Raw genomic sequence first — 57,671 nt, 5'->3', positions numbered from 1 at the left:
GAAGGCGAGCCGAATATTGAAGCAATTGCCGAACTGAAGCCCGATCTGATCATCGGGAACAAAATGAGGCATGAAAAAATTTATGACAAGCTTGAACAAATCGCTCCAACGGTCTTCTCCGAAACGCTCCGCGGCGAATGGAAAGACAACTTCTCGCTTTATGCAAAAGCGGTCAACAAAGAGGCTAAAGGAAAAGAAGTGTTAAAGAATTTTGATAACCGGGTCAGCGAATTAAGCAAAAAGCTTGGCGATCAGAAAAAGAAACGGGTTTCAGTCATCCGATTCATGGCCGGCCAGTCAAGGATCTATTATGAAGATTCATTCCCGGGTATTATTTTGAAACAGCTCGGATTCGATTTCCCTGAAAAGCAGAAAAAGCTGTTTGAAAAACAAAAAGACAAATTTGTATTTATGACGGAAAGCAAAGAATCGATTCCGGAAATGGACGGGGATGTTCTGTTTTATTTCACATATCAACCTGCCGAAAGCAAAAAGGATGCGTTGACATGGAAAAATGACTGGACAAGCGATCCGCTTTGGAAAAAGCTGAATGCCGTAAAATCCGGAAATGCGCATGAAGTCGATGATGCCATCTGGACAACGGCCGGCGGTGTTAAAGCGGCATACCTGTTCCTTGATGACATTGAAAAATATTTTCTGAAATCGTAGTAATTCATCAGGCAAACCCGATGTGTTTTAAATGCGTGAGTATATACACCAAGCTTTGTAAAGTGAAAGGAGCATTTCCGAAACGGAAATGCTCCTTTATGATGTTCCGGTATATATTTTTGATGTTCCATCAGCCCATTTGACCTTCAGCTGAAACCGGTCATATCCGTCATCAAGGTTAAAAGCCTCCAGCACGTTGCGAATGACCGCCGATTCTTTGTCAGATTTGGTGACGGAGAGTTCGCTCAGCACCATTTTCATTTCATTTAAAGCTTCCTCCCCTTCACGATCCGCATCATTTAATTTGTCTTTGATTTCGGCTTCTTCGCGCTCCTGTTTATGATACTCCGCTTCAAACGTATTATGCTTTCCGTCCCCGTAATTTACTTTCAGGGCAAACAAATCATACGGGACGCTTTTTACATCTGAGACGGGCGCGTCCTCCGCAGCGGCCTTTTGGCCTTTGACATGCTCCCCAGGCGCCGCCTGACAGCCGTTCATCCATATGACGAGCACAGCAATGCAGGCCATCCGAAATAAGTTCATACAGTTTCATCTCCTATATGCACATTATTCTTAGCTATGTCCACGTTTGCTGCAGCTCATTCAAATAAAGAGAACGGCTGGGGATTCAAGTCATCTTCAAAAACGCTTCCACATCCCGGAGGGCGGGCTGTATGGCTTCCTCCCAGAAATCCCGTTTCGTCAAATCGGCGCCGAGATGCTTCATCGCCAGATCTTCAACAGACATGCAAGCCGTATCTTTTAACAGGGCGATATACTTTTCTTCAAAGTCCCGCCCCTCCTTCAGAGCTCTGGCGTAAATGCCGAGTGAAAACAGATAGCCGAACGTATACGGAAAATTATAAAACGGGATCGACGTAATATAAAAATGCAGTTTTGAAGCCCAGAAATACGGATGATACTCGCCGAGCGCCCCGCAAAACGCCTCTCTTTGAGCCTCTTCCATGAGCTCGTTCAGCCTGGTTACGGAAACAACGCCGTTTTTGCGCTCCTCATAAAAGCGGGTTTCAAATAAAAATCTTGCGTGTATATTCATGAAAAAGGCGACGCTCCGCTGAACTTTATCTTCAAGAAGAACAAGCTTTTCTTCCTCAGAACCAGCCTGTTTTAACGCGGCATCTGCAGCGATCATTTCCGCAAATGTCGAGGCGGTTTCGGCGACATTCATCGCATACCCCCTGTTCAGCGGCCTGACGCCCATGATGACGTCCTGATGAAAAGCATGGCCAAGCTCGTGAGCGAGGGTTGAAACGTTTGAGGCGCTTCCGGAATAGGTCATGAATATTCTCGACTGGCCGCTGTCCGGAAAGTTGGCGCAAAATCCGCCGGGCCTTTTGCCGCTCCTGTTCTCGGCCTCAATCCACCTGTCTTTGAACGCTTTTTCAGAAAAGGAAGAAAGCTTTTTGCCAAACGTTTCGAACTGACTGGTGATAAAAGATGCCGCCTCGTCATATGAGTATTCCTTTGCAGACGAACCGATCGGCGCATCGACATCATACCAATCCAAACGCTCCAAGCCGAGAAGGGATGCCTTTCGCGAAAGATAGTCTGCAAACGGTTTTTTATGGTCAATAATGACCTGCCACATCGCATCAAGGGTTTCCCGCTTCATCCGGTTGACGGCTAGCGGCTCTTTCAGCACATCATCCCAGCCCCTTGCTTGATACACGCTTAATCTGAAGCCCGCCAGATGATTGAGCGTGCTGCTGAACAGATCTGCATGCTGCTCCCATGCATGGTCCAGATTTTTTGAGACGGCTCGGCGGATGTTTCGATCAGGTTTGGATGTCAGATTGTTCGCCTGGCCGACCGAGAGGATTTCCGTTTTGCCGTCTTCTTCATAAGGAATTTGGATTTGGCCGATGATGCTGTCATATAAATCTCCCCATGCATGATACCCATCCACGGCAAGTTCTTCAATCAGAGTTTCCTGATTGATTCCGAGCTTTTCTTTTACCCTTGTTCTTCTCTCGTTTAAAATATAGGCAATGTCTGAACATTCCTTGAGAACCGTTTTCCAGTCGGCGTCATCCATATCAGCAAGCTTGTTGTCAAACATGACCAGCACCTTTTGAAATCCAGCCGTCAGCCGGGTCACTTCAAAATTGAGGACGTTCGCTTTTAAGTCTGCCATGTCCTGTGCTTGCAAACAGCTGACATAAGCCTGAGACTGCCTGATTTTCACATCGATTTTCTCAAAAAGCCCGATCGCGTCTTTTAATTTGCCGATGTCCGGTTTTCCTCCATCAAGGGCATCTGCCTTCTCCTGAAAAGAAGAAAGCAAGGTTTTAATTTCCTCTGCATAATCCCGAAAATCTGAGGAATCGCTTCCTCCTTTAAAAAACACGTCGAGATCCCATGTATCCTTCAGATGCTGTAAACTCATGGACAGTCCCCCTTTTTCGTCATGATTCCATTATAAGATAATTTTGCCTTTTGAGGTTAAAAAAAGACGGCTTCATGTTCAGCCGCCTTTTCTTTGGCATCATTTCTACAGCTGCCTCAGCCGTTTCACCGCATAGCTGGCCGTCAATAATCCAATCAAGCCCAGTAAAAAGAAATAAAGACCGCTTTTATGGTGCTGCTCCCCCTGTGCGGCCCCAAACCCGGCAGACTGTTCATCAGTTCCGGGCTTGTCAGCGATTTGCAGGGAACGAATCAGCCGTCCGTCCTCTCCTTCAATCGTCAACGCCCCGTCGCTTCCAAGATCCTCTGTCAGAATTTCACCTTTCTTTTTCGTGACAAATAAAGTCTCCTTCAGCTTATGCTGGACACCATCATGATCTGTAAATGGTCTGCCTTTTTCGTATGCAACCGTTTCAAAACCATTGAACCCTTCATCCAGAAGCTTTTTTGTATCCCTATACATCATGTTTTGATCATCGGCCTTCATCACCACGGCGATCAAATCAAGCTGACCGCGTGTTGCCGTTGTCACAAGCGTATGCTTCGATTCATTGACAAAGCCTGTTTTACCGCCTGTAATCCCTTTATAAGAAATCTCCCCCGTCAGCATCCGGTGATGGTTTTTCAGCGTCGTATCCCATGTCTGCCCGTGCCAGGCGGCTTTTTTTTCTGAAAAAAGCGACCGAAACGTCTTATTCTTCACGGCATATGCCGTGATTTTCGCCATGTCGGCGGCTGTCGTATAATGGTTTTTGTCAAATAACCCGTGGGGATTCGTGAAATGGGTGTCTGTCGCACCGGCCCGCTTGGCGACAAACGCATTCAAGTCGTCTGCAAATTGTTCAACGCTCCCGCTCAAATGCTCAGCGATCGCTGTTCCGGCGTCATTCCCGGAGTTCATCAGCAGCCCCTGGAGGAGCCGTTTTAGCGGAACGGTTTCGCCTTTCTCCAAATAAACGCTTGTCCCTTCCGTTTCAGCTGCTTTTTTGCTGACTTTTACATCATCTTTCAAATGTCCTTTTTCAATCGCATATATCGCCGTCGCGATTTTCGTTATGCTTGCAGGATACATTTTTTTGCGGCTGTGTTTTTCATAAATGGCCTGACCGGAATTCGCATCGATCAAAATGGCGGAAGCGCTTTTAATGTCAGGCTTGTGTTTTTCCCCGGCTTTGGCCGAACCATGAAAAAACAGCGTCATACATAGTACAATAAACATCAAGAAGGATACTTTGCTATCCATCGTCTCACCTTGCTTTCAGCGCAAATTAACGGCTTTCAACATTATGTCTTTTAGCACTTTTTAAATTTTAGCAATGATTTCTTCCCTCTGACAAGGGTTATTCGTCAATAAGCATTCGAACGGAGGAACCGCTTTGAAAAATAAAATCGCCATCGTAACAGGGGCCAGCAGCGGATTTGGTCTGCTGACCGCTTTAAAACTCGCAAACACCTATTTTGTGATTGCGGCAGTGAGACAACCGGCAAAAGCGGAAGCACTGCAAAAACAGATCGCCGAACACAATGCCGGGTCAGCAATCGAGGTGACAGAGCTGGATGTCACCAATGAGCAATCCATCAGATTATTCTCCGAAAAACTGAAGCATTACGGAACGGTCGACCTTCTCGTCAATAATGCGGGAGCTGCTTACGGAGGATTTGCAGAAGAGCTGTCATTGGACGATTACAGAAAACAATTTGAAACAAATGTGTTCGGCCTTATTGCCGTGACCAAAGCCGTCCTTCCCTATATGAAGAAAGACGGCGGCGCCAAAATCATCAATATCAGCAGCATAAGCGGACAGATCGCTTTTCCCGCTTTTTCCCCCTACGCTTCTTCCAAATATGCGGTCGAAGGCTTTTCAGAAAGCCTCCGCCTTGAACTGAGACCTTTCGGCATTGACGTTGCAGTGGTCGAACCCGGGTCATACCGGACAAAAATCTGGGACACATCTTTTGCAGAACGTGTCACATTACCAAAACCGGATTCGAAATATGCCCGATATTTTGAACGGATATCAGCCTACATCAATAACAGCCAGAGCCAATATGGAAACCCGGAAGATGTCGCCGAATTAATCGGCAGGATGGCGGCGAAAAAACGGCTCAACAAGCTCCGCTATCCGGTCGGGAAAGGAGTTCGCCTCTTGATCTTCTGCCATTCGTGGCTTCCTTGGCGATTGTGGGAGAGAGCCGTCCTCAGAAAACTTTTGAAATCACCTTATTTAAAATAATTATAATTTAGTATTGATTTTAATTTTATATTTGTTATAATATAAGTATCAAATGAAAAACACGAGGAGGAAATCTACATGATCTCTCAACAATTAAAACAGCAAAACCCTGTACTTGAAACCTCAATGAATACGAATTTGTCAAACTGGTTCATCCTCTATACGAAGCTTCATCGCTTTCACTGGTATGTCAAAGGACCTCAGTTCTTTACGCTGCATGAAAAATTTGAAGAGCTTTACAACCATGCCGCCGAAACAGCCGACGTCATCGCCGAACGTTTATTAGCCATCGGCGGACAGCCTCTCGCATCTATGAAAGACTATCTTGACCACGGCACCATCTCAGAATCCGGATCTGAAAAAACGGCGTCTGACATGGTTTCCACGCTTGTCAGCGATTACCGCCAAATCAGACAGGAGATTGAACATGCCATCGAGCTTGCCGAAGAAAAGTCAGACAATGCCACTGCTGACCTTTATATCGGCTTGACAGAGGAAATTGATAAGCAAATTTGGATGCTTTCTTCATTTTTGGACAAGTAATCAACACATAAAAAAACGCCATGGCAGGTCGCTGCCATGGCGTTTTTTTATGATTTGCTTTTCGCAAGCTTTGTTTTCAATGTTGTTGTCTTGCCTTTTCTCAGCACTTCAAACGAGACGGTATCTCCCGCTTTTGCTTCAGTGTAAAGAATCTTCCTGAGCTCAGAAGTTGTTTCAACGTTTTTGCCGTTCATTTTGACGATGACATCTCCGGCTTTCATTCCCGCGTCTTTTGCAGGTGATCCCGGTGAGACTTTATCGATATACACGCCTTTGTTCAGCTGTTCACCAAAGAGCCCCAGCGCATTTTGCTGATACTGCTCAGGAACCTGCTGCATATCGATCATTTGAACGCCCAAGAACGGCCGTTCTACTTTTCCTTTTTGCAAAAGCTCATCGACAATCGGCTGAACGTCATTGCTCGGGATGGCAAACCCAAGCGATTCAACACCGCTTTGGCTGATCTTTAAACTGTTGATCCCGATCACCTGTCCGCTGCTGTTGATCAGAGGTCCCCCGCTGTTTCCCGGATTAATCGCGGCATCTGTCTGGAGAACGTTCATATCCCATTTTCCTTCAGATGTCGATACTTCAATCGTCCGGTTGACGCCGCTGATGATTCCTTCTGTAACCGTTCTTGAAAATTGCAGGCCGAGAGGGTTTCCGATCGCGATTACTTTTTCACCGGCGCGCAGTTTTGAAGAATCTCCAAAACCCGCAACCTTTTCTACACCTTTGCTTTTGATCTGCAAAACGGCCAGGTCGGTTAAAGCGTCGCTGCCGACGATCTTAGCATCCGCCGTTTTCCCATTGTACAAGGAAATGGTCACCTTTGTAGCCCCTTCAACGACATGGTTGTTTGTAATAATATAGGCTTTGTCACCGTCTTTTTTAAAGATGACGCCCGACCCTGTTCCGCTTTCTTCGACATCATCCTCAGAGAAGCCGAAGCTGGTTTGAATATTGGAAACCCCGACAATCGTCGGCTCCAAATCTTCAACCATATCCGCGACATTATCGGCGTCTGTCACAGGTTTTGTTGTAAAATTCTGCGACTGCTTCGTTTCTGCCTGACTGCCTGTGACGGCTTCGTCATGTTTATCGACAGGCAGATACGGAGATATTCCCAGAACGAGGCCGCCTCCGATGATGCCTCCCAAAATCGGGCTCAGCCAGGAAGCCTTGCGCCGCTTTTCTTTTGCAGCTCTGGTTTCTCTTCCGTTTTCCAGTGCTGCCGCTGTTTCTTTATGAGAAAAATCTGACTGTTCTTCAGTATCTTGTTTCATAATCAGCTCGGGCTTCTTTACCTGCTGTTCCGGTTCCTCATTCTCAGAACCTGCCGTTTCCGGTAGTTTCGCCTCTTCTTGCAATGGCTGTTCATTTTCATTTTTGTGTGCGTCATCGCGTCTAAAATCCATGTGCGTACACTTCCTTTGTTTTTCTTGTCTTCAACTATCGAAAATGGCAGAAAGCTTTAACACGCGCAAAAAAGAGACACCCGGCCGTATATTTTCATAATGTTCCTTTCTTCCCTTATCCGCATCCTACGCCAACATTGTGGGATAAAAATGAAAAGATTATGTGAAATTATGAAAATTGACCAGACTTATGTTAAAACTAGTATAATGACGTAGAAAGGATGTGGCTCCCTTGTCATACACCATTTATCTAGTTGAAGATGAAGAGAATTTAAATGAACTGCTGACCAAATATTTAGAAAGTGAAGGCTGGCACGTCACTTCTTTTCTCAATGGTGAAAGCGCCAGACAGCACATCGGCCAGTCACCCCATTTATGGATTCTCGATATAATGTTACCAGATATCGACGGCTATGCGCTAATAAAAGAAATAAAAAATGAAGATCCCGATGTCCCTGTCATCTTCATTTCGGCGCGCGATGCGGATATCGACAGGGTGCTCGGACTCGAGCTCGGCAGCAGCGATTATATATCAAAGCCTTTTCTTCCGCGGGAACTGATCATCCGCGTTCAAAAGCTGCTCAAGCTGATTTATAAAGACGAACCATCAGAAAAGAATAAAGGAACGTCCGTTTCTTCATATGAAGTATTTGAAGAACTGCGGGAAGTCTATGAAAACGGCAGCAAAATTAATCTGACGTCAAAAGAATTCGACCTGCTTCTCCTGTTCATGAACAATCAGGGACGGGCGTTCTCAAGGGAAGATATTCTCAATCAAGTCTGGGGAGACGATTATTTCGGAACCGACCGCGTCGTCGACGACCTTGTCAGAAGGCTGCGCAAAAAAATGCCGGAGCTTAAAGTGGAAACCATTTACGGCTTTGGCTACAGGATGTTGAAATCATGAAAAATAAATCGCTCGCCTTTCAAATCTGGACGGTCATTTGCGGCATTTTATTAACCGTCTCTATTTTGCTGATGTTTTTATTTTCTACTACATTAAGAAACTTTTTTACGGATGAAATTTATACAAACATCGAGAATGAGCAGCATGTCCTGACAGAATACGGATTTTCCGATTCGCCAGAAAGAGGCTTTGAAGGAAACAGCTCACGGAGCCGCAACCGCTATGTACAGCATATCCTGCTCCCGGAGAAAGGAACCGTCTATCAAAGTCCGCAGATTCTGCCGGACTCCTTTATCGATAAAGTGCAAAAGCTGGCGAAAAAACAGGTGGCAACGTCAAAAAGATATTCGGAGAACCTTAACGGCGAACATATCTTTTTTGTTTTAAAGAAAATCCGCGCCCAGGATCAGACGTTTCTTTTATTGTCCTATGCGCTTGACTCTTATCGGGACGACTTGTCGCAAACGCTGTTCAAACAGCTGCTGTTCATACTGATCGTCGTGATTGTGCTCAGCTGGATTCCGTCAATATGGCTGGCAAAATATTTGTCAAGGCCGCTTGTAACGCTTGAAAAGCATGTCAAGCGAATTTCCAAGCAGGATTGGGACGACCCGGTCATCGTCGACAGGGAGGATGAAATCGGAAAGCTCGGACATACCATTGAGGATATGCGGCAGAAACTGATTCAAAAGGATGAGACAGAGCGAACGCTCCTGCAAAACATCTCGCATGACCTGAAAACGCCTGTTATGGTGATCCGCGGCTATACACAATCCATTAAAGACGGCATTTATCCTAAAGGGGACTTGGAAAACACGATTCAAGTCATTGAAGGTGAAGCTGAAAAGCTGGAAAAGAAAATTAAAGACTTGCTTTATCTTACAAAACTTGATTATTTATTAAAGCAGGAAAGACAATACGGAAGTTTTGATATTCAAGAGGTCATTCAAGAAGTGGTTGAACGGTTAAGATGGTCTAAGAAAGATCTGGACTGGAAGATTGATCTTGAAGAGGATGCCATGATGACTGGCGATCAGGAACAGTGGAGCAAGCTTTTGGAAAACGTCCTTGAAAACCAGATCCGCTATGCGGAAACATTCATCGAGATCACCATGAAATCGACGAAACATCAAATTGTCATCACCATAAGAAATGACGGGCCTCACATTGAAGAAGAGATGCTTACGAGCCTCTACGAGCCTTTTAATAAAGGGAAGAAAGGCGAATTCGGAATTGGACTCAGCATCGTGAAGCGAATTTTGACGCTCCATCAAGCAGATATGACCATTCGGAATGATCAAACAGGTGTTTGTTACTCAATAACCGTTCCAAGAAATTAGACTGTAGACGCTGCAGTCTTTTTTCATATAAACGAATAGCCGTTAAAATCGCGATAGCTCGGTTTCACTGTTTTCTTCGGCTTTTTCATCCATTTCTTTTGCGTCAGGACATGTTTTGGATATTTGACCTTGTCCACTTTAATGCCTCGGCTGCGCAGTCGGCTGATCATTTCATCGATTTCTTTCAACAAACTTCACCCTTTCTCAGCATAGTTTTGACCACTCGGTCACCTTACTTTATAATATAAATAATATCAAACAAAAAAACAAGTTACAATCTAGTTAAAATTATGACGGGCCAAAAGAAGTGACCCCCCAGTCAGCAGCTGCGCCCGGAAAACTGCGATGTCAACCTTTCAGGAAGGTGAAGGCCATGAAACAAAAAGAAAAAGTCATCATTGAAACAGCGATTAAACTTTTTGCCAAAAAAGGCTACAATTCAACTTCAGTTCAAGAAATTGCGAAAGAATGCCAAATCTCAAAAGGCGCTTTTTATATCTATTTTAAATCGAAAGAAGCGCTTCTCCTTTCAGTGCTTCACTATTACTATGACAAGGTGTTTACCCGAATCCAAAAAATCCGGACGGAAAATGACGACCCGCGGGATGCCTATCACAAACAACTGATCGTTTTTTTTGAAAATATTCTCGAACACAAAGAGTTTCTTAAAATGCAATTCATGGAGCGGCCGCTTCCCGTTAATGAAGAAATTGAAGCGTTCGCCAAAAAAATGCGGTCGACCACACTCCGGCTTCATATTGAAAATATCCAGAACATTTACGGAAAAGAGATCGAACCGTACAGCGCAGAGCTGTGCTTTATGATCAACGGAATGAGTGAAGTTTATCTTGAACTCATGATTTTGCTGCACCATTCGTTCGATCTTCATCTGCTCGCCGATCATATGCTGAACAGTCTTGATGATCTGGCCAGGGGAATGATGAAGCGAAAGGAAAAATCACTGATCTCTCTCGAAAAAGCGGACAAATGGTTTGGCCCTTTTTATACATTCGATCCTTTGAAAGAAGCGCTGATTAATGAGATGCGGATCAAAGCGGATAAACAGTTTGACGGCGCTCCCCCAACAGACCTGACCGAAAGCCTTGATATTTTGGAGGATGAGCTGAAGAAACGAAAACCAAGAAATGCGGTCATCAAAGGAATGCTGTTTAATCTAAAGGAATATGAAACGCTGCAAAAAGAAGCGGACAGACTCGCCCGACTGGTAAAAAAAGACAACCGGAATTCAGGCTGAGGGTGACCGTCCGGTCTAATGCGGATAAAGAAAAAACGGCCGTATATGCGGCCGTTTTTTTGTTTATGCTTTCGGCTTCACCATGTCTTCAGGTTTGACCACTTCGTCAAACTGTTCTTCTGTTAGAAGATTCAGGCGGAGAGCCGCTTCTTTCAGCGTCAGTCCCTCTTTATGGGCCAGCTTCGCGATTTTTGCGGCATTTTCATAGCCGATATGCGGGTTTAAAGCCGTTACAAGCATCAGTGAGTTTGTCAGGTTCTTTTCAATCGTCTCACGATGAGGCTCAATACCCACTGCGCATTTATCATGGAAAGAGTTCATGCCGTCAGCAAGCAGCTGTACCGATTGAAGGAAATTATAAATAATCACCGGTTTAAACACGTTTAATTCAAAGTTGCCCTGACTTGCGGCAAATCCGATCGTAGCGTCATTCCCCATGATCTGGGAAGCGATCATTGTCAGCGCTTCGCTCTGCGTAGGATTCACCTTGCCCGGCATGATGGAGCTGCCCGGCTCATTTTCAGGGATGGTCAGCTCGCCGATTCCGCAGCGCGGTCCGCTTGCCAGCCATCTGACGTCATTGGCGATTTTCATCAGATCTGCGGCAAGGGCTTTAAGCGCGCCATGAACATGGGTCAGTTCATCATGGCTTGTCAGCGCGTGGAATTTATTAGGCGAGCTTCTGAACGTCTGCCCGGTCAGGCTGCTGATTTCCTCGGCAACTGTGCTGCCGAATTCAGGATGGGCGTTGATCCCTGTTCCGACCGCGGTTCCTCCGATGGCGAGCTCACGGATTTTCTCAGTTGCTTCGAGAATCATTTCTTTGGAGCGGTCAAGCATATATACCCAGCCGCTGATCTCCTGTCCAAGTGTGAGCGGCGTCGCATCCTGAAGATGTGTGCGGCCGATTTTCACGACATCTTGATAGCTTTCAGCCTTTTCATTCAGCGTGTTTCTCAAGCGGTCGATCGCCGGAACGAGCTTGTCGTAAATTGCCAGAACGGCAGCAACGTGCATCGCCGTCGGGAAGGTGTCGTTTGAGCTTTGGCTGCGGTTGACATCGTCATTCGGATGAATGGTCAAGCTTGAGCCTTTTTCCTGCAAGTATGCCGTTCCCCTGTTTGCCACCACTTCATTCATGTTCATATTGCTTTGCGTTCCGCTTCCCGTCTGCCAGACAACCAGCGGAAAATGGCCGTCGTATTTTCCTTTTAAAATATCATCGCATACCGATACGATCGCTTCAGATTTTTCCGCTTCCAGATTTCCGAGCCTTTCATTTGCAATGGCAGCGCTCCTTTTCAAAATTGCAAACGCATACACAATTTCCTTCGGCATTTTTTCAGAACCGATTTTGAAGTTCTCCTTGCTTCTCTGGGTCTGGGCACCCCAAAATTTATCCGCCGGAACCTTGACTTCACCCATCGTATCTTTTTCAATTCTGTAATCCACTATGTATCCCTTCCTTCTCCAGTCTACATTACTTAATTTCGATATAAATTGAAAAAACCCTCTTATTTAAATTTTAGCTTTATTTTAATTTTAGCTCAATATAAACACGCGATTCTTTTTTGTATTTATATTTCGGATTTGTCTTTCCATATTCTTTCGATACATATGTAACCTCGTAATGTTTTGAAAAAGAATGAATGATGCTTTCAATTTCGTCAGGTTTCCCCGTAAGCCTGATTTGCGCCAACTTTCTCACTCCGTCTCTGCTGTATTGGAAATTTCGCCAAACACTACTGTAACACAGTATATTGTTTTTTTTACAGGTAAAGATAACCTATATCCAAATTCAAAAACGACAGGACAGGTGGTCAGCCGTGAATCCCTCAGAATTCAAGGATCATATCCATGAAAATCTTGCATTGCTTCTCCCCCATATCGAGCGTAACGACGACCTCGTTCAAAATAAAAAAATGCTGAAAAACGGCATCATTTTTTATTTTCTCTATTTCAGGGAACTGAATGATGATAAGAAAATACAAAAAGCCGCCAAAACGCTGTGCAGTGACGAACATCCCCTCTCATTGGAAAACGTCAGCCTTGAGCTGAATAAATTGAATGCCGAACCCGTGTATAAAGTGGAGTCCGCCATCAACGAGCTTTTCAACGGCAAATGCATTCTCCTGGTCAACGGGATGAATACGGTATTTATACTGCCGACCAATGCAAAAAAGAAAAGAAGCCTCGGAGAAGTAAATACCGAAAATGTCGTAAGAGGTCCGAAAGTCGGCTTTATTGAGGATACGGATACAAATGTGGCGCTGATCAGACAGCGTGTTCCTGATCATGATCTGATCGTTGAAAAACTCCCCATCGGAAAAAGCAAATTTAAAAACGCAACCATTTTATACATTAACGGCAAAGCGGATGAGTCGATTTTAGCGGATCTAAAAAAACGTCTGAAAAAAGTGAAGCTGGATGACATTCAAGACTCCGGAGTCCTTGAAGAATTGATCGAAGACAACCAATTTTCTCCTTTTCCTCAGATTCAAAATACCGAAAGGCCTGATAAAGTGTCATCAGCCCTGTTTAACGGCAGAATTGCCATCTTTGTCGATCATTCGCCTTTTGCCTTGATCGTTCCGGCATCCTTCGGCATGGTCATGCAGTCCCCGGATGATTTTTATGAAAGATGGATCGCCACATCCCTGATCAGGCTCCTGCGTTTCAGCTCGATTTTCATTACGCTGTTTTTGTCGGCTTTCTATATTTCCCTTGTCTCGTTTCATCAAGGCATGCTGCCGACGGCTTTGGCTGTAACCATCTCAAGCACCCGGGAAAATGTTCCGTTCCCGCCGCTTATTGAAGCTCTGATTATGGAAGTGACGATTGAACTTTTGCGGGAAGCGGGATTAAGGCTCCCCAATCCGCTCGGACAGACAATCGGCTTAGTCGGCGGAGTGGTCATCGGGCAGGCTGCGGTCGAAGCCAACATCGTCAGCTCTGTCATGGTGATTATCGTCAGCATTATCGCTCTGGCATCGTTTACAGTTCCGCAATACGGGATGGGGCTGTCATTTCGGGTTTTACGCTTTTTGTCGATGCTGATTGCCGCGGTATTGGGTCTTTACGGGATCATTTTATTCATGCTTGTGATCTTCACCCATCTGGTGAGACAGAGAAGCTTCGGCATCCCATATTTCAACCCGAATAATTTTTTCAGCTTAAAACGTTCGGATGAAGCCATCATTCGCTTACCAACAAAGAACCGTGAGGTGAAACATAAAAATGAGGCAAAAACATCAGCAAGAACAGATTAGCTCATATGCAGCCGCTTCCATTATTACAAGCACGATGCTCGGCGCCGGACTGCTGACGCTCCCGAGAGCGCTGACGAGGAAAACGCTCTCCCCCGACGGATGGATCGTTCTCGTTTTTGAAGGCCTTGTTTTTATTCTCATCATCTATATGAACGCCAAAATCGTCAAAAAACACAACGTCGATTCTTTTTTTGATTACACAAAAGAGGGGTGCGGCGTGCTGATCGGAAATATAGTAAATGTCTTGATCACTCTATATTTCATGGGGGTGGCAAGCTTTGAAGCCCGGGCGATGGCTGAGATGGTGAAATTTTTTCTTCTTCAGTTCACCCCGATGGGCGTCACGATTTTCGCGTTTATCATTTGCGCGATCTATCTGGTCATCGGAGGGATCAATGACATGTCAAGGGTTTTTCCGTTTTTTCTTTCGATCACCATCGTCATTCTTCTCACTGTCTATGGCTTGAGTCTGAAAATGTTCCAATTCAACCATTTGAGACCGGTCCTCGGACTCGGACTCGGTCCGGTCAAAAACGCTTTGACGGTTGTCTCGATATCCTTTTTAGGTGCCGAATTGATGCTGTTTCTGCCAAAATATCTGAAAAATAAAGAAAAATTGTTCAAAGCGGCGGTCATTGGATTCGGCATCCCGGCCATTTTGTATGTACTGACGTTCGTCGTCGTCGTAGGCGCGCTGACCGCATCAGAGGTGATGACGATGATCTGGCCGACGATCTCGCTGTTCCAGTCGTTTGAAATCAGAGGAATTTTCATCGAACGGTTTGAATCATTTTTGCTTGTCATCTGGACGATTCAGTTTTTTACAACATATGTCGCCTACACTTATTTCGCGGCTTCAGGCCTTGAAAAAGTGTTTGGGTGGTCCCTTAAGAAAAACGTCTTATTCATCGGTGCCATTACGTTCCTCGCAGCGCTTTGGCCGAAAGACGTCAATGAGGTTACGATGTACAGCGATTACTTGGGGTATATCTTTATCATCGTGTTTTGTGTTCTTCCCGTTCTGATCTTTTTGCTCGTTTCGGTGAAAAGGAGGTTGAAGGCATCGTGAAAAAAAAAGGGATATTGGCGGTGCTGTCCCTTCTTCTCTTGCTGACAGGCTGCTGGGACAGCAGGCAGATTGAAAAGCTGAGCATTGCCATCGGCCTCGGCATGGATAAAGGAGAAGGCGAAAAAAATGTAAAGCTGACATACCAGATCCTCGTTCCGAAAAAAATCGGCCCAAACGGCAGCAGCAGCGATCCGACCAAATTCGTGTCAACCTCCGGAAATACGGTTCATCAAACGATCCGGTCAACATCGTTAAAAGATTACCCGATTTTTTCCCAGCATCTTCAAGTCATAATTTTTTCGGAAAAAATCGCGTCAGACATTGCCCTTGATGCCTTAATCAATCAATTTATCCGGGACAACAGCATCAGGAGGAGCAGCGAAGTCTACATGACGCCCGGATCGGCCGGCAAGCTGCTGACGATCGCTGATGAAGGGGACCCCGCCTCTGACGTGATCCATAACATCGCTGAAAACAGGGCGTCGACCATCAGACTGCTGGAGCCGGTAACCTTGGGGGATATCTCAATTAAAATGCAGACGGGCTTATCTTTTGTCATGCCTCGGGTTGTAGAGGAAAAGGGGCAGCTCCAGATCGAAGGCGCCTCTGTCATAAAAAACCTCAGACAATATGCAAATCTATCGCCTCTTGATATCGAGGCGCTGAATTTGCTGTCCGGCAGAGTCATCGGCGGAGTAATCGATTCCAAGCACCAGGGACACCTGTTTTCATTTGAAGTGTTTTCGATGAATCACCAAATTGACACGATGAGAAGAAACGGAAAATATAAATTTGACATTCACTCCGAGATTAAAGGAAGGCTGTCCGAAGACTGGTATAGAGGCGAGGATTCATTTAATCAAAAATATATCGATGCTATCGAACAATCGGTTGAAAGAGACATCCGCCAGCGTGTCAGGCGCTTCATCCGCCTTTTGCAAAACGATTTAAAAACGGATGTCACAGACCTTGCGGATTATGCCCGAATCCACTATCCGAAGGAATGGCAGAAGGACAAATACAACTGGGACAAACATTTTTCGGAAGCAGATATCGACTACCATGTAAAAGCGACGATTCAGGACTTTGGCACGAAAGGGGCGACGAAAAAAAGATAGGAGGCGGTTTTTCTGATAAAATGTTTGTGAAAGGGTGATGAGCTTGAAGCGGATATTGCAGATGACAGGCATTTTCCTGATTGCAGCCGCAATCATTCTGTCCGGGTTCATAATCAATGATGTCACGTATGATCCATTTATGGAAGATTCCATGTCGATCCTGTTCTTCACGGTCAGTACGTACCTTTCCACTCCGGTTTTTTGCATGATCGGCGGATGTATTTTGCTCGGCATCAGCAAACTGATCGATTTGCAGGAAAAAAACAATGCGATACTGGCTGAAAAACTCGATTCCATTTTCAAACAAGGCGGCATTGCCGCCCAAAAAAAGGCGGGCCATCCTGCAGAAGGACGGGATCAAGACATTGACAGAGATTCATTTGCGCTTCCAGCAGCTGATGACCGGAAATATTGGAACGGGTGAAAACGGCTTTCTACAGAAAGCTGTTTTTTCATGCCCGCTACTGAACAAGCTTGTTGCGATGGGCATATACCGCGGCCTGTGTGCGGTCATCGACGTCAAGCTTTGACAGGATATTGGTTACATGTGTCTTCACCGTTTTAATGGTGATATATAATTCCTCCGCAATATCCTTATTTGTTTTCCCTTCTGCGACAAGTTTAAGGATCTCCATTTCCCTGGCCGTCAATGATTCATGAAGCGGGACCTCCCCTGACGAATGCCTTAGCTTGGATAATACTTTTCCGGCCACCTTTGCCTCTAGCTTAGGTTCTCCATTGCTGGCCGCCCTGATCGCATCGGCGATTTCACCGGCTTTCGACGTCTTCAGCAAATAGCTGAAGGCTCCCGCTTCGATGACCGGATACACTTTATCATCGTCAATAAAGCTTGTCAGCACGATGATTTTCGGGCCGTCAAGCTTGCGGCAGATTTCTTTTGTCGCCTCAATCCCGTCCATTCCCTCCATCACAAGATCCATCAAAATGACGTCCGGGTTCATTTCAACCGCAAGCTCAACGCCGCGTCTGCCGTCCGAGGCTTCTCCGATCACCTCAATATCCGGCTGGGATTCCAAAAAAGCGGCAAGCCCCATTCTTACCATCTCATGATCATCAATTAACAGTACTCGGATCACCTTGATTCTCTCCTTTTCCTTGATCAAAAATCGGAACTTTTACATCAACCTGCGTCCCTTTGCCCGCAAATGAAATGATTTCCGCCACACCGCCGACCTCGCTTGCCCTTTCCTTAATGGAGTTTAATCCGTACGATGACGTTTTGACGGAGTCCATTTTAAATCCTTCGCCATTGTCAATGACCTTCAGCTGTAGCTGCCGGTTTCTGAGCAGCAGCCTGACGGAAACTTTTGTTGCCTTTGAATGCCTGAACACATTTGACAGCGCTTCTTGTACGATTCTGAACAAATGATCTTCAACACCTTTTGGCAGCTTGCCGATATCTTCGATTTCCCAATCGATATCCATCGACTGCTTTGCTTTGAATTCGTTCAGCAGGTCTGCCAGCCCTTCTTTCAATCCTTTGCCTTCAAGCGTGACAGGACGCAGGTGCAAAAGCAGAGCCCTCATCTCATTTTGGGCATCGCCCGCCATTTTTTCGACCATCTTCAGCCTTGACACAAGCTTTTCATCAGCCGAAGCAGGAATTCCTTCCAATACGGCGGAAGTCATCATTGAAATCGCAAAAAGCTGCTGGCTTACGGCATCATGCAGCTCCCGGGCAAGCCGCTGCCGCTCTTCGGACACGACGGATTTTTTCATTTGATCCTGCCATTCGGCTCTTTCATTTGACAGCTTTTGGAGTGAAGCGACCTGCCTTTCGATTCGTTCGGCCATTTCATTCAGCTGATCAGCGGCGAGTCCGATTTCGTCATCGCCAAGCGACGGAATCCGGTATGCGAAATTGCCGTTTTCATATTTTAAAATCGATTCGATCAGCTTTTCGAGCCGCTTCTTCAGCTGGTTTCCGAACACATATCCCGAACCGAACCCGACAGCGGCGCTGATAAAGAAAAGCAGAACGACAAACGGGATGCCGAACCATCTGGAAGCAATGAGCACCCGCGGGTCGAGCTGATAATAAAACAGCATGAACCCCAGGACGGTCATGAAGATGGTAAAACTGACCCCCATAGACAAACGGACGGAGCGCCACTGAATGTTTGCTAGCCTGTTCGTTTTCATATGAACCGCACATCCACATCGCCGATAAACAGGGAAATCGAGACTTTTACCCGTCTTGAAGATTGTTCATAATTCTCTGACTCGGTATAGATTTGGTTGCCGATGCCGCTTTTTCGTTCACCGATGATATCAATGTCGCCTAAAAACGCCGAAGAGCTGATGGAGACATCGAGATCTGACGGAATATAGATGTCGACATCTCCGATCAGCCCGGTAATGACAATCGTATTGTCTCCCTCTGATATGATCGCTTTTGACAAATCGATTTTGACATCGCCGATAAATCCGGAAATGTTCAAATCATTTAAATCAAAAGGTTTTTTCATCAATTTGACATCGCCGAAGAAAAAGCTGCGCTGTCCGGTATTCTTTTTTTGCTGCAGCGGTTCGGCATCCGTTTTTTCTTTCACTTGCGCTTTGTTCTTGTCACGGTCAAAAACAGGCTGGTTTGTGACAAGCCTGTAGCCCGCATAAATTAAAAAGGCGGCAAAAAAGAAGCCGAACAGACTGAATGTAATGCTGAAAATGTCTTTCAGAAGCAGGAATGCCGCAAAAATATACATGACAGAGCCGAGCCAGCGGCGTGAACTTTTATGGAGAATGTATCCGGCAAAAAGAAAAGCGAGCGGCCAGAACAAAGCGCCACCGAGCCCGCTGTTTTGCAAAAATACGCTGAACCCGAACAGAACGATGAACAATCCGATCAGTTGTTTTTTGGTAAGACGCATGCCGACTAAAGGCCCCCCTCTCTTTTCTGCGGTTAATCAATCGATACATTTCCGCTCGTAGACGAAATATCAATTTTATTCTTTCCATCTCCGTTTTTTCCAATCAGTGTCCGTTTATCGCCTTCTGTCTGATCAAACGGATAGGAATGGCTGATGTTTCCGCTCGTCAGTGTTGCTTGAAGACTGATGTCTGCGTTATCCGGAAGTTCAAGCCTGACATTTCCGGAGGTCTGACTGATGCGCAACGGCGCATTGACCGTTGAAAAAGAAGCTTCTAAATTGCCTGACGTGTGCTTGATTGTCAGCTTGCCGGTGACATCTTCAAGCTCGGTATTCCCGGATGTGGAGCGTATATCGGCTTCTGCCGTTTCCACGTGTTCCAGCCGAATATTTCCCGAAGTCCCTCTGACTGAGAGCTCATCAGCCTGAAGATGATCGACTTTCTGGCTGCCGCTTCCCGAACTGAGGGATACCTTTTGCAATGATAAATGCTCGCCGAGTATTTTGACGTTCCCGCTCCCTGATGTGATCGACAGATTGTCTTGATATTCATACGGAATGTGAACGGTCAGTTCATTTTTTTTGAAGAAAAACAACCTAAAGCCCTGCTGCTCAACCGAAAGCCGCAGGGTGTCCCCCTGTTCGGAAGATTCCAGCCGCGCGTTTCCTCCTGACAGTTCAGCATCTATATCATCACGGTTTTCAGCTTTGATCTTCACCGTTATGCTTTTTGAATCGATGTCGATATGATTGATTTTCTTTGGCGAAGCGCTGGCTGACCGGACCGTTTCCTGATTTTTGCCGAAGAAAATATGGCGGCCGCCGTTAAACATTAGGCCTGCCAGAATCAGAATGCCGGCGATGATCAGCAGTTTTCCAACCGTTTTTTTCATTCGTCCAATCCTTTCGGCAGTAAGTGTATGTTCCTTATTATAAGGAAAGTTTTCTTTGAAAGAAATCAAAAATTGTGAAAAGGGGCCTTTAAAGCCCCAGTTTTATTCGTTTCCGGCTGATTGTTGTTTTTCCAGGCCGATTTTTTTAGCGCGCATTTTTTCAAGCTCTTCTTCAACCTCTTTTGCATATTCAACCCGGCTGTAAGGGCTGCCAGAGGATGCGGACAGCTCGGCATAGCTGTTTGCCCTTGCTTCCATTTCTTCGATGCGGCTCTCCATTCTCATAAACTCGCGGTAGGCGCTTTCGTTGTCGATCTTGTTAAAGGAAGCATTCATATGTTCTTTTGCTTTTACGGCGTTTGCACGCGCGATTAATGCATGTTTGCGGTCTTTGACATCGCGCAGCTTAACCTCCAGCTTTTCCAGCTGTTCTTTCAATTCGCCAAGCTGCTTGCTTGCGTGCTGGTAGGCTTCTTGATATTCTCCGGTTTTTTCTTCAAAATACTTCATTTCTGAAAGGGCCTTTTTGGCAAGTTCCTCTTCCCCCGCATCAAATGCCAGCTGCGCCTGATTTTTCCGTTTGACAGCCAGTTTTTCAGCTTCTTCATATTTTCCTTTAAAGCTTTGCACAATCGTTTGCTGCTTGACAATCGTATGTTTTGCTTTTGCAATATCGCTTTCCATGTCGCGTACGTATTGATTGAGCATCACCCGCGGATTTTCGATTTTATCCAGTCCTTCATTGATTGATGCGACAAACATATCTCTGAGTCTTTTTAATGCCATCATTTATTCCTCCCTGATTCGTTTATTTATTCTTTTTTAAAAAGTCTTCCCATTCTGCATCAAAGCCCGTGTCATATCTTGCAGCCGAAGGCTCGCTGCTTTCTGGGGAATAGACGTTTTCTTCTTTTTTTCCACCCTGCTTGATCATGGTCCAGCCAAAATAAATCATGACAGCGGCAAGTGCGATCCCGATCAGAAACGGAAGCGCTCCACCCAGAAACATGATGCCGATGATGACCAGCAGCACGCTGGCAATCTGGCGGCCTTCCTTCCATTTTTTGATCCCGTAGCATAAAAGAACAGCTCCGATTGCCCCGGCAATTAATCCTCCGATTTGGCCTCCCCCAAAAAACAGCGAGATGCCGAACAGGATCAGAAAAAAGCCGATGACTGATTTTCCGGTTATAGTCATGTCTGTTCCTCCTTTCTCGTTCATGTCTTTACTATAGTCAATTTCAGCATTCGACAAAACGAGTCACAGATTGATTTTGTCGTAAGACCAGAGTCGTATGGCCGGTAAGACCGCGCCGCCCGTTCACATAAAAAACCGCTCATTTGAGCGGTTTTTTTGAATAGCTTCCTCTTGCCAGATCTATGATTCTATTTTCGGATTCCAGCCATCCAATACATTCTCAATCGTCCAGCTTGCAGCCTCCTGATCCGACAGCTGCCTTCTCTCCTGATGAGAAACCGCTCCCGGTCCTGTATTCCGATATTCATAAAGCCTTGCATCAGCGGCCGAAAATCCCGACATGTCCGTCCAGCCCTCCGATTTAATATGGGCGCCCATAGAGCAGTTTTTGTATAAAACGCTTGCAATGGCGTCAGGGTCTCCCCCCGGATGCCACGGGCGGCCAAGATAAACCGTTCCGTCCGCTGCATCGCTTGTCAGCGTGCAATTGACAATGAAAAAGCCGAACCGTTTTGTGATGTGCGTGCTGGCGGCGGTGATATAGCCGTTATTTGTGGCGGAGCCGCGATCGACGCTGTGAATACGACACTGGTCAAACACCGCTCTTGCTCCTCCAAAAATAAAATCGACGTCCCCTTCAATGTAGCAGTTGTCAAAATACTGTTCTCCGTCATTTACGAATAACGTATCCTGCCTTCCTAAGAATCTCGCATGTTTAAAACTGATCCGGCTGCCCTTGCTATAAACTGCCACTGCCTGCGTACCGGCCGTATCTGTTTTCGTTCGGTCAAACGAGTTCTCAAATGTCAGGTTTTCAGCTCGAAAATGATCGGCATAGATAAACACTGTGGCGCTCCCGCTCGTTCCGTATTCCCCTCCCCCTTCCTTCTCCTTTCCAGCGTAATTGTCATATGTGATCACGGTGTCGGTGGCGCTTTCTCCAATCAGGGTGACAAACGGCTTTGTTGCCGGAATGCGGACCACTTCTTTATAGATTCCTTTTTTAATCAAGATCTCTTTTCTTTCACGGCTGTACTCCGGCAGCGCATCAACCGCCTCCTGCACGGTTTTACACGCCCCGCTGCCGTCTTTTGCAACCGTCAAGCGGACGGCGGCTGTTTCCCGATTGTTCATCTACGTACTCCCCCTCCAATGAAAACGTTTACTAACAGATACGACAAAAAGCCGCTTTCCCCTTCCGGAAAACGGCATTGCTTCGTTCGGCGCGGTACAGGTAAGGATTTCCGCCGCTGTTTTTTAGTTTCCGCCTCTCTGTTTTCCTTTGAAAACGATGGCGCTTCTTTCATATTCTACATCTTTGATGTTCATTCTGAAATTGATGACTCTTGCGGCCGCAAACAAATAATCTGACAGTCTGTTTAAATACCGGAGCGGCGTCTCGCGAAGATCCGCCGCTTTCATCAGCGCCACAGCCAGCCGCTCGGCCCGGCGCGCGACGGTTCTGGCTACATGCATGTATGCCGATGCTTTGGAGCCTCCCGGCAGAATGAACTTCTTAAGCTCGGGGGCTTCCGCACTGTACGCATCAATCCGTTCTTCCAAAAACCCGATGGCATCTTCCTTCAGCTTATTTTCCCCATTCGGCGAAAGATAAGCCAAATCGCTCCCGCAGTCAAAGAGCTCATGCTGGATCTTTAACAGCTCGCTTCCAATATCTCTGAAGCGCTCATCTTCAAGCTCGGCAAGCGCGAGTCCGATAAAGCTGTTCAATTCATCAATGGTCCCGTAGCATTGGACACGGATATCATCTTTGTCAACGCGGCCGCCGATCACATGGGTCTTCCCTTTATCGCCCGTTTTCGTGTACAGCTTCATTATTCATTCCCCTTTCTGATCGCTTCTCTGCAGCACTCGAAGACGCTCCTACTGATCAAAGCCCCGAGAGAAGACGTTTTTAAAGCATCGTCAAACTGATCACCGCTCCCGTCAGCCGCAATCAGCACCGTTTCAGCGTATGGAGCCGGAATAGGCGCTCCGCCGCCGTCTGTCCGCTCAGCGAAAGCCGCTTCAGCCTTTGCTTCTGACACCGTCATGAAAGCCTGAACGAAGGCTTTTTCTGTCAGCTTTCCATTGATCATCACCCAGACAGTGACATCCTCCGGCCGGCCTGAGGATGCCGCGGCCACGATAAAAAGTGAGGCGCCCCCTTCTGAAAACGTCCGAAACACTGCATTTTTGGGGTTGGCAGCGGTCACAGCTGCACAGCAGCCATGCGGGCTGATCCCCTTTTCGGCAAGAAAACGCTCCAGATCGGCAGACAGCTTGCCGGACTGCTCCTCTATCGGCACATAGCGGCTGACAAACGCCCGTTTCCAGCCGAGCCCCCCTCCGACAAGAGCTGTTGAGACAACGCGAAGCGGCTGATCCGTCTGCATCAAAAAACCGTCTGATCGCCATTGAAAAAGCTCGGCAAACGGAATCGCTTGCTTCATCTGTTCAGCTTGCCCAGGCTCAATAGAGATCTGCGGATTCGGACGGTGCGGATGAACCAAATGACGGACGTCCGTTTCATAAACATCATTGATCTTTCGTTCCCTCATCACCTGCTCCGGGACATCGAGCGCTTCCATTTCCCCGTTTTTCATCATCAGCAGCCGGTCGCAGTAGAGACTGGCCAAATTGAGATCATGAAATATGCCAATGACCGCAAGCCCCTTCTCGATAGCCATCGACTTCATCAGATCGAGCAGCTGCTTTTGATAACCCAAATCCAAAAAATTGGTCGGTTCATCAAGCAAAAGAACCTCAGGCTCCTGGGCTAAAGCCTGGGCCAGGTAGACGCGCTGCTGCTCTCCCCCGCTCAGTTCGTGAATCGATTGATCGGCAAACGGGAGAACGCCTGTCTCTTCCATCATCCTCGCAACGATCCGTTCATCTTCTTCGCCTGATTGTTTGAATATGCCTGTTTGATAAGGATATCGTCCGAATAAAACGGTTTCTTTGACGGTAAAGGAAAATGCCTGTTCCGTTTTTTGAGGGAGCGAGGCCATCATCCTGGCCAATGCCTTCGGCGGATAGGACTCAAGCCGTTTTCCCGCTAAATGGACAGCGCCTCCGGATGGCTTCAGCGTTCCGTTTATCAAATGTAATAGTGTCGTTTTTCCGCTGCCATTGGGCCCCAATATCCCCAAAAATTCTCCTTTTGCAACAGAAAAGCTGATATGCTTCACAATATCCCTGCCGCCGTATCCTCCTGACAGGTCACGAACGTCCAGCATCATGCATTCCTCCACGCTGCCGGCGAATCAGAATGATCCCGAACACCGGCGCTCCTATTAAAGCTGTGATGATGCCGATCGGCAGTTCAGACGGCTCGATGATCGTCCGCGCCGCCAAATCGGCCAGCACGAGAAAACCGGCGCCGTTTAAAATGGAGAGCGGCAGCAAATGCCTATGATCTGTTCCCCATAGGAGACGGACAACATGCGGCACGACGAGGCCGACAAAACCGATCGTGCCGGAAACGGCGACAGCCGCTCCCGTTAAAATAGAGCCTGAGATCAGTACGGCGATTTTCCTTTTCTCCACATTAACGCCAAGCAGCCTGGCTTTTTCCTCACCGTAGGTCATCACATTTAATTCTCTTCCATTCAGCAAAAGCCCCGCGGTTCCGCATATAAAAAAGGGAAGAAACAGAAAAATATAGCTCCAGCCCCGCATCGAGACGCTTCCGAGCAGCCAGTGAACGATCGGCTTTAGATCATCCCCTGTCAGGGCAATCATGAGAGAAATAAGCGCGCCTAAAAATGAGCTGAAAATAATACCTGTTAAAATCAGGGCGGACAGCGTCAGTGCCGGCTGGACAAGCCGGGCAAAAAACAGAACGATAAACATCACGGCGACCGCTGCCGCGACGCTTAAAAGCGGCAGCGTAAAACCGCCGATGACGGGCAGCTGGATGCCGAAAAACAAGGTGACAACCGCTCCGACCGCCGCTCCGGAAGATACGCCGAGCGTATAAGGGTCTGCAAGCGGATTTTTCAACAGTCCCTGGAACGCCGCACCTGCCGCGGCCAGTGCCGCACCGACAAGCGCAGCCAGCAGCACTCTCGGCAGCCTGATTTTCATGATGATGTTCGCCTGCATCGGATCTGTCTCTATCCCTTGAATACCAAACCATTCATGGAGAAAAACCTTGATAATAGAAGGAATGGGAATCTCCAATGAACCGATAGAGATTCCCATAAGAATAGAGGCGGCTACAAATGCCAGGCTTACGATATATGCCGCTGGACGGCTATTTCTTATAAACGTCAGGGTAAATGATGTCCGCAAGCTCTTCGACCCCTTTGATCAGCCGCGGTCCCGGACGGGTCACAAGGTCGGGGTCCACGTCGTATACTTCATTATTTTTAACGGCTTGTACACTGCTCCAGCCGCTCCGCTTTTTGATCTCTTTGACAGATGAAGCGCCGTTCGTCGTTACGATCGCATCGGGATTCAGCTTGATGATCGACTCCTCGGTCATCTTTGCCCACCCTTCCTGCCCGGTAGCGGCGTTTTTCGCATGGATGGCTTCCAGCATTTCATTCATGAAGGTTCCTTTTCCGGTTGTATAAATGTCAGGAGCGGGAGAAACCTCGACAAACACTTTTTTCTGTTCTTTTTCCGGGATGTTTTGCGCTTTTTCTTTAATTGCCGCGAGATCAGACTTCATGCTGCTTACAAGTTCTTTAGCCTCCCGGTTCGCACCTGTCGCCTTTCCGATCATGTCAATCGATTGATAGGTGTCATGAAATGATGCCGCATCATTGACCGTCACTACCGTGATGCCGGCATCGCGCAGCTGCTTCAGCCCTTCTTCCGCGCTCTGCATGGCTGAGGCATGGGCCAGCACCAAATCAGGATTTAAAGAGATGATTTTTTCCGTGTTGAATTCCATGCCGCCGATTTTTTCAACATCCTTTACTTCTTTCGGATATGTATCAAAATCCGTCACACCGACGACTTTTTTGCCCAGGCCGAGGGCGTATGCAATTTCCGTATTGCTCGGCATCAACGAGACGATTCTCTTCGGTTCTTTTGCAATTTTGATTTCTTTTCCTGAAGCATCCTTTACTGTGACCGGAAACGCTTCAGCCGTCTTTTCCTGTGTGTTCTTCGGTTCTTCCGGAGCTTTCGCTGTTCCGCAGCCGGCGAGCACACCGACGGCCAAAAGCAGTGAAAGCAATAAACCCGCTAACTTCTTCATGCTGCTTCCTCCTTGGGATAAAAATAAAAAACATCTCTACTTGGGTAAAGATGCAGTAAACAATGAACGTACAAAACAAGTGCACACCGCTACACCGCATCTGTCCTCGCAGATTACGCGTGTCGTCATCCAGGCAGGTGTTCTGGCTCTTGATCATCGCTGACGGAGTTTAATATCCGCTTTCGTTTCGCTCACCATTACAGCGGCGGGACCGCGCCGGCAGTATTGGCAGCACCTTTCTGACTCATTCGTATCCTATTTTCGGAATTATTATACTATAACCGGATCAGGGTTGTATATGAGATTCTAAAAAGGGTGTTTTCAGCGATGTTTGGCATATAGAAAAAAAGGTGATCAATGCGATTTCGCAACACAAGCTTTCTAAAAAATAATCAATGACGAGACGATTGGCCCTGCAACATCGAAGCGGCCCCAGCTTCTTGGAGGTCTGGGGCTCTATAAAGCTGACGCTCGCCCGGCTGCAGATTCCAAAGCTGAAAAAAGCGGCGCGGCCGATAAAAGACATTCATAAATTGCTGAAAGAAGAGAAAAATAGACATGCTAAGCAGGATTTTCGACCATGATGCATGACTGCGCTATACTTTTAAATGGATGTTTTTTCATCTTAGACTTCGAATACAAGGATTGATTTTATATGGATTTACAGCTGCAAAACAAACTCGTTTTAGTCACAGGATCAACAGCGGGGATTGGAAAAGCGGCGGCAGAAGCCTTTTTGGCGGAAGGCGCCAGGGTCATTGTGAACGGACGTACGGAAGAAAAGGTCCAGTCAGTCGTAGACGAGCTTTCCAAACACGGAACCGTCCACGGAATCGCCGCAGACCTTTCAAATCGCGAACAAAGCCGGACACTGATTGAAAAAACGAAACAGATCGGCGAGCTTGATATCCTTGTCAATAACATGGGGTTTTTTGAGGTAAAAGAATTCGCGGACGTCTCAGATGAGGAATGGCTTGAGTATTTTGAAGTAAACGTGTTAAGCGCCGTCCGCCTTTGCCGCGCTTTCCTGCCGAACATGCTGAAACGGAACGCGGGAAGAATCCTCAATCTGGCGAGTGAAGCCGGCATTAAGCCGCTCCCGCAGATGATTCCTTATTCCATGACCAAAACGTCTTTGATCAGTTTATCACGAGGGCTGGCGGAAATGACGAAAGGAACGAATGTGACTGTCAATTCGGTTCTTCCCGGACCCACCTGGACCGAAGGCGTCGCCAATTATATGAAGGGGGCTGCCGCAGCGGAGAATACCGATTTAGACGCATTTGTCAAAGATTACTTCAAAGTGAATGAGCCAACTTCTTTAATCCAGCGCTATGCCAAACCTGAGGAAGTCGCCAGTACGATCGTCTATCTCGCATCAGAGAAAGCGGCGGCCATCAATGGTTCGGCTCAAAGGGTGGAAGGCGGGATCATCCGCTCCATCTAACAGCATCCTCTGCCTGCCGGCAGAGGATGCTTCACTTTGAGAGGCAAGCCATCACAAATTGCCGGTCAACCTTTCGCGATGATCCGGCTCAACGCCATCAAGGCGTTTTAAAAAAGACTCGCGCCAGCTTGTCGACAATTCCTCCACCTCAAGAAGCCTTTTGATGCCGTCGATATCATCTTTGTCATGATGCTTGATGCGATTTGCGCAAGAAATCGTTATCGCTTTCGGATGGCGGGAGATCAACTTTAAACCGCCGGATTTAAAAACACGTCCTTCTTGAAGCACGCGGAAATAAAAGCCCGTATAGCCGGTTTCCTGAACCTTTAACACCATATTGGGCACACCGTACCTTACAGATAATTTGTAGCAGGGCTGCCGCGGCTGGCTCACCTGAACGACCGCTTCTCCCAGCTGAAAGATATCGCCGATGCAAACATCCGTTTCCAACAGTCCTTTGATGGTCAGATTTTCTCCAAGTGCACCGTATTCCAGCTTTCTCTGCAATTCATGCTCCCAAAATGAATAATGTTCATAGGGATAGACGCAAACAGCCTTCTCCCTTCCTCCATGATGAACAAGATCCGCCTGCCCGTCTCCTTCAAGGTTCGTCGATGACAGAAAGAGACATTCTTGTACAGGCCTCTTGTATATTCCGGTCGAAACCGCTTTATGTTTAAACTGAACCTGCTTGGGTTTCCCGACATTGATCGAAAGGATTTCGGCATGTTCCATTGACATCACCTCAGTTTTCATATTTTATAAGAAAGGAAAAGACGTCCTTTTACACCAAAGGGATTGTCGCTTCAGCTTCGAATTTAAGTATAATCTTGCATCTATCATTAAACAATTCAATCATTTTTATCAAAACAATAGCTGTAGCCTATGACGAGAAAATCATTCGGGAGGAACATTCATTGGAGCTAAAACAATTAGAGTACTTTATGACCCTCTGCCGGGAGCTTCACTTTACGCGTGCAGCCGAGAAGCTCGGCATCGCCCAGCCCTCGCTGAGCCAGCAGATCCGTCTGCTTGAGCATGAAATCGGGATGCCTTTGTTTGACCGCACCGGCAAACGGACGGCAATGACAGAAGCGGGGAAAATATTGCTCCATCACAGTTATCATATCTTTCATGAGCTGTCACAGGCTCGCGCCGCCATTAGCGAGCTGCAGGGATTAAAAAGGGGAAATTTAAAAATCGGGGCGCTTTTGACGGTTGTGAGCTATTTGCTTCCGCAGACTGTCATCGAATTTCACCGCAGCCATCCCAATATCAAACTATCTGTTTTAGGCATGCGAACCGGAGATATTTATCACGGGCTGCTGCAAAACGAACTCGATTTGGGCATTGTCTGTCTGCCCGTAGAGCATGATGATATAGAAGCGATTCCTTTTTTCAAACAGCCTCTCGCTCTTGCAGCGCCGAAACATCATCCCATCGCAAAAGAGCCGTTTGTCACGCTCGATATGTTAAAAGAAATTGATTCCATTTTATTGCCTGACACGTATTTTCTGCGGCAGCTGATCAACGAGCAGTGCCGCGCGCTTGGATTCGAGCCCCGGCCAGTCATGGAAATGACGACGATGGAATCGATTACGAACATGGTCAGCAAAGGAGTCGGCGCCACCATACTGCCAAAGGGCTATCTTGATGATATCGCTGATCCATCCATTCAGACGATCCCTATCCAAAGTCCCGTTCTTACGACAGAGATCGGCATCGTCTACCGCAAAAACAAATATTTGTGCGCCGCAAGCCGGGTTTTTATAGAGCAGTTCATTTCAACGGTAAAAAACGGGGCATCAAGTAAGCCCGATTGACAAATTTCAAACGGAAATCCTCTGCTCAACGGCAGAGGATTTCTTTTTTACTGTTCCGGCGAGTCATACCGCTTGCCGTTAATATACAGATTTGAAAAAACGGGGTCTTTCACGTTTTTCAGTTCCATCGGGATGTTAACGTCATTGATTTCCGAATTGGTCACCTTCAGTCCTGTGACAGGCGAATGATCGTACGCCAAAACCCGAATGCCGTACCGGCCGCCTGCGCTTTTCAGCTCATCGACTTCAATTCCGCGGACGACGGGTTTGAATTCTCCCGCATCCCCTTCTTCATATTCCATATCAATGGCGATGACTTCCTGTTTCAGGCTATTGACGACATTATGGTAAAAATAAATGTTTTCCAGCACACCGCCCCGTACGGAATTTGTTTTGATGCGAAGGGCTCTGTCAAGGTTCGGACTGTCCATGAGATTGCCTTCGGCAAATACGTTTTTTACGCCTCCGGAGATTTCGCTGCCGATCGTGACGCCGCCGTGCCCGTCCTTCATTTCGTTGTTTTCGATGATAATGTTTTCCGAAGGGACATTGATCCTCCGGCCATCGGCATTTCTTCCCGACTTGATTGCGATGCAGTCATCACCGTTATCAAACAGGCAATTCTTAATGATCATGCTTTTGCATGATTCGGGGTCGACTCCGTCCGTATTCGGGCCGTGTCCGATCACCTTGACTCCGTCAACCGTCACATTTTCGCAAAGCACCGGATGAATCTGCCACATCGGCGAATTCATCACGGTAACGCCTTGTATGAACACGTTTTTGCAGCGGTACGGCTGAATAAAATTCGGCCGCAAATAATGGCCTGTTCCAAAGCGGCGCTCTTCAACAGGCACATTCCGCTCCGCCATTTCAAACAGCGCATCGCGGTCTTTTTCCTGCGACGGCTGCCCGTTTGTTCCCCGCTTCCACGGCCACCAGTGCCGGTCATCAGCCTGGCCGTCAAGCATTCCGCCTCCGGTAATGGCAATATTTTCGGCTTCGTAAGCATAGATCAGCGGGGAATAATTGTAGAGCTCGACACCTTCAAATCTCGTTAGAACAGCGGGCAGATAATCAGCGGGATTCTGACTGAATCTTATGACCGCATCCTTTGTGACATGCAATTCCACATTGCTTTTCAGCCTGAGGGCCCCGGTAAGAAAGACGCCTTTCGGCACTGTAACTCTTCCCCCGCCCTTTTGGTGCGCTTCATCAATCGCCTGCTGAAAAGCAGCCGTTGAATCCGTCTTCCCGCCGCTATCAGCCCCAAATCGGGTGACATCAAATCGGCGGTCGGGAAAAACGGGAACCTTAATCTGCCGCATAATCTCCTCTTTCTTTTCTTTCAGAATCATATGACCATCCCCCTTACAGTGTAACGCCTGTTTTAAAGATCGCCAGCTCTCTGAAATCGTTCTTTTCATTGTTGAGCTGTCTTCCGCTTGCCACTTCAAGCAAAAAGGCAATCAATTCCTTCAGCATCTCCTCTTCAGAAAGATCTTCCAGCACCCGGCCCGCGTTAAAATCGATCCAATGGCGCTTTGTGTCATAAATAGACGTATTTGTCGAGATTTTCATCGTCGGTACAAAGGTGCCAAAAGGCGTCCCCCGGCCTGTCGTAAACAGAACGATTTGGCAGCCGGAAGCTGCAAGCGCCGATGAAGCGACAAGATCGTTTCCCGGGGCGCTCAGCAGGTTCAGCCCTCTTTTTCTCAAAACTTCTCCATAATCAAGCACATCGGTTACCTTGGATGTTCCGGCTTTTTGCGTACAGCCGAGAGATTTATCCTCCAACGTTGTGATCCCGCCCGCTTTGTTTCCCGGGGAAGGGTTTTCATAGACCGGCTGCCGGTGGTCAATGAAATATTGTTTGAATTCATTGATCAGGCGGACGATTTTATGGAAAACTTCTTCGTTTTCCGCCCGCTCCATCAAGAGCGTCTCCGCCCCGAACATTTCCGGGACCTCCGTCAGGACCGCCGTACCGCCTTGGGCGATCAGAAAATCGGACAGCCGCCCGAGCAGCGGATTTGCGGTGATCCCGGAAAAACCGTCAGAACCGCCGCATTTCAGCCCGATCTTCAACTCTGAAATCGGTACATCGACACGCTTGTCATATTTTGCATGTTTATAAATGTCTTTCAGTAATTTGACCCCTTCAGCGACTTCGTCTGTAACCTCCTGGGAAAGGAGAAATTTCACCCGCTCTTCATCATAGTCCCCGAGCGCCTCGCGAAATTCGTGAATGCTGTTGTTTTCACAGCCGAGGCCGAGCACGAGAACGCCGCCCGCATTTGGATGTTTCACGGCATTGGCAAGTATCGTTCTCGTATTGATATGGTCGTCACCAAGCTGCGAACATCCGTACTGATGTTTTAAAACGTGCACGCTATCAAACGGCGAGATATCGCCGATGTCAGCCTTAAATTGTTTGATCATAAGCTCGGCGACTCCATTTACGCAGCCGACCGTCGGTACAATCCAAAGCTCGTTTCTAATGCCCGTCTTCCCGTCTTTTCGTTTAAATCCTTTAAAGGTGAGCGGTTCTTTCTGATACGGATTTTCTGTAAATCTAGGATGATAGCTGTATTCCTGGACTCCGCCCAGATTTGTTTTCGTATTGTTTGTATGCACCCATTCTCCCTTTTGAATCGGTTCTATGGCATGCCCGATCGGAAAACCGTATTTGATGACGTTTTCATTTTCAGCAATGTCTGTCAAAGCAAATTTGTGTCCTTTCATAATCGGGCCTTTCATTTGAATCGTCTGTTCTCCCGCGGCGATCGTTTCGCCCGGCTGCAAATCTCTTAAAGCGATTCCGACGTTATCTGCAGGATTGATGATCAGGCAATCTTTCATTATCTATCCCCCAGCTCAGCCATTTGGCTGTTGATCAGTTTTTTCAGCGCTTCCTTCATGCCGTTTTGCATGATGCCGTCCAAATGCCCCGCCAGTTTTGCCGCTAAGTCCGGCCATTCATTCAGGTTCTCGCCCCACAATGTTTCAGATTCAAGTACACGGCGCGCGATTTCAGCGGGGTCTGTTTCATCTTCCCACAGCCTTTTCAGAAATGACAGCGTGTCGGCATCATCGGCTAAAGGAATAGGCGAATGTCCGCGCTTGCCTTTATAAAAATAGATGAGCGCGCTTAACGCAAAGACAGTTCTTTCAGGAAGCTTGCCGTTTTTGTTGATGTGTTCCCTCATGACCGGCAAGTTTCTAATTTTGAATTTCGAAAACGAATTCAAGGATATATCGAGCAATTGATGACGGATAAACGGGTTTCTGAACCGGTCAAGAATCTCTTCCATATAGGTCTGCAATTGGTTCTCAGGCAGTTCAATCGTCGGGATCACCTCATGCTTGAGCAGATCTTTGACAAATTGTCCGACAAGCTCATCTGCGGCAGCTTCTTGTACCGTATCATGCCCCGCCAAATAAGCGACAGGCGTCATCGCCGTATGTGCGCCGTTTAAAATCCTTACCTTCCTCTCCCTGTACGGTGTCACATCATTGACAAACAGTACATTCAACCCCGCCTTTTGAAATGGCAGCTCTTCTTTAAGCCAATCCGGGCCGTCGATGACAAACAAGTGGTACGGCTCTGCGGTCACGATCAAGGAATCGCGGTATCCGGCAGCCTTCTCCAGCTCGAGGGCTTTATCTTTCGGAAAGCCCGGCACAATTCTGTCAACCAGTGTATTGCAAAACACATTTGCATGTTCGAGCCAATCGATGAACCCTTTCTCAAGCTTCCACAAATCCGCATACTGCAAAACGATGTCCTTGAGCTTTTCGCCGTTGTCCTCAATCAGCTCGCAGGGCAGAATCACAAAGCCCTTCTCTTCGCTTCCGTGAAAGGTTTGATACCTCCTGTATAACAGGGCTGTCAGCTTTCCCGGAAAGCTTTCCTGCGGCCTGTCGCTGAGCCGGTCTTCCTCCATGAACACGATCCCGGCTTCTGTCGTATTCGAAAAGATGAATCTCAGTTCCGGCTGATCGGCGACAGCCATAAATTCATCATATTGATCATAGCTGCTGATGCCTCTGCTGATCGACCTGATGACAACCGAGTCGCGGACCTCCCTTCCCTCTTGGAAGCCTTCAAGGTAAAGCGTATAAAGACCGTCCTGTTCATTAATGGCCTGCACCACCGAACCGCGGCGCGGGGAAACGACGACGGCGCTGCCTTTAAAATCAGTCTCTTCATTTAATTTATGAATCTGCCAGTCTATGAACCCTCTCAAAAAATTCCCTTCCCCGATCTGCAAAATCCGTTCGGGGTATGACGGCTTGGGCTTTATTTTTTTGGATAGCCGTTCCACTTTCATCCCTCCTCTTTTAATTGCACACGTTCACATTTTTATGCGCATCAATATGATGCTATAATCTCCGGACGGAATTCCGGATGATCAATTCCGTGCTGATCAGCGACTGTCTGCCTTTCGTCTCCGGATGTTCGATGAGCGACAACAGGCTTTCCGCGCCCAGCATGCTGATTTTTTCGGTCGGTTTTTTGACGGTTGTCAAAGATGGCGTCGTAAATGCGGAAAAACCGATATCATCAAAGCCGATGATCGACATATCGTCGGGACACCGCTTTCCGTTTGCATAAAGCGCGTTCATGGCTCCGATCGCCATATCATCGTTTGCACAAAACAAGGCTGTCGGAGGATTCTCCAGTGTCAGGAGCGTTTCAACCGCGCTATAGCCGCTTTTCATCGTATAGTCCCCACGGACGAGATATTCGTTTTGAATCGGCAGATCGTGCGTACGAAGCGCATGGAGAAAGCCTTCAAGTCTTTCCTGCGAGGATTTAAAACCCTCTTTTCCCTGAACCATCGCAATGCGCTTATGGCCGTTTTCGATAAAATGGCAAGCTGCGAGATATGCCCCCTCATTCTCATTGGCCAAAATATTGATCACGGGCTGCCCCTCAATTTTTCTGTTCAGAACAACAATCGGGATATTCTGATCTGTCACATGATCAATAAACGCCTGATCCCGTTCGCTTTGGCTGATTAAGATGATCCCGTCATAGCGGTTGCGGTGGATGGATGACAAATCATGATAAGCATCAATCCCCCTGACGAACATATTATAGTGCTCATCTATCACATTGTTGACGCCGCGCAGAACATCGGCAAAAAAGCTAGAAGATGTTCCGTCCGTCAGACTTGTTAAAAACAGGCCGATCGTAAACGTTTTTTGCGTCACAAGGCTTTTCGCGTTAAAATTCGGTTTATAATTCATTTCGGCTGCGATGTCGAGTATTTTCTTTTTCGTTTTTTCTTTAATCAGCGGACTGTTATTAAGCGCTCTGGATACTGTGGTGTGCGATACATTCGCCAGCCTGGCAATATCTTTAATCGTTACTGACATTTATTTTAACCTGCCTTTTTCCCTGCTGTTGATACCATCAGTTTATCATATTATGAGCGCTTATCAGAGAGAATTACCCTTATGATCTCGAGTTTAAGTCGGCTACCATTTCGGCATGCTTCTCGTCTGTCAGGCGGTATAAATAGCCGAGAACAAGCATGGCGAGAGACAAGGCCACCGCCGGATACAAAAGCAGAATCGCTTTAATGCCGAGAAGCGTACCGGCTTTTTGGGCAACATTCGGGACATAGCCGACGATGCTGAGCCCGATCCCCGACAAAAAACCTGAAAGCGACTGGGCAAGCTTTCTTGAGAAATTGAACAATGAATAAACAGTGCCTTCTTTCCGCTCCCCTGTGCTCCATTCGCCATAATCGATCGCATCCGATACAAATGCCCAAGTGACCCCGTTCGGGATGCTGATTCCGATAAATGCGATGCTTGCGAGAATCGTAAATAAAAAGACATTGCTCGGCATGGTAAAGTTGATGATGTCGGCTGCTACGGAAACCGCAAGACCGAGAATCGCGGTTTTCTTTTTGCCGAACATTTTGACAAGCTTCGGCAGCATAAGGACCCCTACAAAGGAAGAACCGATGATAATGAAGTTCATTGATGCCATCAGCTCGGCATTTCCGAGGTTATACTCGGCGAAATAAACCAGCATCGCAGATTTAAGATTGTACGCGGAAATTGTGAAAACCGTCATCAATATAAGCGTCAGCAGCGGTTTATTTGTAAAAAACGTTCTTGAAATGGCCTTGAACGTCACTTTTTCCTCTTTATATTTTTGATCCTTGACGATAATCCGTTCCTTGCAGTTCCGGTAGCAGATGTAGAAAAACAGCACGCCCAGCATCGACATCAGCCCCATGACAACCGGATACGCGACCACAGGATTGTCAAATCTTACAATCATTGGAATCACAACAATGCTTGTGATGAATAGCGCGCCGAGAGAACCGGCCTGGCGGAAGGAAGCAAGCGATGTCCGCTCCACCGAATTTTGCGTCATGGCCGCACCCAGCGATCCGTAAGGAATGTTGACGAATGAATAGCCGAGGCCCCAGATCATGTATGACGCATACGCATATATTAATTTGCCTGTCGGCGAAAGGTTTGGCGAGATAAATGTCAGAACCGTCAATATGGCGAGCACGATGCTCCCGTACAATAAATACGGCCTGAATTTCCCTTTCGGTCCGATGCGCTTCCTGTAATCGATCGATGTCCCGACAATCGGATCGACGACAGCGGCAAAAAGCTTGCTCACAAGAAAGATCCCTCCGGCCGCGGCCGCCGGAATGCCGGCAACATCCGTAAAAAATTTCAATAGATAAAGCTGCCCGAGGTCAAACATGAATCCATTTCCAAAATCCCCAAAACCATAAGAAATCTTTTCTTTTACGCTCAATTTTTCTTCGGTGGTGACTACCGTTTCGGTCTGTCTGTCCGTCGATATTTCCATGGGAACGCAGCTCCTCTGCAATCATTTTGCTTGATTCAGGCTTTCAAACGATCTTTCACCTCAAACTGAAAATAGTGCTTTGCGTTTTCATAGCTGATTCCTTTGACAATTTGTCCAAGCAGTTCGATATCATTCGGCGCTTCGCCATTTTCCGCCCAGCTGCCGATTACATCGCAGAGCAGACGTCTGAAATATTCATGTCTTGTGTAGGAAAGAAAGCTTCGCGAATCCGTCAGCATGCCGATAAAACGGCTTAAAAGCCCTATATTCGCGAGCGTTTTCATTTGTTCAAGCATGCCGTCCTTCGTGTCATTGAACCACCATGCCGTCCCATGCTGGATTTTCCCGGGCGTCCTTTCATCCTGAAAGCTTCCAGAGAGGCTTGAAAGCACGACATAGTCGCGCGGATTTAACGAATAAAGAATCATCTTCGGCAGCGCGCCTTTTCGATCGAGAGAATCAAGAAAACGGCACAAAGGCTTTGCGATGTCCTGATCGTTGATGGCGTCATATCCCGTATCAGGGCCGAGCTTCGCATACATTTTGCTGCTGTTGTTCCGCAAAGCATTGATATGCAGCTGCATCGCCCAGCCTTTTTCCGCGTAACATTCGCCGAGAAAATGGAGGGTGTACGATTTGAATTTGCACTCCTCTTCAACCGTGACCCTTTCACCGTTCATCACCTTGGCAAAAATCGGCTGAACGTCTTTTAAATCTGCATCCACATACATCATCTCGTTAATGGCGTGGTCCGATATCCGGCCGCCTGCTTCATGGAAAAAGCCGATCCTGTTTTTAAGCGCTTTCAAAAAATCGTCATAATCGCTGATCGCAAGACCGCTGGCATCTTCAAGCTTTTTCACCCAGCCGGAAAACCCTTCCTGGTTGATTTCCAGTGCTTTATCAGGCCTGAATCCAGGTAAAACGCTTACATTGTAATCGTCTTCCTTCAGCTTCAAATGGTATTCCAAACTGTCTGTCGGATCATCAGTCGTCACGACGGTTTCAACATTGGATTTTTCGATCAGGTCTCTTGCTCCAAAGCCCTTCCCGTTTAATTGCTCATTCACATTGCGCCAAATTTCGGGTGCGCTGTTTTCATCAAGCAGCTCATAAATGCCGAAAAACCGCCGCAGCTCCAGATGTGTCCAATGATAAAGCGGGTTTCCAATCGTCATCGGCACCGTCTTGGCCCAGGCGCTGAATTTTTCCTCATCTGACGCGTCCCCTGTAATGAATTCCTCTGCTATGCCGTTCGCCCGCATCGCCCTCCATTTGTAATGGTCGCCGTACAGCCAGACTTCGGTGATATTTTTGAAGGTTTTGTTTTCATAGATCTCTCTCGGACTTAAGTGACAGTGGTAGTCGATGATCGGCATGCCTTTTGCGTACTCATGATACAGCTTTGCCGCCGTATCATTTGATAAAAGAAATTGGTCATCCAGAAACGTTTTCACTGCTTTTCACCTTCCTTAAATATTTTTGTTAACGTTAACAAAATGGCTCAGGCAAAAATGTGAACGTTAACATTTAATCTTATTTTATACCAGCGGAACCTATTTTTCCATTATGTTCGCAAAATATTAAAAAAACCGTCCGGTTAAAACCGGACAGCTTCGTCCTTTTATTGTTTTTTCTTAAATTCCATTGTGATCTCCGTGCCGATCCCCGTCCGGCTGTCCACTTCAATGCATCCGTCATGAAGATGGACAAGCTCAAGCGAAATGGCGAGGCCGAGCCCGCTTCCTTCTGTCGAATCCTTCGTGTGCGTTCCCCTGTAATAACGGTTAAATAAATTAGAGACAGTTTCAGCATCCATTCCTTTGCCGTTATCTTCAATTTTAAGAATGATGGTTTGTTTTGTTTCTTCAAGAATGATTTTGATGTCAGTGCCCTTTTTATTATGCTTGACCGCATTGGCAAGAAGGTTTTCCAATATCCTTCTAAACCAGCCTCTGTCAATCGAAAATGCCGTGTCTTCAGATTGATATTCAAAAGATACATGATAACCTTCTGAAAACGGGTAGCGCCTGAACTCTTCCACAAAGCTTTTTAAAAACGGAACAAGTCTGACCGTTTCCCGCTTGATCGGGAGGGCGTCGTTTTTGAGTCTGTACGTTAAATTCAAATCCTCAATCAGCTGGGACATGTAATCCGACTTTTCTTTCATCGCCTGGCCGATTTCGCAGATTTCTTCCTTTGACCACTCATAATTCGGAGATTCGAGCATCATGCTGTACCCATAGATCGTGCTGAGCGGCGTTTTCAAGTCATGGGAAAGTCCTGCGATCCATTCCTCTCTCGTCGTTTGGATTTTTTTCCGGTTCTGTTCGTCTTTCTTCAATGTTTCCATCAGCTGCTCCATCGATTCGAAAATTTCGGTAAACAGCCGGTAAGGCTGCTTCCTTTTTCCTTTTTTATTCCGGCTCCTCGGCAGGCCTTTTCGGTTTTTCGGCTCTTCAAAGCGCCCTTTTGAGAGATTGACGATCCATTTAATCGTATGGATGATCGGCATGCCGAACCGGAAGGAATACCAAAGGGTCATGATGGTGATTAAAAAGAGCAGGATGCCGATCATCAGAACAATGATTTTGATCGCAAGGCTGACCATCGACCGGTTAAACTCATGGTCCGGATTATATATCGGATTCGGTGTGGCCGCAATCAGCCACTCTGTAGCGCTTAAGCGCCTGTATGAAAATTCGTGCTCATAGTTCCACGGTTTCGAGGTATACTTCAAAAGCTCTAATTCATTGATGCCCTCGCTGTAGTCGATATCTTCGTAAACCGATTGCAAAAGTGTTCCTTTTTCATTAAACAGGTAAACGGACCCATTATTTTTCTTAATGAAATCAAGCGTGCTTTTCTTGTAGGAAGACAGGGAAGCCGGATCTTTTTCTTCTTTCTCCAGATACGACAGGATCGTATCGCTTTTGGACTCCCAGCCGAAGAGAATGACATAATCTTTGTCATTTAAATTGGCAGACCAAAAGTTGACTTGATATTTTTTAATCTTTTTTGCAGAAATTGCCGATACGAGATCTTCTCTATGATACTTTTTTTGGATCTCCGGCGGAAGATGATACGAATAAACGGTTTCCTCTTTCCCGTTTAATATTTGAAGCCAGCCCCCCTGCTTATCAACGGCATATTTTAAGAGATCATCAATCTCCCAATTGTTGTCGTCATCAACGGTGATCCATGTTTCAAATGTGTCTGATGTCGCTTTTGCCAGACCGGCATCTGTTTCACTTTCACTCAATTGCAGCCCGAAGAAAATAAAGGATAAAAACAGGATGGCGCCGACAAGCAGTAAAATTAAAAAAATTTGACTCGTAAAATGCAGAACTAATTTTCCCCTGAGCTTCATCCTTCACTCTCTTTTCTTGCTTTGTTAGGGATGAATTTATAGCCTAATCCGCGAATCGTGACAATGTATTCGGGATTGCTCGGATCTGCTTCAATTTTTTCTCTCAGCTTTCGGATATGTACCATCACGGTGTTGCTGTCGCCGTATGACGGGACCCCCCACACCTTTTCATAAATCTGATCCTTTGACAGCACCCTGTTCGGATGATCGCAAAAGTATTGAAGAAGCTGAAGCAGCTGGGCGGAGCAGCTGACAGCCTCGCCATCGACGATCAGCTCGGCGAAGTCGGGGTGAAACGTGAATCGTTCATATTCGTATGAAGATGCGACAGATGCAGCAACTTCCTTTTGTATGTATGTTCTTTTTAAATGAGCTTTTATTCTGGCGATTAATTCCAGCGGATTGAAAGGTTTTGTAATATAGTCATCCGCGCCGTATGCAAATCCTGACAGCTTATCAAGATCAGATGTTTTCGCGGTCAGAAAAAAGATCGGGGCATTGGTATGGCGCCGAAGCTCGGGAGACACTTCAAATCCGGTCTGCCCAGGCATCATGACATCAAGAAGAATCAAATGTACGGTTTCTTTTTTGACGAGGTCAAGGGCCTCTTCGGCGCTGTTCGCGGTCAAGACTTCGGTAAAGCCTTCTTTCGTGAGGACGCGCTTGACCATCTGAACAATGGCATCCTCATCATCCACAATCAAAATCGTTGCATTCTCCAATTTCCTTCTTTCCTTTCTGTCTCTTGCATGTTTTTTATATCCTCATCTTACCATCTATCCTATCTATATCGGCCGTATTTTTCAGATTTTAAAGTAAAAATAAACTTTTTCAGAAATCTTCTTTCAAAAACGGAAATACCGGGACAAAAAAACAGACACATTTTCGTGTCTGTTTTATCCGGTTGCCAGCTTTTTTGCCTCTTCTTTCTCAAAAAGATCATAGGTCAGGCATACAGGTTTGCCTGTGCGCGGATCTGCAACGATCTGGGCGTCGATTTGAAACACTTGCTTTAATACTTCCGGCGTCATGACTTCCTCCGGCGTTCCCTCTTTAATAATCTTGCCGCTGTTTAACGCTACCATGTGATGGGCGAATCGGGCCGCATGATTCAGATCATGGATGACCATCAAGATCGTCCGTTCCTGTTCCTGGTTCAGCTTTTCCAAAAGCTTGAGGATTTCAAGCTGATGGGCCAAATCCAAATAGGTCGTCGGTTCGTCAAGCAAGAGCAGCTCCGTCTCTTGGGCGAGGGCCATGGCGATCCAGACGCGCTGGCGCTGGCCCCCGGAAAGGGCTTCAATCGGCCGCTCATGAAACGGCAGCATTCCTGTAACCTCAAGCGACCATTCAATGATGCGGCGGTCTTCTTTTGTCAGTCTGCCCATACCTTTTTGGTGGGGAAAGCGGCCGTATGCCACAAGTTCATATACGGTAAGGCCGCCGGGAGCTTCAGGCGTTTGCGGAAGAATCGCCATTTGTTTGGCGATCTCTTTCGTCGGCATTTGATGGATTGCCTTTCCGTTCAAATAGACGGCGCCTGTTTTGGACCGGTGGATTCGGGCCATGGTCTTCAAAATCGTTGATTTTCCGCAGCCATTTGGCCCGATCATCGTCGTGACTTTTCCCTTTGGAATTGTAAGATTTAGATTTTCGACAATCATCTGCTCGCCATAGCCAATCCCCAGCTCATTTGTAGAAAGAGACACTTTGCAATCTTCCCTTCTTTAATTTGTTTTCATCAGTAAATATATAAAGTACGGCGCGCCTAAAACGGAAATGACTAGTCCGACGGGAATCTCCGATGGCGCGAGGAGATTTCTGCCGATCAAATCGGCCAGCAAAAAGAGCAAAGCCCCCGTCAACGCAGACGCCGGTATCAAAAGCTGATGTTTCGGCCCGACAAGCCTTCTTGCGATATGGGGAGCAACCAGACCGAGAAAGGTGATATTGCCCCCCGCCGCCACGCAGGCGCCGCTGAGAGCTGCCGCGGCCAACAGCAGTGTGCGCCGTTCTTTTTCAACGGCCGTTCCAAGGCCGGCAGCAATCTGATCGCCAAGATTAAGTACATTTAAATAGCGCGCTTTATATAGGATAAAAGGAAGCAATACGGCAATCCATGGAAGGGTTGCCCAAACAAAGCTCCAGTTGGCGTTCCATATGTTTCCCGAAAGCCATACGGTCGCCTGCATAAAATCGTTTGGATCCATTTTCAGCTGCAGCATGAGAATGGCCGCGCCAAATGCGGCGTTGACTCCGATGCCGACCAAAACTAGGCGGACAGGATTAAGCCCCTTTTTCCATGCGAGCAAATAAATCAAAATGACCGAAATGCAAGCTCCTATAAATGCAAAAATCGGCAGGGAAAACATCATGCTTGCTTCGAGGCGGTCGATTGACCCCTGTAAAAAGAAGATGAACAGAACCACGGCAAAACCCGCTCCGGCATTGATTCCCAAAATCCCCGGATCAGCCAGGTCGTTTTGGGAAATCCCCTGCCAGACGGCCCCCGCTGCGGCAATCCCGGCGCCGATGATCATTGCAAGAATCATGCGCGGCAGGCGAAACTCAAATAACACTAGCTCTTCTTGCGGCGTGCCGGCTCCAAACAACGTTTTCAGCGTGTCAAGCGGAGCAATCCGAATCTCTCCCATATTCAGGCTGAGTAAAAACACGCCGGTGATCAGCGCGGCCATAACCAGCATGATCACTGCCGCGCGGCTGTTTTTGTTTTTGATGGTCTCCATTACAGCCCCCTCCCTTCACGCCGGGCCAAATAGAGAAAGAATGGGACGCCGACAAGCGCCGTCACCGCTCCAACCGGTGTTTCAAAAGGAGGGTTGATCATCCTTGCCGCTATGTCGGCATAAAGGAGAAGCACAGCCCCCAACACCGCTGAACACGGAATGATCCAGCGATAATCCATGCCGGCCAAAAACCGGGTAATATGCGGGATGATCAAACCGATGAAACCAATCGAGCCTGCCACAGACACTGCGGCACCCGTAAGCAAAACGACGGAAACGACCCCGATCGTTTTGACCGTGTTTGTCGATTGGCCAAGCCCTTTTGCCAATTCCTCTCCCAAGCTTAAAACGGTTATCGAACGGGCGATCAAAAAGACAAGCATCAATCCGAGTGCCGCTGCGGGAACCAAAAGCTCTACGCTCGACCATTTCATGCCTGCGATACCGCCGGCATACCAAAAGCTCACATCGCGGGCTACATCAAAATGTATCGCAATGCCTGATGACAGCGCCCTGAGAAACGTTCCGACCGCCGTTCCCGCCAAGGCCAGCTTTACAGGAGTAAGGCCGCCTTTTGAAAACATTCCGACCGCAAAAACAATCGCTGCTCCCAAACCCGCCCCGGCAAATGACCAGGCCATCAGCCCGAGGGCAGAGATGCCGGGAAAACAGGCAAAAGCGACGGCTATCGCAAATGCCGAGCCGTCTGTCACGCTCATAATGTCCGGCGAAGCGAGCGGATTTCTCGTCATGCCCTGCATGATCGCGCCGGAAACGGCCAGACAAGCGCCGACAAGCATTGCACTGACCGTCCTCGGCAGCCTGAGCTCCAAAATAATTTGATGGGCCGTATTTTTTGAATCAAAGTGAAAAAGCGCGTCCCATACAGTGCCAAGCTTGATATCAGCCGCACCGAGGGCTATCGATAATGCCCCGCCGAACAACAGGATGACAAGTCCGCCCAGAAGGACAAATACGGCTCCAAGGGGACGGCTTACCAGCCGTTCTTCATGCTCCGGCTCGTCCCCGCTGGTGATCTGATGAATATTTCTGTATGACCCCAATCGATGCCATTCCTTTCCTATATCTACAATCGATAACGATTATCATTTTCATTTTATAGTATATCAGTCTCAGGCCGAATTTTTAAGAAAAAATTTATCAAATGAAAAAAAGCCCGCTGATCTTCGAAAGAAGACCGCGGGCCCATGGCTCATGACTGCCGATTCTCGCCAAACCTTTTGGCCGCAAACGGGTAGATGACAAGTCCGACAAAGAACAATCCGATTCCCAATATAAAGGTAAGTAAATCAGACGTTCCGGAGACGATCACCCATAAAGAATAAGCAAGAGCTGCCAGTGCAATGATGCCGTCGCCCAGTCTCGATCCTTTCAGCTCATCATAAGTTTCCCCTTTTAGGATGAGCTTCAGGCTGAATAGTGCTGCAATCAAATATGGGACAAGATAAGCCAGCGTCGCCGATGTCGTCAAGAACGTAAAGGCCTGGCTGATCGTTCCGGAAATCGTCGAGAATATAAAAATCTGAGACATGACATTCGTGACGATCAACGAATTGACAGGACTTCCTTTTTTGTTCGTCTTCGCAAAAAAAGCAGGAAAATCGCCAGCCTTAGCGGCTTGGTATGGAACTTCTGACCCGATCAAAATCCAGCCGAGCATGGAGCCGAACAGGGAAACGATCGCCAGAATGGCCATCACAACGCTCCCCAAGCCGCCGATAATCGCGTGCAGCACATCAACAAACGGCTTATCTGAAGCCTTCAGCTGGTCATGCGGGATAATGCCCATCGTAATGAGTGTAATAATCATATAAATGCCAAGCGCGATCAGCAGTCCCGTAATCGTAGCCCGTTTGACATCCCGCTGCGAAGAAGCGCGCCCTGATAAGATAACGGCTGACTCGATGCCGACGAACGCCCACAGCGTTGAAATCGCCGCATTATAGACCTGACCGCCAAGCCCCACGCTTTTTCCTTCAGCTTCAACAGGAAAATAAAATGATTCAAATAAAGACACCTGAAAAACGAATAATCCGGCTACAATAAACAGAACAAATCCGAGCACTTTGGAAAACGTCGCCAAAAAGTTGAGTTTTCCGGCTCCGTTTAAGCTTGTGACGAGAATGAAATGAGTGCCCCACAACAGAATCGTGCAGACGATAAATGTCAAAAGCTGTCCGAGTGTGACGGCATGCCCGCCAATCTCAAACATCTTGCGTCCATCAGTTAAAATCGGCAGGAATGTTGTCAAATAACCGGCAAGGCTCGTGATGATGGCCACATTGCTGATCCAGCTTGCCACCCAGTAGCCCCACACCATTGTAAAGCCAGCCGCGTTTCCTTTTTTCGGATCTGAGAAGAGCGCCCTTGCATAGCTTTGCGGGCCCGCTTTCAGATCCGGACGGCGGATCGATAAATGTCCGAATACGAGAGCGATCATTAAAACGCCCGCACCCGTCACAAGCCATGCCACCGTTACACCAAGCGGACTTGCCGTCTGGGCGAGCGTGCTTGGGAGCATAAAAATTCCGGAGCCGACCATATTTCCGACGACAAACGCCGTTAAAAGCCAGAAGCCCCATTTTTTTGTCTGTTCCATCTTATAATACCTCCGAGCATTTTATAAAAAATATGCCGGACCAGACCGTGAGATCAGTCAAAATAAAAAAAGCATGAACAAAAGTCCATGCCAAAACAACATACACTCTTGATCTCCGGATAGCCCTCCGCAGGGAACCCCGCGGCAGTCCTGCACTTATTCAATGCAGACCCAGCATAAAGAATGAATGGCTTCTTTATGCTTCGGCGCTGATGCCTTTTACGCATGATCACAGGCTCCAATTCAGCCTCACATGCGCGACTTATCATCCGCGCAACCTCTACCTCACTAAGAGTTAAGAGTGAGGATTTATCACATATTCACATCCGAAGGTTACCAGAGAAATTTTGATCTGTCAAAGGGAACTGATGGAAAAACGGTTGAAGCCTGCATATCAACGTAAAAGGCCGCCTGCTTCGGCAGCCTTGGCGGACGGAGCGCGCAGCTCCCCATCCATTTATGGCGATTATCGGTTATTTTTGTTTTTTCGGACCGCCTCTTGCAGAGGGTCTCCTTTTAATGCCGCCCCTGCATCTTCAAGCGCCCCCTGAACGGCGTTCTGATCTTTGGCTTTATTTTTTCCCCGATCTTTATTGAAGAAAAAACCCACATGAATCACCTCTTTAAAAATTTGGTACAATTTTAATTTGTCTTATCATCAAAAAAATATGCTGCAAGCTTTACCCATTGCATCCAGCTGCGGGATGTTTCCGTTTTCGCATATTCTTCCCGAAAAAAAAATCAAGCCCGAAAGTCGGCAGAATCAGTCTTGAAGGCCTTCAGATCTCTTGATATAGTTTTCTTTAGGAATTAGGTCTTAAAGGAGAAGCGAATATGACAGGAAAAACACACATCATGGGGGGAGTCGCTTCTTGTACGGCTGTCGCTTATTTTTATGGATATGATCCCGTATTTATGACCGCTTCAGGCGTTCTTGGCGCATTGATACCCGATATTTGCCACACGAAAAGCAAAATAGGCAGAAAGCTTCCGATTTTATCAACGCTGGTCAGTTCGATATTCGGCCACAGGACATTCACGCACAGCCTGCTTTTTTTACTGCTTACCGCATTTGCTGCACATTTATACTTTGCAAATCAGAGCATTTTGGTCGGACTGATGGCGGGAATGGCCAGCCATCTGCTGCTTGATGCGGGGACGACAAACGGCATCAAGCTTTTCTTTCCTTCATCAATCAGAATCCGCCTGCCGCTTTACATTAAAACAGGCGGCAAAGCCGAACAGGGCGTAATGGCTGCCCTCACCATTCTTTCATGTTATTTTATTGCCGTCTTAATGGCATGAACGGCGAAATTAGTTTTATTTGCCACCGAAAGTTTTTTTTAGTAATTTAAACATATGCGGGGCTAAGAATTTGTGAGGAGCTATTGATAAATGAAAGAACATTTTTTCAAAAAGCAGTGGTTTTTATGCTTATCGATTTTTTTCATGTGGATGAAGACGTATTTCATCTACAAACTGGGGTTTCACCTGCAGATTGACAATGCGCTGCAGGAGCTGATTCTGTTTTTGAACCCGCTTAGCTTTCTCATCCCCGTATTCGGCATCAGTCTTTTTTGCCGCGAAAAAACAAAGCGGCTGTTTCTAATCGCTGCAAACGTCATACTTACGGGCATTCTGATCGCAAACTGCATTTTTTACGGTTTTTATATTGATTTTATTACAATCCCCGTGTTGTTCCAGGCCAAAAACCTCGGGGGACTCGGAAGCAGTTTTCAGGAGCTGTTCAATCCTTTATTTATCGTTCTTTTCTTTGACTTGGCTTTACTCGCATGGCTGGCAAAACGCCGGAAAACAGAAGTGAAGCCGTCGCGGAAAGCCATCAAACTCTACTATACCGCAGCAGCCGGAATCGCGCTTTTTAATCTCGCCTTATCAGAACTCGATCAGCCGAAATTATTAGCCAACTCCTTTGACAGGGAAGTGCTGGTCAAGCATATCGGATTGTACCAGTTCCATCTGTTCGACGGGATTACGCAAACGTTTAATTTGACGCAAAAGGCGGTTGCGGATGAGAACAGTCTGGCGACGATCGAAAATTATACAAATGCCGACTACAGCAAGCCAAACAAAGAGATGTTCGGCACCGCTAAAGGGCGCAATGTCATTTTCGTGACGCTTGAATCGACGCAAAGCTTTGTCATCGATGAAAAAGTGAACGGAAAAGAAATCACTCCGTTTTTGAATCAATTCATTAAAAAGAGCTATTATTTTGACCACTTTTATCAGCAGACCGAACAGGGAAAAACCTCTGATTCCGAGTTTATCGTCGCCAATTCTCTTTATCCGTCGTTAAGCGGAGCTGTCTTTTTTACCAAAAGCGAAAATCAATACAATTCGATATATAAAACACTGTCGAAAAACGATTATACCTCCGCCGTATTTCATGCCAACAACAAAAAGTTCTGGAACAGGGACGTCATGTACGGCTCTCTCGGCATTGACCGCTTTTATGATGTGGATAATTTCAATGTGACAGATGATAATTCAACAGGCTGGGGACTGAAGGATAAAGAATTTTTGGCGCAGTCCGCAGATATCATGAAGGAATTGCCGCAGCCGTTTTACAGCAGCCTGATTACGCTGACCAACCACTTTCCATTCCAAATTGATGACAAGGATCGGCTGATTGATGAATATGATTCAAACAGCGAGGTGTTAAACCGCTATGTAACGACAGTGCGCTACCAGGACGAAGCACTGAAGCATTTTATCGCGAAGCTGAAAGAAAACGGGCTGTATGAACACTCGGTGATTGTCTTTATGGGGGACCACTACGGCATTTCTGAAGCACATAACGATGCACTCGCCCAATTTTTAGGAAAAAGCGAAATCACACCGTATGATACTGTCCAGCTTCAGCGTGTCCCATTGATTATCCACATCCCGGGGATTACCGACAAAAAGCCGCAAACCATTTCAGAAATAGGCGGACAAATCGATGTCAAACCGACATTGCTTCATTTGCTGGGAGTCGATACAAAAGGCATGATCCAGTTTGGAAACGATCTATTTTCTAACGAGCGAATGCCTTTCGCCGTACTAAGGAATGGAAGCTTTATTACAAACGACTATCTCTATACGAAAAATGCCTGCTACAATCAAAAAACCGGAGAGCTCCTTGAGGATGCGAAAGACAAATGCGGGTCTTTGAAAGAGAAAGCGAATGAGGAGCTTTCCCTGTCCGATAAAATCATCAATGGAGATTTGTTGAGGTTTTATAAAAAATAAGTCTGTTTCGCCCCCTCCCACAAGCATTTACTGCGGTGGGAGGGGCTGTTTAAATTTGCGGACGGTTGGGTATTATATACCGAATGTTCGATATGGCCTTGCGGATTTGCTAATCCTTCGATAATCTAATGAATAGACAATTTTGTTTCGGGTGCCGATTATTTCATGAAGTGTTATAAAATTTCTGAATAAGAAGGTTTTAAAATGAGTGAAACACAACAAAAGATAAACAAAATGCCGATTGTTGCCGTATTGATTACCGGGACTTTTATCGCCATTTTAAACCAGACGCTGCTGACGACGGCGCTGCCGCCTATCATGCGGGATTTGAACATTACCCCGGGGCTCGCCCAGTGGCTGACGACCGTTTTTATGCTTGTAAACGGGATTATGATTCCGGTTACGGCGTTTTTAATTGAAAAATTCACGACGAGAAAGCTGTTTATGGCCGCCATGTCATTATTTACGGCAGGAACCCTGATCTGCGCATTATCGTTCAGCTTTCCCGCTTTAATTGTTGGACGAATCGTACAGGCGGCCGGCGCGGGGATCATGATGCCTTTAATGCAGACAGTGCTTCTGCTGATCTTTCCAAAGGAAAAACGCGGCTCAGCGATGGGGATGGTTGGTCTTGTCATCGCCTTTGCCCCGGCGCTCGGACCGACGCTATCGGGCTGGATCGTCGACCGTTATCCGTGGGAAGTATTGTTTTATCTTCTTCTGCCGTTCGCAATTATTGATATGATCATCGCCTCGTTTATTTTGAAAAATGTGACAGAACAAACATCGCCCAAGATGGATGTGCCTTCGATCATTTTGTCTTCTTTTGGATTCGGCGGCATTCTTTACGGGTTCAGCAGCGCAGGCGTCGACGGCTGGACCGGCCCGGATGTGCTGGCCGGATTTGCGATTGGTGCCGTCACCCTGTTTTGGTTTATATGGAGGCAGCTCCATTTAAAAGAGCCGATTTTGGAATTCAGGGTATTTAAATATCCGATGTTCACGCTTGCCACGGTCATCGGCATGGTCGTCTTTATGGCGATGATCGGGGCTGCGACAATCGTTCCGATCTACATGCAGGATATGCGCCATTTCACCGCAATGGAATCAGGGATGATGCTTTTTCCGGGAGCTGTTGTCATGGGCTTGATGTCGCCGATTACCGGAAGAATTTTCGATAAAATCGGGGCGCGGGTGTTAAGCATTACCGGTTTGACGACCATTTTCGTTACGACGCTGCTGTTGACACACCTGTCAGAGGCGACTCCTTTCGCATACCTGTCGACCGTCTATGCGTTTCGAATGGTCGGAATGGGAATGGTGTTAATGCCGGTGACGACAGCCGGGCTGAACCAGCTTCCGCGCCACCTGATACCGCATGGCACAGCCATGAACAATACGATGAGGCAAATGTCCGGTTCAATCGGAACGGCGATTCTGATCACAATCATGACGCAGCGGGCTTTAGCTGATCCGGCGGGCCCAGGCTCGGAAACAGCGATGATCCACGGCGTCAATCTGGCCTTTATGACCGCGGCCGGTTTATCAGGCGTCGGATTGGTCCTCGCATTCTTTATTAAACATAATCGCCGCGGACCGCTGAATGACCGCAGACGTAAACCGGCCAAAAGCCGCCTCGTGTTGCACGAAGAATAGACAAAATCCCGGGTTCATGACAAGAACCCGGGATTTTGTTTGCGATTTTATTCGAAGCCGTTTGTCATCGTTTCAGGATCAGGACCTACGCGCTCGTCTTTGTTGAGGGCGTCGATTTTTTCCATATCTTCTTTGGATAGTTCAAAGTCGAAGATATCGGCGTTTTCGATAATTCTGTGTTCCTTGATTGATTTCGGAATCGTAACGACTTCACTTTGCAGATCCCACCGCAAAATGATTTGAGCGACAGATTTGTTGTATTTTTTGGCGATGTCAGCAAGCACTTCATTGTCAAGGAGTTTACCTTGCATCAATGGAGACCATGCTTCAAGCTGAATCCCCTGCTTTTTGCAGTATTCTCTTAATTCAAGCTGTGTTAAGCGCGGGTGGAATTCGACCTGGTTGACCATCGGCTTGATTTCTGCATCTTCCAATAAGCTTTCCAGATGATGCACATTAAAATTGCTGACGCCGATCGCTCTGACTTTGCCGTCTTTATACAGCTTCTCCAATGCACGCCATGTATCTTTAAATTTGGCCTTATCTTTTCCAGGCCAGTGAATCAAATATAAATCAAGGTAGTCAAGGCCAAGCTTTCTAAGGCTTTCATCAAAAGCGGCCAACGCCTGCTCATAGCCCTGGTCACCGTTCCAAACTTTTGAAGTGACGAAAAGCTCCTCGCGGCCAACGCCTGATTCTTTAATCCCTTTGCCGACGCCTTCTTCATTTTGATAGATCGCAGCTGTGTCAATGCTCCGGTATCCGTTTTTAATGGCTGCTTTTACAGATTCGACGACTTGGCTGCCCTCTTCTACTTTAAAGACCCCAAGACCAAACCACGGCATTTTCACTCCGTTATGTAATGTAACAGTGTCTTGTAAACTGCTTACCATATTGAATGACCACCTTTCATTTATTCAGAATGCTTAAATAAGCATCATGTCCATTATCTCATATTGGAGGGAATTGACATAATAAATTGCTCATTTGCCTTCTGCTGCCCGCTCAGGCAAAGCCAAAGCCAAAGCGAGCGCTCCCGTGATTCCCGCATCGTCGCCAAGACCCGGCGGCACGATATACTGATCAAGATCCGGGAGGACGAGATATCCGTTTACATATTCGGAAAGCTTTTCACGAATAAGCGGGAATAATTGCTGCTGCTTCATGACTCCTCCGCCCATCACGATTTTTTCCGGACATAAAATCAAAATATAGTGCATAAGCGCCTGAGCCAAATAATCGGCTTCAAGCTCCCACACCTCGTTGCGGCCGGCCAAATCCTTTCCTTGTTTGCCCCAGCGTTTTTCAATCGCCGGTCCTGATGCCATTCCTTCAAGACAATCGTTGTGATATGGACAGTTTCCTGCAAACGTATCCTTTTCATGGCGCCTGATGAGAATATGTCCCATTTCAGGATGGCTGAAGCTTTGAACCAGTTTGCCCCCGATGACAGCCCCTGCGCCGATGCCGGTGCCGACCGTGATATAAAGACAGCTGTCAAGCCCTTGTGCGGCTCCTTTCGTGATTTCCCCGAGTGCAGCCGCATTGACATCCGTCGTAAAAGAAACGGGAATGCCGAACCTTTTTTTCAGCTCAGGAATCAACGGATAGTTCCTCCATGCCAATTTCGGCGTATTGGTAATATAGCCGAAATCAGGGCTTTCCTTTGCCAATGACATCGGTCCGAACGAGCCGACACCTATTGATTCGAGCTGATACATATCAAAGAAAGCGGACAGCCTTCCAATCGTTTCTTCAGGCGTCTCTGTCGGAATCGTCAGCCTGTCGATGATTTCCCCGTTCTCTGTTCCGACCGCGCATACAAATTTTGTTCCCCCTGCTTCAATTGCTCCGTAATATTTCATCATCTCGGCTCCTTTTTTGTCTGGTTTCTTGTCTTTAATTGAATGATAAATCAGACAAAGGAGGAAAGCAATTCAATATACCTTTGAAAACCCTCACTCATCAAGAAGTTCGGCTTCCAAATCATTGATGTACTGGCGCAGCTGGTGGGCTGTTTCCCTGGAAATTTCACGGTTTTCAAACAGCTCTTGAATTTCATTGCGAATGATCTGGACCGATTTTAAGCGAATCTCTTTTTTTTGTTTTTCATAGCGGACATTTTCCCGTCGTCCTGCGGTTCCGTGCTGAAGCCGCAGAATCAGGCGCTGATAAAAAGCGATGACAGACTGGGCCGCTTCTTTATTGTCGTCATTCATATGCTGTTTTACCGTTTCGATGGCCGCTTTTGCCGTTTGAATCCGGGCCTTTTTCAGCATGTCCGCGCTTTCGTCCCGCTGCCTTCCCGTCTCTTCTTTTTTTCCGCTGTCTATCAAATGCTTCAATTTTATGACGGACACGCCGGCTTTGAACGGATTGGCAAAGAGCATTTCTTTCTCTTGAAGCCTTTCTTTCAGGTTGTCTGCGATGCGCTCTGTGATCTGTTTGCTTTTTCGCATAGCCTCCAGCTCCACCTGTTCCGCTTTCAAGGCATGCGCACGGATTTTGTTTTCCTGCTTTTTGAGGCGCAAATGCTGTTTGAGCGAATATTGTTCAAATCTGAGCCTTTTCATCTTTTCGTTGTACTCTGATATGACGGCCAGTGCAGCGGCTCTATTTTTGTCATTCATCTCCTCTTTTAATGCCTTGATCGTTGTTTTCATCAGCTTTCTTCTGACGCTTTGAAACTGGCTTCCGCTTGACGGGAGCTCCTTCCTTTCTGAAAGAAGCGGCAAAAAGACGCTCGCCGTCATCAATGTGCACAGTATCACCCCGGCTGCCAGAAAGATGATAAAATCGCGTTCCGGAAACGGACGGCCGTCCTCCAACACAAAAGGAATCGAAAACGCTCCGGCCAAGGTCACCGCTCCTCGTACGCCCGAAATCGACATCTGAAGCAGGGAGCGCAGCTTTTCCCTGCCCGAAACCTGTTTCGTTTGAAGCCCCCAATTGCCCTGCCAAAACAAAAACACCCATACAAAACGGAGAATCAGCAATAGCAGCGTAATCAGAATGATGTAGCTGACTACTCTTGCATTGTTAAACGCCGCATTCCCAAATATGACGGAGAGGGCGCCCGGCATCTGCAATCCAAGCAGAACAAAGACAAGACCGTTCAAAATAAAAAGAATGATGCTCCATGTGCTGGCCGACACGATCTTCAGCTTGACCATCGCCGATTCGGCCCTGTCATGCTCAGCCGCATGTGTAATTCCCCCGGCCACGACGGCAAGGATTCCCGACACGCCAAGCTCCTCTGCCGTCAAATAAACCACAAAAGGGGTCAGAATTTGAATCAGCATATGCATTGTCACATCTTCCATCCCGAATCTGCGGAGCAAATAGCGAAACCGAAGAATCAGAAAAGAAAGAACCGCACCGGTGATCAGACCGCCAAAAGCGATCAGCAAAAAGCTGAACACCGCCGCTGACCACGAAAAAGCGCCCGTCACGGCCGCGGCAATTGCGAATTTAAAGGCGACAAGACCTGATGCATCATTCATCAAGCCTTCGCCTTCAAGAAGACGCATCATCTTCGTCGGCATATCGATCCGTTTCGAAAGCGCGCTGACGGCGACAACATCTGTCGGCGATAAAATGGCTGCAAGGGCAAAAGATGCGGGCAGCGGAATCTGCGGAATCATCCAATGAATCGCATAGCCTCCAAGCAGCACGGTTACAAATACAAGGCCGAGCGCCAAAAGAAGGATCGGCGTCCTCAATTTCCACAGCTCGTCTCTCGGTATCCGCCTTCCGTCATTAAACAGCAAGGGAGCGATAAATAAAACAAAAAAAAGCTCCGGACTGAGCGCGATATGAAGACCGCCCGGAAAAGCCCCCGCGATGATGCCCAATCCCACCTGGATCAATGGAACGGGAACAAATGGAATCAACCGGTGAATGATATTCGACATCGCGATAATTGTTAAAAGAACCAAAACAGCGAGGAAAATGGCCACTCAAATACCTCCTATATACCGCAAAGCATGCCTGTTCAGCCGTTCATGCCGGCTGTCTTCGGCCATGCTCTTCTTTGTTCAGTATTCTTTCGCGGCCGAAAACCTATACATTTGCCTTTGGAAACGTCTTTTTCTTCTTAGATGAAGGGTTTTTCACGCTTGGAACGAAGTATCATTTGCATACTCTGCAAAAAGGAGATTGCTGATCATGAATCATCCATTTCGTTCATTTCGTTCGTTATTCCCTGTTTTAACAGATCATATCCATCTGGGCGCCTGTTCTGCCGGCGCTTTGGCTTTGCCTGTCTCAGAAGCGATGGACGAATACCGCCGCAGACTCCTATACTCGGGAGCCGATTGGAGAGCATCCATGGAGAAGATGGAAGCGGCAAAGGATCAATTCGCACGGCTGATCGGCGCCGAACGAGAGGAAGTCGCCGTTCTGGCCTCTGTTTCCGACGCCGTTTCGGCTATTGCGCTTTCACTGCCGCATCATCGTCAAAAAAACAACATCGTTTTTACCGATATCGATTTTCCTGCAGTCGGACAAGTCTGGCTTGCCCAGGACCGTTTTAAACACAATTTCACAGTCATCCACGGCCATGGCGGAATCATCGGCATCACGCAATACGAACACGAAATATCGGATCAAACCCTTTTGACATGCGTTCCCCATGTCAGCCACTACAACGGATTTCAGCAAGATTTGAAACAGATTGCGGAAATCGTCCATCAGAAGGGATCGCTTTTATTCGTTGATGCCTACCAATCCGCCGGACATATTCCGATCAATGTCAAAGACATGGATATCGATATTCTTGCAGCAGGTACAAGAAAATATATGCTCGGCATTCCGGGAACGGCGTTTCTGTATATCAAACGGGAACTTGCAGAACAGTTCAAACCGCAGATGACCGGATGGTTTGGCAAAGACAGGGATTCAGCCTTTGAATTGTTTGATTCCCGATTTGCAGCAGGAGCAAAACGGTTTGAAACGGGAACACCGTCATTTGCCGGCCTTTATGCAGCAGACGCCGCCCTGAAGATCCTGCTTGAAGCCGGAACGGACCGCATCGGCTCTTATTTGCGGAAGCTTGCCGGTTTTTCTCTGCAATACGCCGCGGAAAAAGGGCTGCAGATCGCGGGGCCGCAGACTGTCGAGGGCAGAACAAGCCTGATTTCGGTTTATGCTGAAGACGCGGCCGGGATAGAGGCTAAGCTGAGGAGAAAAAACATTATCACATCAGCAAGAAAAGATATCATCAGAATCGCCCCGCATTTTTACAGCACAAAAGATGAGATGAAATATGCAATTGATGAAATCTCGGCGCTGCTATCGAATTAGACGTTGAAAATAGACAGAGGAGCGTTTTTTCCTTACACTATAAAAAAACATTTCGATCAGGGGATGATGATACACTTTGCAGCGTTTTATTGATGAAGAATGGAAAAAAGAGTTGAAAGAGATAGCCCGCCGAAACACGCTCTTCACGCTTTTAGCATTTATTCTCGCTCTCGGCATACCGATCGGCTATGTTGTATATACCCAATTTTACTCCATGAATCACTTACCAAAAGGTGTGCAGCTCATGTCGCTTACATCGCCAAATCAAACATACACCATCAGCATATATCGAACCCCTAAAAGAGGAAACGCCGCAGGCTTTTCCATCAGAGGGGAATTGACAACCGCCTCAAGCGGCGAACGAAGGAATATTTATTGGGGAGACAAAGCAGATCATCCAAAAGTCGAATGGAAAGACGAAAACCACGTTTCCATCAATGACAAGGTGCTTGATGTCCGCAGCGATACATATGATTGGAGAAGGGAGTGATGTTCACTCCCTCTTCATTGTATACAGCCTTTCTGGAACATCGTCTAAAAACGGGCTTTTCTCTCCGAGCGCAAATAAATGGAGCTCATGCATCGCTCTTGTACAGGCTGTATAAAACAGTGTCCGCTCACGCTCGCGCCAATATTGGGTTTTCGATCCATCATAGATGATGACGGCGTCGAATTCGATGCCTTTTGCCAAATACACAGGGATGACCACCACATCTTTTTGGAATGAGCGCGTTTCTTTATCAATCAGCTTGAGCTCGGTATGGGCCTTCAGGCAGCTGAACGCTTCCTTGCATTCCTGAACCGTTTTGCAGATGACCGCAATCGTCTCATGCCCTTCATGTTGCAATGCGGCAATACGCGCCGCTATCCGCTCATGATGTTCAGCCGGATCGGCCGAAATCGTCAATACCGGCTTGACGCCGCTTCTGTTAAAGGGTTCGATTTCATCTCCTCCCTTGATCAGCGGTTTTGTAAACTCGACGATTTCCCTTGTCGATCTGTAGCTTCGGATCAGTCTGATCGTCTCCGTTTTCTCCCTTTCAAACACATCTTCAGACAGAAGATCTTTCCCATGAACGCTATGGGCGAGAATCGCCTGGTTTAAATCCCCCAGTATCGTCATTTTGCTTGAAGGAAAAAGGGTTTTAAGAAAAGCAAGCTGAAAAGGCGAGTAATCCTGCGCTTCATCAATGAATAAGTGGCGAATCGCCGTGTTCTTCATCCCGCCTTTGATTTGATTTTTCAAATATAGATAAGGTGTTGCATCTTCATATGGAAACCGATTGGTGCAAAAGCTTTTTTTCGTGTACGCACATATTCCTTCCCAATGATCCGGGCGCACCTCGCCAGCATTCCAGTCTGAAAAAAGCTGCAGATACGTTCCCTTGAAATCAATAAAGCCCAAAGCTTTCACCGCCATTTTTAGCGGCCTGAACTCCCTTTCAACGATGATTTTGGCCAGGAGGGCCTGCTCTCTTTCATAATCATCAAATGTATCCTCGGTAAATTGGCGTTCTTCCTGGAGCTGTTTATAGACGCGCAAATATTCTTCTTGATCTAACAGGTTGCTCTTTTCAAGCGCCCACTCCTTTTTTCTTTCCCGTTTTTCTTGTTTTCTCAATAGATGCAGCAGCCATTTCGCCGTCAGTTCAATCCGGTGTGAAAGCGATCCCGAAGCGCCGAGCGAACGAAAATAATCCTGAATTTGACCGCTTGTTACAATTCTTTTTCCGCGGAACACAATATTTTTAAACAGCAGGTGGCCTTCCGCCAAGTAGCGGACATATTCATCAATAAAGTTTTTGAATGCCAGGCCCGCCTTATATGCAATTGCATGCATCCGGCTTTTGTAATCTTCATTTTCCGGAGCCGTCAAACAAAATTCCAATTGATCAAACGGATTTTCGCATGACACGTCTTTTCCGAGATGCAGCTGTAAATATTCCTGAAACGTTGTCTGCTGAATGTTTTCTTCGCCAAGCTCAGGCAGGACATTGGCGACATAGCTGTTGAACAGCAGGTTCGGGGAAAAGAGCAGCATTTGATTGGACTCGATCTGTCCGCGTCCGCGGTACAGCAAATAGGCGGCTCTCTGCAGCGCGGCCGACGTTTTTCCGCTTCCCGCCGCTCCCTGAACGACTAGAAAGCGGCTC

General features: G+C 47.1%; 53 protein-coding genes and 1 riboswitch (1 of these 54 running past the window's edge). Of the genes, 17 read left to right on the top strand and 36 right to left on the bottom strand.

Annotated elements, in window-relative coordinates:
- Nucleotides 1-669: the 3' portion of an ABC transporter substrate-binding protein gene (locus tag BTR1S_RS13330; protein ID WP_006639022.1), read on the top strand. Its footprint begins 309 nt before the window's first position; only the last 669 of its 978 coding nucleotides appear in the window; the start codon falls outside the window, past its left edge; it ends in the stop codon at nucleotides 667-669.
- Between the two features lie 96 nt (nucleotides 670-765).
- On the opposite strand, the gene BTR1S_RS13325 is transcribed toward BTR1S_RS13330, so the two are convergent.
- The 3 genes from BTR1S_RS13325 to BTR1S_RS13315 form a co-directional block, all read right to left on the bottom strand.
- Nucleotides 766-1,215: a YusW family protein gene (locus BTR1S_RS13325; RefSeq protein WP_029418470.1), complete on the bottom strand. Its 450-nt coding sequence runs from the start codon at nucleotides 1,213-1,215 to the stop codon at nucleotides 766-768.
- A gap of 85 nt (nucleotides 1,216-1,300) precedes the next feature.
- Entirely contained in the window at nucleotides 1,301-3,079 is a 1,779-nt protein-coding gene (locus BTR1S_RS13320) for a M3 family oligoendopeptidase (protein WP_029418469.1), read from the bottom strand.
- A gap of 105 nt (nucleotides 3,080-3,184) precedes the next feature.
- A complete protein-coding gene (locus BTR1S_RS13315) occupies nucleotides 3,185-4,342 on the bottom strand; it encodes a D-alanyl-D-alanine carboxypeptidase family protein (protein ID WP_029418468.1) in 1,158 nt (385 codons plus the stop codon).
- 133 nt (nucleotides 4,343-4,475) lie between these two features.
- Between BTR1S_RS13315 and BTR1S_RS13310 the strand changes: the two genes are divergently transcribed.
- Together BTR1S_RS13310 and BTR1S_RS13305 are read left to right on the top strand one after the other, a co-directional pair.
- Nucleotides 4,476-5,333 carry an oxidoreductase gene (locus BTR1S_RS13310; RefSeq protein ID WP_029418467.1) on the top strand — a complete coding sequence of 286 codons (858 nt, stop codon included), beginning with the start codon at nucleotides 4,476-4,478 and terminating at the stop codon, nucleotides 5,331-5,333.
- A 78-nt stretch (nucleotides 5,334-5,411) separates the two neighbouring features.
- The gene (locus tag BTR1S_RS13305; protein WP_006639026.1) at nucleotides 5,412-5,876 is read left to right on the top strand and encodes a Dps family protein; all 465 of its coding nucleotides are present in this window, start codon (nucleotides 5,412-5,414) and stop codon (nucleotides 5,874-5,876) included.
- Nucleotides 5,877-5,923: 47 nt separating this feature from the next.
- Here the strand turns inward: BTR1S_RS13305 and BTR1S_RS13300 are convergent, their stop codons facing one another.
- Complete coding sequence (locus BTR1S_RS13300; RefSeq protein WP_029418466.1) at nucleotides 5,924-7,294, bottom strand: S1C family serine protease; 1,371 nt, start codon at nucleotides 7,292-7,294, stop codon at nucleotides 5,924-5,926.
- Nucleotides 7,295-7,526: 232 nt separating this feature from the next.
- On the opposite strand from BTR1S_RS13300, the gene BTR1S_RS13295 reads away from it, so the two are divergent.
- Complete coding sequence (locus BTR1S_RS13295; protein ID WP_006639028.1) at nucleotides 7,527-8,201, top strand: response regulator transcription factor; 675 nt, start codon at nucleotides 7,527-7,529, stop codon at nucleotides 8,199-8,201.
- A complete protein-coding gene (cssS, locus tag BTR1S_RS13290) occupies nucleotides 8,198-9,541 on the top strand; it encodes a two-component system sensor histidine kinase CssS (protein WP_006639029.1) in 1,344 nt (447 codons plus the stop codon). The genes BTR1S_RS13295 and cssS overlap by 4 nt, the downstream gene beginning before the upstream one ends.
- Before the next feature lie 23 nt (nucleotides 9,542-9,564).
- On the opposite strand, the gene spxO is transcribed toward cssS, so the two are convergent.
- Nucleotides 9,565-9,729, bottom strand: coding sequence for an anti-adapter protein SpxO (gene spxO / locus BTR1S_RS22550; protein WP_006639030.1), 165 nt, complete (start codon nucleotides 9,727-9,729; stop codon nucleotides 9,565-9,567).
- Between the two features lie 185 nt (nucleotides 9,730-9,914).
- Here spxO and BTR1S_RS13285 point away from each other — a divergent pair, with 185 nt between their 5' ends.
- A complete protein-coding gene (locus tag BTR1S_RS13285) occupies nucleotides 9,915-10,796 on the top strand; it encodes a TetR/AcrR family transcriptional regulator (RefSeq protein WP_029418465.1) in 882 nt (293 codons plus the stop codon).
- Nucleotides 10,797-10,859: 63 nt separating this feature from the next.
- Here BTR1S_RS13285 and fumC read toward each other — a convergent pair whose 3' ends face one another.
- A complete protein-coding gene (fumC, locus tag BTR1S_RS13280; RefSeq protein WP_006639032.1) occupies nucleotides 10,860-12,248 on the bottom strand; it encodes a class II fumarate hydratase in 1,389 nt (462 codons plus the stop codon).
- Nucleotides 12,249-12,327: 79 nt separating this feature from the next.
- Nucleotides 12,328-12,495 (bottom strand): YvzF family protein, encoded by a 168-nt coding sequence (locus BTR1S_RS22030; protein WP_006639033.1) that lies wholly within the window; start codon nucleotides 12,493-12,495, stop codon nucleotides 12,328-12,330.
- Nucleotides 12,496-12,622: 127 nt separating this feature from the next.
- Between BTR1S_RS22030 and BTR1S_RS13275 the strand changes: the two genes are divergently transcribed.
- The 4 genes from BTR1S_RS13275 to BTR1S_RS13260 are packed head-to-tail and all read left to right on the top strand — an operon-like array spanning nucleotide 12,623 to nucleotide 16,676.
- Nucleotides 12,623-14,065: a spore germination protein gene (locus tag BTR1S_RS13275; RefSeq protein ID WP_029418464.1), complete on the top strand. Its 1,443-nt coding sequence runs from the start codon at nucleotides 12,623-12,625 to the stop codon at nucleotides 14,063-14,065.
- The gene (locus BTR1S_RS13270) at nucleotides 14,034-15,134 is read left to right on the top strand and encodes an endospore germination permease (RefSeq protein ID WP_029418463.1); all 1,101 of its coding nucleotides are present in this window, start codon (nucleotides 14,034-14,036) and stop codon (nucleotides 15,132-15,134) included. The genes BTR1S_RS13275 and BTR1S_RS13270 overlap by 32 nt, the downstream gene beginning before the upstream one ends.
- Nucleotides 15,131-16,252 carry a Ger(x)C family spore germination protein gene (locus tag BTR1S_RS13265; protein WP_006639036.1) on the top strand — a complete coding sequence of 374 codons (1,122 nt, stop codon included), beginning with the start codon at nucleotides 15,131-15,133 and terminating at the stop codon, nucleotides 16,250-16,252. Before BTR1S_RS13270 ends, BTR1S_RS13265 begins: the two co-directional genes overlap by 4 nt.
- 37 nt (nucleotides 16,253-16,289) lie before the next feature.
- Complete coding sequence (locus BTR1S_RS13260; RefSeq protein ID WP_255265716.1) at nucleotides 16,290-16,676, top strand: hypothetical protein; 387 nt, start codon at nucleotides 16,290-16,292, stop codon at nucleotides 16,674-16,676.
- A 37-nt stretch (nucleotides 16,677-16,713) separates the two neighbouring features.
- Here BTR1S_RS13260 and liaR read toward each other — a convergent pair whose 3' ends face one another.
- The 11 genes from liaR to BTR1S_RS13205 all read right to left on the bottom strand — a co-directional run bounded on the left by liaR (nucleotide 16,714) and on the right by BTR1S_RS13205 (nucleotide 26,446).
- Nucleotides 16,714-17,349 carry a two-component system response regulator LiaR gene (liaR, locus tag BTR1S_RS13255; RefSeq protein WP_006639038.1) on the bottom strand — a complete coding sequence of 212 codons (636 nt, stop codon included), beginning with the start codon at nucleotides 17,347-17,349 and terminating at the stop codon, nucleotides 16,714-16,716.
- A complete protein-coding gene (liaS, locus tag BTR1S_RS13250) occupies nucleotides 17,327-18,415 on the bottom strand; it encodes a two-component system sensor histidine kinase LiaS (protein WP_006639039.1) in 1,089 nt (362 codons plus the stop codon). The genes liaR and liaS overlap by 23 nt, the downstream gene beginning before the upstream one ends.
- Nucleotides 18,412-19,143 (bottom strand): cell wall-active antibiotics response protein LiaF, encoded by a 732-nt coding sequence (liaF, locus tag BTR1S_RS13245; RefSeq protein WP_006639040.1) that lies wholly within the window; start codon nucleotides 19,141-19,143, stop codon nucleotides 18,412-18,414. The genes liaS and liaF overlap by 4 nt, the downstream gene beginning before the upstream one ends.
- A 32-nt stretch (nucleotides 19,144-19,175) precedes the next feature.
- Nucleotides 19,176-20,036, bottom strand: a complete 861-nt coding sequence (gene liaG / locus BTR1S_RS13240; protein WP_006639041.1) for a LiaG family protein — start codon at nucleotides 20,034-20,036, stop codon at nucleotides 19,176-19,178.
- A gap of 102 nt (nucleotides 20,037-20,138) precedes the next feature.
- Complete coding sequence (liaH, locus tag BTR1S_RS13235) at nucleotides 20,139-20,822, bottom strand: stress responsive protein LiaH (protein ID WP_029419505.1); 684 nt, start codon at nucleotides 20,820-20,822, stop codon at nucleotides 20,139-20,141.
- 22 nt (nucleotides 20,823-20,844) lie between these two features.
- Entirely contained in the window at nucleotides 20,845-21,234 is a 390-nt protein-coding gene (locus tag BTR1S_RS13230; RefSeq protein WP_029419506.1) for a protein liaI, read from the bottom strand.
- A 180-nt stretch (nucleotides 21,235-21,414) separates the two neighbouring features.
- Nucleotides 21,415-22,368: a pectinesterase family protein gene (locus BTR1S_RS13225; protein ID WP_006639044.1), complete on the bottom strand. Its 954-nt coding sequence runs from the start codon at nucleotides 22,366-22,368 to the stop codon at nucleotides 21,415-21,417.
- Between the two features lie 123 nt (nucleotides 22,369-22,491).
- The gene (locus BTR1S_RS13220; RefSeq protein ID WP_006639045.1) at nucleotides 22,492-23,070 is read right to left on the bottom strand and encodes a cob(I)yrinic acid a,c-diamide adenosyltransferase; all 579 of its coding nucleotides are present in this window, start codon (nucleotides 23,068-23,070) and stop codon (nucleotides 22,492-22,494) included.
- Nucleotides 23,070-24,473 carry an ABC transporter ATP-binding protein gene (locus tag BTR1S_RS13215; RefSeq protein WP_006639046.1) on the bottom strand — a complete coding sequence of 468 codons (1,404 nt, stop codon included), beginning with the start codon at nucleotides 24,471-24,473 and terminating at the stop codon, nucleotides 23,070-23,072. The genes BTR1S_RS13220 and BTR1S_RS13215 overlap by 1 nt, the downstream gene beginning before the upstream one ends.
- Nucleotides 24,457-25,530: a FecCD family ABC transporter permease gene (locus BTR1S_RS13210; RefSeq protein WP_029419507.1), complete on the bottom strand. Its 1,074-nt coding sequence runs from the start codon at nucleotides 25,528-25,530 to the stop codon at nucleotides 24,457-24,459. Before BTR1S_RS13210 ends, BTR1S_RS13215 begins: the two co-directional genes overlap by 17 nt.
- A complete protein-coding gene (locus BTR1S_RS13205; protein ID WP_006639048.1) occupies nucleotides 25,493-26,446 on the bottom strand; it encodes an ABC transporter substrate-binding protein in 954 nt (317 codons plus the stop codon). The genes BTR1S_RS13210 and BTR1S_RS13205 overlap by 38 nt, the downstream gene beginning before the upstream one ends.
- A gap of 655 nt (nucleotides 26,447-27,101) precedes the next feature.
- On the opposite strand from BTR1S_RS13205, the gene BTR1S_RS13200 reads away from it, so the two are divergent.
- Complete coding sequence (locus BTR1S_RS13200; protein WP_029419508.1) at nucleotides 27,102-27,893, top strand: SDR family NAD(P)-dependent oxidoreductase; 792 nt, start codon at nucleotides 27,102-27,104, stop codon at nucleotides 27,891-27,893.
- A 51-nt stretch (nucleotides 27,894-27,944) separates the two neighbouring features.
- On the opposite strand, the gene BTR1S_RS13195 is transcribed toward BTR1S_RS13200, so the two are convergent.
- Nucleotides 27,945-28,628 (bottom strand): MOSC domain-containing protein, encoded by a 684-nt coding sequence (locus tag BTR1S_RS13195; RefSeq protein ID WP_006639050.1) that lies wholly within the window; start codon nucleotides 28,626-28,628, stop codon nucleotides 27,945-27,947.
- 182 nt (nucleotides 28,629-28,810) lie between these two features.
- Here BTR1S_RS13195 and BTR1S_RS13190 point away from each other — a divergent pair, with 182 nt between their 5' ends.
- Complete coding sequence (locus BTR1S_RS13190) at nucleotides 28,811-29,716, top strand: LysR substrate-binding domain-containing protein (protein ID WP_029419509.1); 906 nt, start codon at nucleotides 28,811-28,813, stop codon at nucleotides 29,714-29,716.
- Between the two features lie 47 nt (nucleotides 29,717-29,763).
- Here the strand turns inward: BTR1S_RS13190 and BTR1S_RS13185 are convergent, their stop codons facing one another.
- The 13 genes from BTR1S_RS13185 to sspJ all read right to left on the bottom strand — a co-directional run bounded on the left by BTR1S_RS13185 (nucleotide 29,764) and on the right by sspJ (nucleotide 45,916).
- Nucleotides 29,764-31,074, bottom strand: a complete 1,311-nt coding sequence (locus tag BTR1S_RS13185; RefSeq protein WP_029419510.1) for a glycoside hydrolase family 28 protein — start codon at nucleotides 31,072-31,074, stop codon at nucleotides 29,764-29,766.
- Nucleotides 31,075-31,087: 13 nt separating this feature from the next.
- A complete protein-coding gene (locus BTR1S_RS13180) occupies nucleotides 31,088-32,578 on the bottom strand; it encodes a UxaA family hydrolase (protein WP_029419511.1) in 1,491 nt (496 codons plus the stop codon).
- Nucleotides 32,578-34,044: a tagaturonate reductase gene (locus tag BTR1S_RS13175; protein WP_029419512.1), complete on the bottom strand. Its 1,467-nt coding sequence runs from the start codon at nucleotides 34,042-34,044 to the stop codon at nucleotides 32,578-32,580. Before BTR1S_RS13175 ends, BTR1S_RS13180 begins: the two co-directional genes overlap by 1 nt.
- Nucleotides 34,045-34,102: 58 nt before the next feature.
- The gene (locus BTR1S_RS13170; protein WP_006639054.1) at nucleotides 34,103-35,101 is read right to left on the bottom strand and encodes a LacI family DNA-binding transcriptional regulator; all 999 of its coding nucleotides are present in this window, start codon (nucleotides 35,099-35,101) and stop codon (nucleotides 34,103-34,105) included.
- 79 nt (nucleotides 35,102-35,180) lie between these two features.
- Nucleotides 35,181-36,569 (bottom strand): glycoside-pentoside-hexuronide (GPH):cation symporter, encoded by a 1,389-nt coding sequence (locus BTR1S_RS13165; protein WP_006639055.1) that lies wholly within the window; start codon nucleotides 36,567-36,569, stop codon nucleotides 35,181-35,183.
- A 35-nt stretch (nucleotides 36,570-36,604) separates the two neighbouring features.
- On the bottom strand, nucleotides 36,605-38,026 hold the full coding sequence (gene uxaC / locus BTR1S_RS13160) for a glucuronate isomerase (RefSeq protein ID WP_029419514.1): 1,422 nt from the start codon (nucleotides 38,024-38,026) through the stop codon (nucleotides 36,605-36,607).
- Between the two features lie 167 nt (nucleotides 38,027-38,193).
- Entirely contained in the window at nucleotides 38,194-39,939 is a 1,746-nt protein-coding gene (locus BTR1S_RS13155; protein WP_006639057.1) for a sensor histidine kinase, read from the bottom strand.
- Nucleotides 39,936-40,661, bottom strand: coding sequence for a response regulator transcription factor (locus BTR1S_RS13150; protein ID WP_006639058.1), 726 nt, complete (start codon nucleotides 40,659-40,661; stop codon nucleotides 39,936-39,938). Before BTR1S_RS13150 ends, BTR1S_RS13155 begins: the two co-directional genes overlap by 4 nt.
- A gap of 174 nt (nucleotides 40,662-40,835) precedes the next feature.
- Nucleotides 40,836-41,603, bottom strand: a complete 768-nt coding sequence (locus BTR1S_RS13145; RefSeq protein WP_051056697.1) for an ABC transporter ATP-binding protein — start codon at nucleotides 41,601-41,603, stop codon at nucleotides 40,836-40,838.
- Nucleotides 41,604-41,666: 63 nt separating this feature from the next.
- Complete coding sequence (locus BTR1S_RS13140) at nucleotides 41,667-42,686, bottom strand: FecCD family ABC transporter permease (protein ID WP_034326649.1); 1,020 nt, start codon at nucleotides 42,684-42,686, stop codon at nucleotides 41,667-41,669.
- On the bottom strand, nucleotides 42,686-43,750 hold the full coding sequence (locus BTR1S_RS13135) for a FecCD family ABC transporter permease (protein ID WP_006639061.1): 1,065 nt from the start codon (nucleotides 43,748-43,750) through the stop codon (nucleotides 42,686-42,688). The genes BTR1S_RS13140 and BTR1S_RS13135 overlap by 1 nt, the downstream gene beginning before the upstream one ends.
- Before the next feature lie 149 nt (nucleotides 43,751-43,899).
- A complete protein-coding gene (locus BTR1S_RS13130; protein WP_029419516.1) occupies nucleotides 43,900-45,306 on the bottom strand; it encodes an amino acid permease in 1,407 nt (468 codons plus the stop codon).
- 112 nt (nucleotides 45,307-45,418) lie between these two features.
- Nucleotides 45,419-45,597, bottom strand: a riboswitch (Lysine riboswitch).
- Nucleotides 45,598-45,772: 175 nt separating this feature from the next.
- Nucleotides 45,773-45,916, bottom strand: a complete 144-nt coding sequence (gene sspJ / locus BTR1S_RS13125; RefSeq protein ID WP_006639063.1) for a small acid-soluble spore protein SspJ — start codon at nucleotides 45,914-45,916, stop codon at nucleotides 45,773-45,775.
- A gap of 224 nt (nucleotides 45,917-46,140) precedes the next feature.
- On the opposite strand from sspJ, the gene BTR1S_RS13120 reads away from it, so the two are divergent.
- From BTR1S_RS13120 to BTR1S_RS13110, 3 genes are all read left to right on the top strand, one after another.
- Nucleotides 46,141-46,611 carry a metal-dependent hydrolase gene (locus tag BTR1S_RS13120; RefSeq protein WP_006639064.1) on the top strand — a complete coding sequence of 157 codons (471 nt, stop codon included), beginning with the start codon at nucleotides 46,141-46,143 and terminating at the stop codon, nucleotides 46,609-46,611.
- A 90-nt stretch (nucleotides 46,612-46,701) separates the two neighbouring features.
- The gene (locus tag BTR1S_RS13115; RefSeq protein ID WP_006639065.1) at nucleotides 46,702-48,558 is read left to right on the top strand and encodes an LTA synthase family protein; all 1,857 of its coding nucleotides are present in this window, start codon (nucleotides 46,702-46,704) and stop codon (nucleotides 48,556-48,558) included.
- A gap of 204 nt (nucleotides 48,559-48,762) precedes the next feature.
- Nucleotides 48,763-50,214 (top strand): MDR family MFS transporter, encoded by a 1,452-nt coding sequence (locus BTR1S_RS13110; RefSeq protein WP_006639066.1) that lies wholly within the window; start codon nucleotides 48,763-48,765, stop codon nucleotides 50,212-50,214.
- Nucleotides 50,215-50,261: 47 nt separating this feature from the next.
- On the opposite strand, the gene pgoN is transcribed toward BTR1S_RS13110, so the two are convergent.
- The 3 genes from pgoN to BTR1S_RS13095 form a co-directional block, all read right to left on the bottom strand.
- On the bottom strand, nucleotides 50,262-51,107 hold the full coding sequence (gene pgoN / locus BTR1S_RS13105; RefSeq protein ID WP_006639067.1) for a glyoxal/methylglyoxal reductase: 846 nt from the start codon (nucleotides 51,105-51,107) through the stop codon (nucleotides 50,262-50,264).
- 90 nt (nucleotides 51,108-51,197) lie between these two features.
- Nucleotides 51,198-52,079: an ROK family protein gene (locus BTR1S_RS13100; RefSeq protein ID WP_006639068.1), complete on the bottom strand. Its 882-nt coding sequence runs from the start codon at nucleotides 52,077-52,079 to the stop codon at nucleotides 51,198-51,200.
- A gap of 93 nt (nucleotides 52,080-52,172) precedes the next feature.
- Nucleotides 52,173-54,173: a Na+/H+ antiporter gene (locus tag BTR1S_RS13095; protein WP_006639069.1), complete on the bottom strand. Its 2,001-nt coding sequence runs from the start codon at nucleotides 54,171-54,173 to the stop codon at nucleotides 52,173-52,175.
- A 208-nt stretch (nucleotides 54,174-54,381) separates the two neighbouring features.
- On the opposite strand from BTR1S_RS13095, the gene BTR1S_RS13090 reads away from it, so the two are divergent.
- Both BTR1S_RS13090 and BTR1S_RS13085 read left to right on the top strand, forming a co-directional pair.
- Nucleotides 54,382-55,518, top strand: a complete 1,137-nt coding sequence (locus BTR1S_RS13090) for an aminotransferase class V-fold PLP-dependent enzyme (protein ID WP_029419517.1) — start codon at nucleotides 54,382-54,384, stop codon at nucleotides 55,516-55,518.
- Nucleotides 55,519-55,594: 76 nt separating this feature from the next.
- Nucleotides 55,595-56,008 (top strand): DUF5412 family protein, encoded by a 414-nt coding sequence (locus BTR1S_RS13085; RefSeq protein ID WP_029419518.1) that lies wholly within the window; start codon nucleotides 55,595-55,597, stop codon nucleotides 56,006-56,008.
- Nucleotides 56,009-56,011: 3 nt separating this feature from the next.
- On the opposite strand, the gene helD is transcribed toward BTR1S_RS13085, so the two are convergent.
- On the bottom strand, nucleotides 56,012-57,671 hold a 1,660-nt coding region (helD, locus tag BTR1S_RS13080), incomplete at its 5' end, for an RNA polymerase recycling motor HelD (protein ID WP_061781677.1).

Origin of the sequence: Bacillus sonorensis NBRC 101234 = KCTC 13918, from assembly GCF_001592005.1 — a bacterium.
In the GTDB taxonomy this organism is placed as follows: Bacteria; Bacillota; Bacilli; order Bacillales; family Bacillaceae; genus Bacillus; species Bacillus sonorensis.
This window is presented reverse-complemented; position numbering and strand designations above follow the sequence as displayed.

Excerpts from the sequence above, each read along its gene's own strand:
- BTR1S_RS13325 (WP_029418470.1), bottom strand. The coding sequence starts at position 1,215 with ATGAACTTATTTCGGATGGCCTGCATTGCTGTGCTCGTCATATGGATG.
- BTR1S_RS13320 (WP_029418469.1), bottom strand. The coding sequence starts at position 3,079 with ATGAGTTTACAGCATCTGAAGGATACATGGGATCTCGACGTGTTTTTT.
- BTR1S_RS13315 (WP_029418468.1), bottom strand. The coding sequence starts at position 4,342 with ATGGATAGCAAAGTATCCTTCTTGATGTTTATTGTACTATGTATGACG.
- BTR1S_RS13305 (WP_006639026.1), top strand. The coding sequence starts at position 5,412 with ATGATCTCTCAACAATTAAAACAGCAAAACCCTGTACTTGAAACCTCA.
- BTR1S_RS13300 (WP_029418466.1), bottom strand. The coding sequence starts at position 7,294 with ATGGATTTTAGACGCGATGACGCACACAAAAATGAAAATGAACAGCCA.
- cssS (WP_006639029.1), top strand. The coding sequence starts at position 8,198 with ATGAAAAATAAATCGCTCGCCTTTCAAATCTGGACGGTCATTTGCGGC.
- BTR1S_RS13285 (WP_029418465.1), top strand. The coding sequence starts at position 9,915 with ATGAAACAAAAAGAAAAAGTCATCATTGAAACAGCGATTAAACTTTTT.
- BTR1S_RS13270 (WP_029418463.1), top strand. The coding sequence starts at position 14,034 with ATGAGGCAAAAACATCAGCAAGAACAGATTAGCTCATATGCAGCCGCT.
- BTR1S_RS13260 (WP_255265716.1), top strand. The coding sequence starts at position 16,290 with ATGAGCTTGAAGCGGATATTGCAGATGACAGGCATTTTCCTGATTGCA.
- liaS (WP_006639039.1), bottom strand. The coding sequence starts at position 18,415 with ATGAAAACGAACAGGCTAGCAAACATTCAGTGGCGCTCCGTCCGTTTG.
- liaF (WP_006639040.1), bottom strand. The coding sequence starts at position 19,143 with ATGCGTCTTACCAAAAAACAACTGATCGGATTGTTCATCGTTCTGTTC.
- liaG (WP_006639041.1), bottom strand. The coding sequence starts at position 20,036 with ATGAAAAAAACGGTTGGAAAACTGCTGATCATCGCCGGCATTCTGATT.
- liaH (WP_029419505.1), bottom strand. The coding sequence starts at position 20,822 with ATGGCATTAAAAAGACTCAGAGATATGTTTGTCGCATCAATCAATGAA.
- BTR1S_RS13230 (WP_029419506.1), bottom strand. The coding sequence starts at position 21,234 with ATGACTATAACCGGAAAATCAGTCATCGGCTTTTTTCTGATCCTGTTC.
- BTR1S_RS13225 (WP_006639044.1), bottom strand. The coding sequence starts at position 22,368 with ATGAACAATCGGGAAACAGCCGCCGTCCGCTTGACGGTTGCAAAAGAC.
- BTR1S_RS13220 (WP_006639045.1), bottom strand. The coding sequence starts at position 23,070 with ATGAAGCTGTACACGAAAACGGGCGATAAAGGGAAGACCCATGTGATC.
- BTR1S_RS13215 (WP_006639046.1), bottom strand. The coding sequence starts at position 24,473 with ATGCTGGACGTTCGTGACCTGTCAGGAGGATACGGCGGCAGGGATATT.
- BTR1S_RS13205 (WP_006639048.1), bottom strand. The coding sequence starts at position 26,446 with ATGAAGAAGTTAGCGGGTTTATTGCTTTCACTGCTTTTGGCCGTCGGT.
- BTR1S_RS13200 (WP_029419508.1), top strand. The coding sequence starts at position 27,102 with ATGGATTTACAGCTGCAAAACAAACTCGTTTTAGTCACAGGATCAACA.
- BTR1S_RS13195 (WP_006639050.1), bottom strand. The coding sequence starts at position 28,628 with ATGGAACATGCCGAAATCCTTTCGATCAATGTCGGGAAACCCAAGCAG.
- BTR1S_RS13185 (WP_029419510.1), bottom strand. The coding sequence starts at position 31,074 with ATGATTCTGAAAGAAAAGAAAGAGGAGATTATGCGGCAGATTAAGGTT.
- BTR1S_RS13180 (WP_029419511.1), bottom strand. The coding sequence starts at position 32,578 with ATGAAAGATTGCCTGATCATCAATCCTGCAGATAACGTCGGAATCGCT.
- BTR1S_RS13170 (WP_006639054.1), bottom strand. The coding sequence starts at position 35,101 with ATGTCAGTAACGATTAAAGATATTGCCAGGCTGGCGAATGTATCGCAC.
- BTR1S_RS13165 (WP_006639055.1), bottom strand. The coding sequence starts at position 36,569 with ATGGAAATATCGACGGACAGACAGACCGAAACGGTAGTCACCACCGAA.
- BTR1S_RS13155 (WP_006639057.1), bottom strand. The coding sequence starts at position 39,939 with ATGAAGCTCAGGGGAAAATTAGTTCTGCATTTTACGAGTCAAATTTTT.
- BTR1S_RS13145 (WP_051056697.1), bottom strand. The coding sequence starts at position 41,603 with ATGATTGTCGAAAATCTAAATCTTACAATTCCAAAGGGAAAAGTCACG.
- BTR1S_RS13140 (WP_034326649.1), bottom strand. The coding sequence starts at position 42,686 with ATGGAGACCATCAAAAACAAAAACAGCCGCGCGGCAGTGATCATGCTG.
- BTR1S_RS13130 (WP_029419516.1), bottom strand. The coding sequence starts at position 45,306 with ATGGAACAGACAAAAAAATGGGGCTTCTGGCTTTTAACGGCGTTTGTC.
- BTR1S_RS13120 (WP_006639064.1), top strand. The coding sequence starts at position 46,141 with ATGACAGGAAAAACACACATCATGGGGGGAGTCGCTTCTTGTACGGCT.
- BTR1S_RS13115 (WP_006639065.1), top strand. The coding sequence starts at position 46,702 with ATGAAAGAACATTTTTTCAAAAAGCAGTGGTTTTTATGCTTATCGATT.
- BTR1S_RS13110 (WP_006639066.1), top strand. The coding sequence starts at position 48,763 with ATGAGTGAAACACAACAAAAGATAAACAAAATGCCGATTGTTGCCGTA.
- pgoN (WP_006639067.1), bottom strand. The coding sequence starts at position 51,107 with ATGGTAAGCAGTTTACAAGACACTGTTACATTACATAACGGAGTGAAA.
- BTR1S_RS13100 (WP_006639068.1), bottom strand. The coding sequence starts at position 52,079 with ATGAAATATTACGGAGCAATTGAAGCAGGGGGAACAAAATTTGTATGC.
- BTR1S_RS13090 (WP_029419517.1), top strand. The coding sequence starts at position 54,382 with ATGAATCATCCATTTCGTTCATTTCGTTCGTTATTCCCTGTTTTAACA.